The organism is Aminobacterium sp. EBM-42, from assembly GCF_001896635.1.
Lineage (GTDB): Bacteria > Synergistota > Synergistia > Synergistales > Aminobacteriaceae > Aminobacterium > Aminobacterium colombiense.
Map to the genome: position 1 here is coordinate 1 of NZ_MPPC01000027.1, position 57,671 is coordinate 57,671.

Annotated in this window: 47 protein-coding genes, 1 tRNA gene and 1 rRNA gene (1 of these 49 running past the window's edge); 4 read left to right on the forward strand and 45 right to left on the reverse strand. The window is 44.1% G+C overall.

Translation table 11 applies throughout. The annotated features are described in order from the left end of the window. A 16S ribosomal RNA gene (locus tag BUC50_RS08605) occupies window positions 1-89 on the reverse strand; the annotation flags it as partial. A 242-nt stretch (window positions 90-331) separates the two neighbouring features. Here BUC50_RS08605 and BUC50_RS08610 point away from each other — a divergent pair. Next, window positions 332-2,656 carry a transglycosylase domain-containing protein gene (locus BUC50_RS08610; protein ID WP_013048164.1) on the forward strand — a complete coding sequence of 775 codons (2,325 nt, stop codon included), beginning with the start codon at window positions 332-334 and terminating at the stop codon, window positions 2,654-2,656. Window positions 2,657-2,739: 83 nt separating this feature from the next. On the opposite strand, the gene ppsA is transcribed toward BUC50_RS08610, so the two are convergent. The 22 genes from ppsA to BUC50_RS08715 form a co-directional block, all read right to left on the reverse strand. Next, on the reverse strand, window positions 2,740-5,115 hold the full coding sequence (gene ppsA, locus BUC50_RS08615) for a phosphoenolpyruvate synthase (protein ID WP_013048163.1): 2,376 nt from the start codon (window positions 5,113-5,115) through the stop codon (window positions 2,740-2,742). Between the two features lie 15 nt (window positions 5,116-5,130). Further along, entirely contained in the window at window positions 5,131-7,272 is a 2,142-nt protein-coding gene (gene ppdK, locus BUC50_RS08620) for a pyruvate, phosphate dikinase (protein WP_353743431.1), read from the reverse strand. Next, on the reverse strand, window positions 7,173-7,796 hold the full coding sequence (locus tag BUC50_RS09675) for a PEP/pyruvate-binding domain-containing protein (RefSeq protein WP_353743429.1): 624 nt from the start codon (window positions 7,794-7,796) through the stop codon (window positions 7,173-7,175). The genes ppdK and BUC50_RS09675 overlap by 100 nt, the downstream gene beginning before the upstream one ends. 37 nt (window positions 7,797-7,833) lie before the next feature. Beyond that, on the reverse strand, window positions 7,834-8,649 hold the full coding sequence (locus BUC50_RS08625; protein ID WP_013048161.1) for a pyruvate, water dikinase regulatory protein: 816 nt from the start codon (window positions 8,647-8,649) through the stop codon (window positions 7,834-7,836). Window positions 8,650-8,654: 5 nt separating this feature from the next. Then, window positions 8,655-9,458, reverse strand: coding sequence for a pyruvate, water dikinase regulatory protein (locus BUC50_RS08630; protein WP_013048160.1), 804 nt, complete (start codon window positions 9,456-9,458; stop codon window positions 8,655-8,657). Window positions 9,459-9,468: 10 nt separating this feature from the next. After that, window positions 9,469-11,532, reverse strand: a complete 2,064-nt coding sequence (glyS, locus tag BUC50_RS08635; protein WP_273015021.1) for a glycine--tRNA ligase subunit beta — start codon at window positions 11,530-11,532, stop codon at window positions 9,469-9,471. A gap of 22 nt (window positions 11,533-11,554) precedes the next feature. After that, complete coding sequence (locus tag BUC50_RS08640) at window positions 11,555-12,433, reverse strand: glycine--tRNA ligase subunit alpha (protein ID WP_013048158.1); 879 nt, start codon at window positions 12,431-12,433, stop codon at window positions 11,555-11,557. Window positions 12,434-12,486: 53 nt separating this feature from the next. Further along, window positions 12,487-13,215: a DNA repair protein RecO gene (recO, locus tag BUC50_RS08645; protein WP_013048157.1), complete on the reverse strand. Its 729-nt coding sequence runs from the start codon at window positions 13,213-13,215 to the stop codon at window positions 12,487-12,489. 9 nt (window positions 13,216-13,224) lie between these two features. Next, window positions 13,225-14,151 carry a GTPase Era gene (era, locus tag BUC50_RS08650; protein WP_013048156.1) on the reverse strand — a complete coding sequence of 309 codons (927 nt, stop codon included), beginning with the start codon at window positions 14,149-14,151 and terminating at the stop codon, window positions 13,225-13,227. Then, window positions 14,148-14,591, reverse strand: a complete 444-nt coding sequence (locus BUC50_RS08655) for a cytidine deaminase (RefSeq protein WP_013048155.1) — start codon at window positions 14,589-14,591, stop codon at window positions 14,148-14,150. Before BUC50_RS08655 ends, era begins: the two co-directional genes overlap by 4 nt. Continuing rightward, complete coding sequence (locus BUC50_RS08660) at window positions 14,578-15,864, reverse strand: hemolysin family protein (RefSeq protein ID WP_013048154.1); 1,287 nt, start codon at window positions 15,862-15,864, stop codon at window positions 14,578-14,580. Before BUC50_RS08660 ends, BUC50_RS08655 begins: the two co-directional genes overlap by 14 nt. A 2-nt stretch (window positions 15,865-15,866) precedes the next feature. Continuing rightward, window positions 15,867-16,403 (reverse strand): rRNA maturation RNase YbeY, encoded by a 537-nt coding sequence (ybeY, locus tag BUC50_RS08665; RefSeq protein ID WP_013048153.1) that lies wholly within the window; start codon window positions 16,401-16,403, stop codon window positions 15,867-15,869. Between the two features lie 3 nt (window positions 16,404-16,406). Beyond that, window positions 16,407-18,527: an HD family phosphohydrolase gene (locus BUC50_RS08670; protein WP_013048152.1), complete on the reverse strand. Its 2,121-nt coding sequence runs from the start codon at window positions 18,525-18,527 to the stop codon at window positions 16,407-16,409. Further along, window positions 18,499-19,497, reverse strand: coding sequence for a PhoH family protein (locus tag BUC50_RS08675; protein WP_013048151.1), 999 nt, complete (start codon window positions 19,495-19,497; stop codon window positions 18,499-18,501). Before BUC50_RS08675 ends, BUC50_RS08670 begins: the two co-directional genes overlap by 29 nt. A 16-nt stretch (window positions 19,498-19,513) precedes the next feature. After that, window positions 19,514-20,995, reverse strand: a complete 1,482-nt coding sequence (locus BUC50_RS08680) for a pyruvate carboxylase subunit B (RefSeq protein WP_148211318.1) — start codon at window positions 20,993-20,995, stop codon at window positions 19,514-19,516. A 12-nt stretch (window positions 20,996-21,007) separates the two neighbouring features. After that, window positions 21,008-21,853: a nucleoside triphosphate pyrophosphohydrolase gene (mazG, locus tag BUC50_RS08685; protein ID WP_013048149.1), complete on the reverse strand. Its 846-nt coding sequence runs from the start codon at window positions 21,851-21,853 to the stop codon at window positions 21,008-21,010. Window positions 21,854-21,855: 2 nt separating this feature from the next. After that, the gene (mfd, locus tag BUC50_RS08690) at window positions 21,856-24,933 is read right to left on the reverse strand and encodes a transcription-repair coupling factor (protein WP_013048148.1); all 3,078 of its coding nucleotides are present in this window, start codon (window positions 24,931-24,933) and stop codon (window positions 21,856-21,858) included. 121 nt (window positions 24,934-25,054) lie between these two features. Beyond that, window positions 25,055-25,645, reverse strand: a complete 591-nt coding sequence (gene pth / locus BUC50_RS08695) for an aminoacyl-tRNA hydrolase (protein ID WP_013048147.1) — start codon at window positions 25,643-25,645, stop codon at window positions 25,055-25,057. Window positions 25,646-25,651: 6 nt separating this feature from the next. Then, complete coding sequence (locus BUC50_RS08700) at window positions 25,652-26,305, reverse strand: 50S ribosomal protein L25 (RefSeq protein WP_013048146.1); 654 nt, start codon at window positions 26,303-26,305, stop codon at window positions 25,652-25,654. A 50-nt stretch (window positions 26,306-26,355) separates the two neighbouring features. Beyond that, window positions 26,356-27,324, reverse strand: coding sequence for a ribose-phosphate diphosphokinase (locus BUC50_RS08705; protein WP_273015400.1), 969 nt, complete (start codon window positions 27,322-27,324; stop codon window positions 26,356-26,358). Next, complete coding sequence (gene glmU / locus BUC50_RS08710) at window positions 27,324-28,727, reverse strand: bifunctional UDP-N-acetylglucosamine diphosphorylase/glucosamine-1-phosphate N-acetyltransferase GlmU (protein ID WP_013048144.1); 1,404 nt, start codon at window positions 28,725-28,727, stop codon at window positions 27,324-27,326. Before glmU ends, BUC50_RS08705 begins: the two co-directional genes overlap by 1 nt. Window positions 28,728-28,806: 79 nt before the next feature. Beyond that, window positions 28,807-28,881: transfer RNA gene (locus BUC50_RS08715), tRNA-Gln, on the reverse strand. 166 nt (window positions 28,882-29,047) lie between these two features. On the opposite strand from BUC50_RS08715, the gene BUC50_RS08720 reads away from it, so the two are divergent. After that, window positions 29,048-29,308: a hypothetical protein gene (locus BUC50_RS08720; protein ID WP_013048143.1), complete on the forward strand. Its 261-nt coding sequence runs from the start codon at window positions 29,048-29,050 to the stop codon at window positions 29,306-29,308. On the opposite strand, the gene ade is transcribed toward BUC50_RS08720, so the two are convergent. Continuing rightward, window positions 29,279-31,012 carry an adenine deaminase gene (gene ade / locus BUC50_RS08725; RefSeq protein ID WP_013048142.1) on the reverse strand — a complete coding sequence of 578 codons (1,734 nt, stop codon included), beginning with the start codon at window positions 31,010-31,012 and terminating at the stop codon, window positions 29,279-29,281. The two genes, BUC50_RS08720 and ade, sit on opposite strands and share 30 nt — an antisense overlap. A 73-nt stretch (window positions 31,013-31,085) precedes the next feature. Here ade and BUC50_RS08730 point away from each other — a divergent pair, with 73 nt between their 5' ends. Beyond that, the gene (locus tag BUC50_RS08730) at window positions 31,086-32,150 is read left to right on the forward strand and encodes a hypothetical protein (RefSeq protein WP_013048141.1); all 1,065 of its coding nucleotides are present in this window, start codon (window positions 31,086-31,088) and stop codon (window positions 32,148-32,150) included. Between the two features lie 40 nt (window positions 32,151-32,190). Here BUC50_RS08730 and glmS read toward each other — a convergent pair whose 3' ends face one another. From glmS to BUC50_RS08835, 21 genes are all read right to left on the reverse strand, one after another. Beyond that, window positions 32,191-34,023 (reverse strand): glutamine--fructose-6-phosphate transaminase (isomerizing), encoded by a 1,833-nt coding sequence (gene glmS / locus BUC50_RS08735; RefSeq protein WP_273015040.1) that lies wholly within the window; start codon window positions 34,021-34,023, stop codon window positions 32,191-32,193. 233 nt (window positions 34,024-34,256) lie between these two features. Then, window positions 34,257-35,141 (reverse strand): UTP--glucose-1-phosphate uridylyltransferase GalU, encoded by an 885-nt coding sequence (gene galU / locus BUC50_RS08740; RefSeq protein WP_286677358.1) that lies wholly within the window; start codon window positions 35,139-35,141, stop codon window positions 34,257-34,259. 33 nt (window positions 35,142-35,174) lie between these two features. Further along, complete coding sequence (glmM, locus tag BUC50_RS08745; protein ID WP_013048138.1) at window positions 35,175-36,551, reverse strand: phosphoglucosamine mutase; 1,377 nt, start codon at window positions 36,549-36,551, stop codon at window positions 35,175-35,177. 17 nt (window positions 36,552-36,568) lie between these two features. Further along, window positions 36,569-37,831 (reverse strand): CdaR family protein, encoded by a 1,263-nt coding sequence (locus BUC50_RS08750; protein ID WP_273312806.1) that lies wholly within the window; start codon window positions 37,829-37,831, stop codon window positions 36,569-36,571. Beyond that, complete coding sequence (gene cdaA / locus BUC50_RS08755; protein ID WP_013048136.1) at window positions 37,822-38,631, reverse strand: diadenylate cyclase CdaA; 810 nt, start codon at window positions 38,629-38,631, stop codon at window positions 37,822-37,824. The genes BUC50_RS08750 and cdaA overlap by 10 nt, the downstream gene beginning before the upstream one ends. A gap of 20 nt (window positions 38,632-38,651) precedes the next feature. Then, window positions 38,652-39,728: an alanine racemase gene (locus BUC50_RS08760; RefSeq protein ID WP_013048135.1), complete on the reverse strand. Its 1,077-nt coding sequence runs from the start codon at window positions 39,726-39,728 to the stop codon at window positions 38,652-38,654. 7 nt (window positions 39,729-39,735) lie between these two features. Then, window positions 39,736-40,578 carry a deoxyribonuclease IV gene (locus tag BUC50_RS08765; RefSeq protein WP_013048134.1) on the reverse strand — a complete coding sequence of 281 codons (843 nt, stop codon included), beginning with the start codon at window positions 40,576-40,578 and terminating at the stop codon, window positions 39,736-39,738. After that, on the reverse strand, window positions 40,569-41,174 hold the full coding sequence (locus BUC50_RS08770) for an NUDIX hydrolase (RefSeq protein ID WP_013048133.1): 606 nt from the start codon (window positions 41,172-41,174) through the stop codon (window positions 40,569-40,571). Before BUC50_RS08770 ends, BUC50_RS08765 begins: the two co-directional genes overlap by 10 nt. Before the next feature lie 13 nt (window positions 41,175-41,187). Then, window positions 41,188-42,939: a pyruvate kinase gene (gene pyk / locus BUC50_RS08775; protein WP_041459530.1), complete on the reverse strand. Its 1,752-nt coding sequence runs from the start codon at window positions 42,937-42,939 to the stop codon at window positions 41,188-41,190. A 38-nt stretch (window positions 42,940-42,977) separates the two neighbouring features. Next, window positions 42,978-46,412 (reverse strand): DNA polymerase III subunit alpha, encoded by a 3,435-nt coding sequence (gene dnaE / locus BUC50_RS08780; RefSeq protein WP_013048131.1) that lies wholly within the window; start codon window positions 46,410-46,412, stop codon window positions 42,978-42,980. Then, a complete protein-coding gene (dnaX, locus tag BUC50_RS08785) occupies window positions 46,409-48,073 on the reverse strand; it encodes a DNA polymerase III subunit gamma/tau (protein ID WP_286677359.1) in 1,665 nt (554 codons plus the stop codon). Before dnaX ends, dnaE begins: the two co-directional genes overlap by 4 nt. 90 nt (window positions 48,074-48,163) lie before the next feature. After that, window positions 48,164-49,243, reverse strand: a complete 1,080-nt coding sequence (locus BUC50_RS08790) for a M48 family metalloprotease (protein ID WP_013048129.1) — start codon at window positions 49,241-49,243, stop codon at window positions 48,164-48,166. Between the two features lie 68 nt (window positions 49,244-49,311). Continuing rightward, window positions 49,312-49,764: a CBS domain-containing protein gene (locus BUC50_RS08795; RefSeq protein WP_013048128.1), complete on the reverse strand. Its 453-nt coding sequence runs from the start codon at window positions 49,762-49,764 to the stop codon at window positions 49,312-49,314. 14 nt (window positions 49,765-49,778) lie between these two features. Continuing rightward, complete coding sequence (locus tag BUC50_RS08800) at window positions 49,779-50,711, reverse strand: 1-phosphofructokinase family hexose kinase (RefSeq protein WP_013048127.1); 933 nt, start codon at window positions 50,709-50,711, stop codon at window positions 49,779-49,781. 65 nt (window positions 50,712-50,776) lie between these two features. Further along, a complete protein-coding gene (trxB, locus tag BUC50_RS08805) occupies window positions 50,777-51,964 on the reverse strand; it encodes a thioredoxin-disulfide reductase (RefSeq protein ID WP_013048126.1) in 1,188 nt (395 codons plus the stop codon). An 82-nt stretch (window positions 51,965-52,046) separates the two neighbouring features. After that, a complete protein-coding gene (gene prmC, locus BUC50_RS08810) occupies window positions 52,047-52,907 on the reverse strand; it encodes a peptide chain release factor N(5)-glutamine methyltransferase (RefSeq protein WP_213700317.1) in 861 nt (286 codons plus the stop codon). Then, the gene (gene prfA, locus BUC50_RS08815; RefSeq protein ID WP_013048124.1) at window positions 52,894-53,970 is read right to left on the reverse strand and encodes a peptide chain release factor 1; all 1,077 of its coding nucleotides are present in this window, start codon (window positions 53,968-53,970) and stop codon (window positions 52,894-52,896) included. The genes prmC and prfA overlap by 14 nt, the downstream gene beginning before the upstream one ends. Continuing rightward, window positions 53,954-54,898, reverse strand: a complete 945-nt coding sequence (locus BUC50_RS08820; protein ID WP_213700316.1) for a DUF1385 domain-containing protein — start codon at window positions 54,896-54,898, stop codon at window positions 53,954-53,956. The genes prfA and BUC50_RS08820 overlap by 17 nt, the downstream gene beginning before the upstream one ends. A 2-nt stretch (window positions 54,899-54,900) precedes the next feature. Then, window positions 54,901-55,596, reverse strand: a complete 696-nt coding sequence (gene thyX, locus BUC50_RS08825; protein WP_013048122.1) for an FAD-dependent thymidylate synthase — start codon at window positions 55,594-55,596, stop codon at window positions 54,901-54,903. 60 nt (window positions 55,597-55,656) lie between these two features. Continuing rightward, window positions 55,657-55,896, reverse strand: a complete 240-nt coding sequence (gene rpmE, locus BUC50_RS08830) for a 50S ribosomal protein L31 (protein WP_013048121.1) — start codon at window positions 55,894-55,896, stop codon at window positions 55,657-55,659. An 80-nt stretch (window positions 55,897-55,976) separates the two neighbouring features. Beyond that, a complete protein-coding gene (locus BUC50_RS08835) occupies window positions 55,977-56,483 on the reverse strand; it encodes a HutP family protein (RefSeq protein WP_041459526.1) in 507 nt (168 codons plus the stop codon). A gap of 296 nt (window positions 56,484-56,779) precedes the next feature. Between BUC50_RS08835 and BUC50_RS08840 the strand changes: the two genes are divergently transcribed. Then, window positions 56,780-57,671, forward strand: partial view of a TAXI family TRAP transporter solute-binding subunit gene (locus tag BUC50_RS08840; protein ID WP_273015709.1) — the 5' portion only. It continues 74 nt past the right edge of the window; only the first 892 of its 966 coding nucleotides appear in the window; its start codon is at window positions 56,780-56,782; the stop codon falls past the right edge of the window.

Genomic DNA, 57,671 nt, shown 5'->3' on the forward strand with positions numbered 1-57,671 from the left:
AAGTCGCTTCAATATCCGTCCCGTTCAACTTGCATGTGTTAAGCACGCCGCCAGCGTTCGTCCTGAGCCAGGATCAAACTCTCCATAAATTTCTTAAATGGCTCGCTTTACATCTGCGCACTGTATTCTCTTTTCAAGCTTCGTAATGATCGCTGCCCTAACTGGCAACGGCGAAAAATATACCATGCCTTTGAAGGGAATGCAAGCCCTTTTTAAAGTTTTTATAAAAATTCTTTTGAGATGATATAATTTCTCCGTCAATGAACAAGATGCAGTCTCCTGAAAATACATTTATACTAGGTAACATGTTGTTTGGAGGAGGTTTTTAAATATGACGAGAAAAGAACCCGAATCAAACGCTGCAAAGCGTGACGGGAAACAACCCCCACAATCTGGCGGTTTATATCTTATCCGAAAAGTACTTTTTTTAGTTCTATTGGTAATGGCGGCAGGCATTGCCGTTGTTTTTGTTTTTGGAGCTCTTTATATAAAAGAAATATCTGAAGAGCTCCCGACAACATCGCAAATACTTGCTCACAAAGAAAACGTGGCAAGTACGGTTTATGACAGAGATAACGAGATTATAGCACGATTATTTACGGAGAATAGAAAACCTGTGCAATTGAAAGATATTTCTCCGTGGATACTGAAATGTACTTTAGCTGCAGAGGATTCCTCTTTTTATCAGCATGGCGGGATAAGAGTTACTGCCATTGGAAGAGCATTAATGGTTGATATTCTCCATCGAGGAGCCCGCCAGGGAGGTAGCACTATTACACAGCAATTAGCTCGTAATCTCTTCTTATCCCAGGAAAAGACCATTAAAAGGAAAGCAAAGGAGATTATGCTCGCCATTCGCATGGAACAGCTTTTCTCGAAGGATAAGATCCTTGAAATGTATCTCAATACCATATATTTTGGACATGGCGCCTGGGGGATAGAAACAGCAGCTAAAACTTATTTTGGTAAGGAATCAAGAAATCTTACCCTCTCTGAATCTGCTGTTATCGCAGGTCTAATAGCTGCTCCAGAACGGTATAGCCCACTCAACAATATAAATAACGCCAAAAAACGCCAAGGGTATGTCCTCGGCCGTTTAATAGACCTCGGATGGATCGATAGTGAAACAAAAGAAAAAGCATATATTGAAGAAATTAACTTAAAGCATGTCCCAAATAAAGTTACGGAATTTAACAAGGCCCCTTATTTTATTTCACACTTGCTCATTAATCACCTCCTCCCTACCTATGGAGCTGATCTTGTATATAGCGGCGGTATGGAGATATACACAACCATTGACCTGGATCTGCAGGAAAAAGCTGATAATGCGATCAAGATGTTGAAAAGCCAAGGGGCTCTTGTTGCACTGGATCCTCTCACAGGAGAAGTTTTAGCCCTCACGGGAGGAAAAGATTTTTCAACAAGCAAATTTAACAGGGTTACTCAGGCTTATCGTCAGCCTGGCTCTGCCTTTAAACCCTTCGTCTTTGCTGCTGCTCTGGAAAAAGGCATTATGCCTACTGATCATTTTCTTGATGCACCTCTCTCATATGATGTCCCGGGAGAAGAAAAAACATGGGAGCCTGGCAACTATGGCCAAAAATTTCACGGGGAAGTGACCGTTCTCGACGCTCTCATTCATTCTTATAATACAGTGGCGGTACGCATGGCCGACATTACAGGTGTTAGCAATATTATAAAGATGGCACGAAGCACAGGAATTACTTCTCCCCATTTGCCTCATGATTTATCGATTGCTCTTGGAACCGCAAGTGTAACACCATTAGAAATGGCTACGGCCTTTTCAACTTTTGCCAACGGAGGTCATGTTGTTTCTCCTTTGATGATACGTGAAATTCGATCAGGGAATGGAGACGTGCTTGAATTCCATAAGCCAGAGATACGAGAAGGGATCTCTCCTGTCACCGCAACTGTTATTCGCTCTCTCATGGAAGATGCGGTTCGAGCTGGTACAGGAAGAAATGCCCTTATCCCCGGATGGGAAACTTTCGGTAAAACTGGAACTACAAATGAGTATAGTGACGCATGGTTTGCAGGAGGTGTTCCTGGCCTTGTCACTATTGTCTATGCAGGAAATGACGACCATAAAGCCCTTGGTAGAAATGCAACTGGAAGTGCTATTGCAGTACCAGTGTGGAAGAGTTTTATGAGCGAGGCTGTTAAAGTGCTTCACCTTCCGCAGGCCTTTGATATCCCTCAGGGTCTTGCAGTAGAAGCTGTTCGAGTATGCAGGCAAACTGGTTTTTTAGCCGCTCCTGGCTGTTCAGCCGCAACCTTGCTTCTGCCAGCGGGATCGACTCCTACAACCACATGTCCTATCCATGGAGGAGATATCTTTGCCTGTCAAAATGACTCCTTGGCTCCAAGACTTTATCTTCTTCCTCAAGACGAGGAACATTACTATACTTATGCCAAATTCCCAGATGGAGATATTCCTTTCTCTCTCGCCGGTTCCGATATAGAGGTGAAGGTGTCTTCAACTGTTGAGGAAAAATCGCAACTATCGCACAAACCAGCACAAAAATCAGTTATCCCTGTTGGAGAGCAAGATCCGTACAAGGACGATCCCAGCCCTGCCCAAACAATCGAGGAACGCTACCAGGACCTTCTAAAGCAATACGGCATTACAAACTAAAGCCGTATAAAAGATGCGACTCAAAAATTAAAAGGGCAAAACCGAAAAACTCGGTTCTGCCCTTTTTTCTATGAATGTCTATTCTATCTGTTTCGAATACTGTTAAGAATAATACGCTGCTCTACTCCTGCTACGAGCTTTCTCGTATAGGCTACAGTATCAGGATTGACACTCATGCTGTCTATTCCTTCTCTTACAAGGAACTCGGCAAAATCCGGATAGAGAGATGGCCCTTGTCCACAGATGGAGCATGTTTTCCCATGCTTATGCGCCGCTTGGATCAATGTGCGAATAGCACGCTGCACTGCAATGTTCCTTTCATCAAAGTATCCCATGTTGTTCAATATGCCTGAATCTCTGTCAACTCCCATTACGAGCTGTGTCAGGTCGTTACTTCCAATGCTGAAACCATCAACCATCTGGGCAAATTCCTCCGCAGCAAACACAACTGACGGAACTTCTGCCATGATCCAGATTTTAAACGAAGAACTCCTCTCCAAACCTTCGGAACAAAGGATATTCATGACACTTTCAAGCTCCCATGTAGTTCGAACGAAAGGAAGCATCATCCAGACGTTTATGAGGCCGTACTCTTCCCTGACTTTGCGCATTGCCTGACATTCAAGTCTGAACCCCGCTTCATATTCAGAGGAAATGTACCGAGAAACACCACGCCAGCCAATCATTGGGTTGTTCTCTACAGGCTCAACTTCTTCCCCGCCTTTAAGCCCTCTGAACTCATTTGTTCTGAAATCACTCATGCGCACTACGACTGGACGGGGGTAAATAGCCTGGGCCACTGTGGTTATTCCCTCAGACATTTTATCTACAAGAAGCTTTCCCTGCCCTGTCTTAACAAGATACATAGGATGTATACCAACCATATTGGTAAATATAAATTCCGTACGCATTAACCCTATCCCATCAAAGGGGAGGTTCTTATATCTGTCAATTATAGAAGGCTCGCCCAGATTCATGTAAATTTTTGTTCCTGTAATAGGCGCTAACTGATGTACGAGCTCTTCTATCGGAAGAGCTTGAGCACCTGGTGAAACTAGAGTAGCTTTTTCCGCTTCTTTCTTTTCGGGTACAACGTTACCTTCAAAGACAACGCCACGAGTAGCATCAACTGTAACAAGCACCCCTTCTGCAAGTACTGCCGTCCCGTTTTTCGAACCTACTATACAGGGAATGCCCAGTTCTCTTGAAACGATGGCGGCATGGCACGTTCGTCCACCTTCGTCGGTCACGACGGCTGCAGCTTTTCGCATAGCAGGAACCATGTCAGGATTAGTCATCCCCGTTACAAGGATGTCGCCATCTTTTACCCTCGCTATCTCATTTATATCCTCGATAACGATAACTTTTCCAACTGCGGTCCCTGGAGATGCCGCCAGACCTCTTGCCAAAACATTCAACTTTGTTTCTTTTGGGGTTGTGTTCTGATCCACAGAACTCTCTCCTTTAGCTAAAGTTGTAATAGGACGGGCCTGCAGAATATATAGTTCCTTTGTATCTTGGTCGAGAGCCCACTCTATATCCTGAGGAGCGTTATAAAGGGACTCTATTGTTTTTCCAGCTTTGCCAAGGGTTATTATTTCCATATCTGTAAGGCACTGCATCTTTACCTTATCCGGCCCAAGAAAATCTTTAACCGCAACTTTTGCAGTGCCTATATCTCCATCTTTTTCGACGATCATGGTGTTCTTTTCAGATATTGTTTTCTCCACTACATCGAGATGATCTTTCTCCAGTATAAATTCATCTGGAGTAACAACTCCAGAGACAACAGCTTCTCCGAGTCCCCAACTTGCGTTGATCATAATTTGATTGAGGTCATTGGAAACAGGATTAGCTGTAAATAGAACACCAGACTTCTCGCTTCTAACCATTTTTTGTACTACAGCGCTCAAGGCTACTTCAAAGTGATTGAAGTCCTGTTTTTCCCGATAATAGGTCGCTCGAGCTGTCCAAAGGGAGGCCCAGCATTTCTGAACATGTTTTAAAACTTCTTCTGCTCCTCGAATATGAAGGTAGGTATCCTGCTGTCCCGCAAAAGAAGCATCTGGCAAATCTTCAGCTGTCGCAGAACTTCGGACTGCAACCTGTACATTTTCCAATCCAGTTTTTTGGGCAAGCTGAGCATAGGCTTTTTTTACTTCTTTTTCAATTTCTTTGGGAAAGGGCGCTTCCATAATAAGCTTTCTGATCTCTCCGCATTTTTCAGAAAGGTCATCTGTGTTTTCAAAATCAATGTTGCGAATTATGTTCTCTATGGATGCATTGAGGCCAGAAATTCTGATAAAATCCCTGTAAGCTCCAGCAATTACACAAAACCCCGGAGGGACAGCAACCCCATTCTGAGTCAATTCACCGAGATTTGCTCCCTTTCCTCCTACAAGTGGTATGTCGTTGCGATTAACTTCCGAAAACCACCTGATATACTTATATGTTCCCATCTTACTGCCTCCTCGTTAATTAATGAAGCCCAGCGCAGCCTGAGCAGCTGCCAGTCTTGCCACTGGTATCCTGAAGGGCGAACAGCTGACATAGTTAAGGCCGATAATATGACAAAAGGCAATACTTTCTGGATTACCGCCATGTTCGCCACAAATGCCCAAAGACATGTTTTGTCGTGTTTCTCTCGCTTTTTTAACGCAAAGACGCATCATCTCTCCAACGCCTTCTCGATCAAGGGTATGAAAGGGATTCTCCTGCAATATGCCTTTCTGTAAATAGGCCCGTAGGAACTTGGACTCCGCATCATCCCTTGAATACGCAAAAACCGCTTGTGTCAAATCATTCGTTCCAAAACTAAAAAAATCTGCAACTTTCGCTATTTTATCAGCAACCAATACTGAATGGGGAACTTCTATCATGCTTCCTACTTTGTAGTCAACAATTATCCCTGTACTCTTATAGTACTCTTCGGCAATTCTGTCTACCATTTCGCGGAATATTTCCATTTCTTCAGAGAGACCGACAAGAGGTATCATTATTTCTGGGAAAACAGCTTTTCTTTCTCCTAGAACTAAAAGAGCTGCTTCAAAAATAGCGCGAATCTGTGCTTCATAAATTTCAGGATGCAAGATACCAAGCCGACACCCTCTGAATCCCATCATAGGATTGATTTCTTTAAGCATCTCAATTTTTTTGAGCACTGCTTCCATTTCTAAAATTTTTTTCTTCTGTGCTGGGGATTCCTTTTCCCTTTGCATCTCGAACAACTGCTGTCGTATAACATTTTCTTTTGGGAGAAATTCATGGAGAGGCGGGTCTAACAGGCGAATGATAACAGGGCAGCCGCTCATCTCCCTAAAAATATCAGCAAAATCATTTTTCTGCATTTCCTTTAAAAGTTCAAGGTCTTTAAGGCGACTTTCTTTATCCGGAGCCATTATCATATGCTCCATAACAGGAAGTCGATCCTGGGCCATAAACATGTGCTCCGTCCGACACAAACCAATTCCCTTAGCACCAAACTCCCTCGCTCTTCGGGCATCTTCGGGAGTATCAGCATTCGCCCATACCTCTAAAGAGGCCGCCTCGTCTGCCCATTGAAGAAAAACGGAGAGCTCTTTGGTAATTTTTGCGTCTACAAGGGGGGCTTCTCCTGCATAAACTCTACCATTGCTTCCATCTACTGTAATAATATCCCCCTCTTTGAGGATCAGGCTTTCTCCGTAAAGAACCTTTTCATCCACATCAATGAAAAGCTCTTCGCAACCGCTTACGCAAGGTTTACCCATACCTCTGGCAACAACAGCAGCATGGCTTGTCATTCCGCCACGACTTGTTACCACACCTTCCGCGACAGCCAATCCATGAATATCATCTGGACTCGTTTCAGGGCGTACAAGAATAACATTCTTTCCCTCATCATTCCACTGTACTGCTGCCTCTGGAGAAAACACTATCATGCCTGAACATGCTCCTGGTGACGCTGGCAACCCCTCTGCTACAAGAGGCACATCCACCTGGCTGCCTATCTGTTTGTGAAGAAGAAGTTCTGCTTCCCTTGGCGTAACTCTAGTTAAAGCTTCACTTTTACCTATAAGGTTTTCCTGAACCATATCATGAGCAATCCTCACTGCTGCTTCTGCTGATCGTTTACCACTTCTTGTTTGAAGAATGTAGAGCTTACGGTTTTCAATAGTAAACTCTACATCCTGCATATCCTTATAAAACCTTTCTAAAGACCCTGTGATATCAACCAGCTGATTAAACATGTCAGCCATCATATAGCGCAATTCTGATATGGGGATAGGGGTTCGTACTCCCGCAACTACATCTTCTCCCTGAGCATTAATGAGAAATTCCCCATAAAGGTCTGCAGAACCATCGGAAGGGTTTCGTGTAAAACATACACCTGTGCCGCACTGCTCGTTAAGATTTCCAAAAACCATTGAGACTATACTAACAGCAGTCCCTAAATTATGTGGAATACTATGAAGATTGCGATATGTAATAGCTCTTGGGTTGTTCCAGCTCTTAAAAACAGCGGCAAGAGCCATTTTTAACTGCTTCCATGGGTCATATGGGAAAGAAGAATGAGTGTGGGATTCATAAATGTGAAGGTAGGCCGCAACAATTTCTTCAAGGATCTGGGCAGGAATTTGATAATCATATAGTAAATTATTTTTTTCTTGGCTTCATCGAGAACTTTTTCAAAAAGATCAGGACTCAAACCAGCAACAACTTCACCGAACATTTGAATCAGTCGCCTGTAGCTATCGAGAGCAAATCTTCTGTTTTGAGAGGCTTCTGCCATATACTCCAACGTATCCCGATTGAGTCCAAGGTTGAGTACGGAGTCCATCATGCCTGGCATAGAAACTGGGGCACCAGACCTCACCGAAACCAGAAGGGGAGTGGGGCCACTGCCCCATTTTTTGCCCGTTTTAGCCTCCATTCTGAGAATTGCTTTCTGTATATCCGGCCAAATTTTGTCCACTAAAAAACTTTCCCCTTCTAAAAATTCTACACAGGCTTTAGTTGTCACAATGAATCCGGGAGGGACAGGCATTCCATTCTGTACCATTTGAGAAAGATTGGCCCCTTTACTGCCAAGAAGGTCCTTCATTGTGGCGTTTCCTTCTTCAAAATCATAAACATACTTGTTGAGTACTTTATCTCTCATAGCATTACTCACCTCCTCGTCTAAATATTGGAGGGATCTAATGTCTGATGTAAGCTAATATCTCTTGTGCGGTCTCTTCAAGGGCACGATCCGTAACGTCAAAAACTCTTACGCCGAGTGCTTTCATGATTGAATCTGCATACGCCAGTTCCTCATAAACCTTGGCTATCTGAGCGTAGTCGGAACCTTCTGAATCAAGACCTAACATAACGAGCCTTTTAAGACGGATATCTATGAGAGCCTTTGGATCTATAGTTAAACCTATGATCCGAGAAGAATCCACTTCAAATAATTCTTCAGGGGGAGCAAGATCAGGGATCAAAGGAATGTTCGCTGTTTTAATGCCCTTATGGGCAAGATACATTGAAAGAGGGGTTTTACACGTTCTTGAAACTCCAATAATAATAAGATCAGCTTCAGGAAGAAGATGGGTGTTGCTGCCATCATCACAGCTGATGGTAAACTCAACCGCTTTGACCCGTTTAAAATACTCTTCGTCCATAACATGGGAAAGCCCTGGCTTCTCAAGAGGCTCTTTATCCAGAATATCAGAAAGAGTGTTGAGCAGCGGTCCAAAAACATCTATAACATCAACGTTCAAGGAGTCGCTATTTTCAATGACCCAATGGCGCACAATCTTATCTACAAATGTACAAATGACAATGGCGTGTTTAGAAGATGCAATCTCCAGCATTTCCCTTGCCTTATCTATATTGTTAATGTAGCGAAAACGGCGTAATTTTACACTCTGGGGGTCAAATTGACTTGATGCAGCCCGTGCCACGCTTTCCGCCGTTTCTCCGGTAAAATCGGAAACCACAAAAACTTCAACCTGTTTTTTCATGTCGTGCATATATTCTACCCCCGAAGAAGATCCATTATTTCCTGTGCGTTCTCTTCTACTGCCCGACCCGTTACATCATAGATGCGACAGCCAAGCTGCGACATTATATTACTGGCGTACTCTAATTCTCGTCTGACTCTCTCCCTGTTAGCATAGGCTGAAGCTGCCGGATCAAGCCCTAGAAGCTTCAGCCTTTCCTCTCGTATTTGTATTAACTTTAAAGGATCTATAACTAAGCCAATGAGTCGCTCTTTGGGAACGGAGAAAACCTCTTGGGGAGGATCTACTTCTGGTATTAGCGGAATATTGGCCACTTTGAATCCCCGATTCGCAATATACATTGAAAGAGGCGTTTTCCCCGTTCGGGAAACTCCCAATATAACAAGATCCGCTATGGGAAGAGCCGGTGGGTTTCGTCCATCATCACACTGTATAGCAAATTCAACAGCCTTAACCCGCCTGAAATACTCTTCATCCATACGGCGATTCAGTCCCGGCGATTCCAAGGGGTCCTCCCCCAGCCTCAACTCGAGAAGTTCTAATAGGGAACCAAGAAGATCCACAAAAGGTATCCCCAATTTCTGAGCTCTTAGGGCCATTGACCGCCTTAAATTCCTATTCACCAGAGTACACACAACAACAGGGCGGGCAAGCGCCGCCTGTTGTAAAATGTCCTTCACCTTTTCTTCTGAGTCTACATAGCGAAATCGGGTAACCTGACTAAAGGAAGACTCGAACTGACTCATAGCTGAGTGAGAAACATGTTCCGCTGTTTCTCCTGTAGAGTCTGAAACTATAAACAATGACAGAGAGCTCATTTTCCCCCTCCTAGTTCTTCAGGACACCCAGATCTCCAACTTCTTTGAAAATACTATTACAGCGAGAAAGTAAGGCTAATCTATTCTGCCTGATGTCAAGGTCGTTATCCATAATCATAACATCGTCAAAGAAAGCCGTGATACGTGGAGAAAGCCTCGATAGTAGAACCATCAGTTCGTCCCAATCATATCTTTCCAAAGCATCCTCTACTAATGGTGTCATTTCATTCATTTCTATAAACAGCTCATTTTCCACATTTTTCTGAAAAAGCTCCTGGGCGATATCTTTGGAGTACTCTTCTGCCTTTGATAAGATATTTCTAACCCGTACCGCTGCTGTAACAAGGTCCACAAACCATTCTTCATTCTTCACCTTATTAACAACATTTAAAAAGTGAAGGGCCTGGAAAGGTTTGCGTCCAACAACTGAAATAGCCAACGTCACAAGATCGTGCTCATAGCCCTTTTCTTTTAGTTGTACATGAAGCCGCTGTTCAAAAAAACTCCTGGATTGCTCTAGTATCTTTTCAGGCACCTCGAAATTTTGTCCTGCTTGAGAGATAAGATCCGCAATATCTACATCCAGATCGACTCCCCAGATAATCTCGTTAATACATCGTGCTGCCCGTCTGAGAGCATAGGGATCTTGGGAACCTGTGGGCTGAAGACCTACCTTGTGGCAATTTACAATAACAAAAATTCGTTCTGCTATGCCAAGTATTGCTCCTATGATATCTGATGGGACAGTGTCGCCAGCGGACTTTGGGAGATATTGTTCATAAATAGCTTTTGCGACTCTTTCCGGCTCCCCATTACGAAGGGCATATTCACGCCCCATAATTCCCTGAAGTTCTGGGAACTCATACACCATATTGGTCAACAAATCGCATTTTGAGAGTAAGGCAGCTCTGTCTACAAGTTTAGCCTCATCTAAAAACCCAAGTTTTTCACAAAGATATTTCGCCAGTTTCTGGGTTGCTTTGATTTTATCGTAAAGGGACCCTAGTTTTTCCTGGTAAACAATGCTCTTTAACCCCTCTATACATCCCGCAAGAGGTTTTTTCAGATCTTCCGCCCAGAAAAATGCGGCGTCTTCGAGCCTTGCCCGCAATACCCGTTCATTTCCTTCACGCACTACCCCCATATTCGTAGCCCTGTTATTACTTACCCCTACAAAGAAAGGCATAAGTTTGCCGTTTTCACTTCGTACAGGAAAGTATTTTTGATGTTTTTTCATACTTGTCGTCAATACTTCCTCTGGTATATCGAGAAATTTCTTGTCAAAAGAACCATAAAAGGGAATCGGAAACTCTACAAGATACAGGTTTTCATCAACGAGCTCAGGGTCAAGTTCTACTTTGCCCCCAATTTCTTTCTCGAGGGCGGTTATGCCCGAAATCATTTTTTGTTTTCGTTTTTCCTGATCGAGGATAACATAATTATCGTATAGCTTTTCCATAAATTCTGACGCATCGGCAACATCAATGCTCCTGGATCCCATAAAGCGATGGCCCCTAGTTGTTCGGCCACTTTCTATGCCGCCATAAGTAAAGGGAACTATTTCTTTATCGAGAAGGGCAACGATCCAACGAATAGGTCTGGCAAATTTTATTGTCGGATCAAGCCAATACATATTCTTAGGAAAAACAATCTGGCCCATAATATTAGTTAGTATTTGAGGAAGCAAATTTTGAACAGGGTTCCCCTGTTCAGAAATGACTGCGAAGGCATAACGCACCCCATCTACTTCCTTATGGGTTAATTCTTCGTAGTTAACCCCCTTGCTCTTAGCAAATCCTATGGCAGCTTTAGTTGGGTTTCCATTGGCGTCAAAGGCTGACTCCCATGTCGGCCCCTTATAGGTCATTATTTTATCTTCCTGGTTTTCCTGAACATCCCTAATAGTAAGAGCTATGCGGCGAGGAGTTCCATATGCCCCTATCCGTCCATGCTTAATGCGGGCTGTTTCAAATTCTTTTTCAGCGTAACTTACGATGGTTTCTAATGCGTCAGGAAGAAAGCGTGATGGAATTTCTTCAGTTCCTATTTCAAGTAAAAGATTTTTATATGCCATGACTCTTCACCTCTTCCATGGTCTAGCGAGAAAATTTATTCATAAAAGGATAGTTCATCTCTTTGCGGCTTCCCGCATATCTTTCACAGCAAAGACTCGCAAGGGCCCGAATACGGGAGATGTAGCCTGTTCGTTCCGTTACACTAATAGCATTCCTTGCATCCAGAAGATTGAAAGTGTGGGAACACTTCAGTACATAATCATAAGCAGGAAGTACATACCCTTCAGCAAGGATATGATTCGCCTCCGCTTCATACATGGTAAAAAGTTTAAAAAGCATATCCGTGTCTGCTATTTCAAAATTATAGTGAGAAAACTCCACTTCATCCCAATGGTGAATATCTCCGTATGTTACATTATCAACCCAGGCAAGATCATATACATTCTCCACTTTCTGTACGAACATGGCTATACGCTCAATGCCATAGGTCAGCTCCGCAGGAACCAGAGCCATATCTACACCACCAACCTGCTGAAAATAGGTAAACTGAGTCACTTCCATTCCATCAAGCCAAACTTCCCAGCCCAGCCCCCAGGCCCCTACGGTTGGAGATTCCCAATCGTCTTCAACAAAACGGATATCATGTTCTTGGGGCTCTATGCCTAGGGCACCAAGGCTGGCAAGATAGATCTCCTGAATGTTTTCAGGCGCTGGTTGAACAATAACCTGATACTGATAATAATGCTGCAACCTATTGGGATTTTCACCGTAACGTCCGTCTGTAGGTCTTCTAGAAGGCTCAACGTATGCAACTTTCCATGGTTCGGGGCCAAGTACCCGTAGAGCAGTTGCGGGATTCATAGTTCCAGCCCCAACTTCTATGTCATATGGTTGTTGTATAACACATCCCTGTTCAGCCCAAAAACGTTCGAGACGGAAAATAATTTCTTGAAAGTTCACATAAAAAACCTCCCTCGCGATAAAACCTTTTATCTTTGTAGGATTGTCTATTTTTAACAACTTCTGTCAAGAATCATCTTTAAACGTCCAATCTGCGTTTTCCAGAAAGCTTTCTCTGTACCATCTGAAGGAGCTCCTTGAGAAGAAAAAGAAATAAGATTTCGGCGGGGCAGCATGGCCGCCGCCTGAAGAAGTCTCAGCTCTTTCGAAGCAATCATTGAACTGCCCCCGTTTGAACTACAGTTTTGGCAAAGAAACCCTGAATCAGACCAATAAACAGCGTCTTTTAAAGCAACTCCACACTGTTCACATTTTGATAGATCAGGAGCCTCTCCACGTATATAAAGCCACCTCCACAGCAGCCGCCAAGAAAGAAATAGTGGATTGGCACCCTCGCACAAAGAACGCATAGTCCAATACAAAAGAATCAAAACATCATCTTCAGCCACGCCGGAACAGGTGTAGCGAGAAACCATTCTATTCCATTCCAAAGCTGAATGAAGCTTTTCAGGATCAAGGCGTAACGTCCACATGTCATCTTTCACATCTATGGTCTTTAAATAAAGATGTTTAGGCCCTTTATAAAGATTAAATGACCCCCATGTCAATGGTTCTGTCGCGCCACCAAACCGACCCCTTCCACGAGCGGACCCTGGTGCCTGGACCCATACGGGGCCAACTCCTTTGAGGAAAAGGTGTAGGGAGATATCGCCTTCTGCGCTAATCCTACGACGCAGCACCACTCCAGAACTGCGAAAAAGTCCTTGGGTTAAAAAATCCACAGCAACGTATCACCTTTCTATATACCCCATTCTCCAAAGCTCACCTTCAGATTTACGCCAAGCTGGCCTAACCTTTATCCAAAGGTCAAGAAAAACCCTATGACCCGTCATTGTTTCTATATCAGAACGGGCTAAGCTTCCAATTTTTTTTATTTTACTCCCCTTTTTCCCTATAAGGATAGTCTTCTGCCCTTCTCTTTCTACAACAAGATTGGCACGAATATAAAGAACGTCCCTTTCTGGATATTCGTCTGGACTTTTGTATTCTTCCACTTCTACAGCAACACTATGAGGGACCTCTTCATGGGTAAGCAGCAATACCTTTTCCCGTATAATCTCACCCGCTAAAAAACGTTCCGGACGGTCAGTAAGAATTTCTTCATCGTACCATGGGAACCCGGCCGGGAGTTTATCTTTAAGAATTTGTACAAGTTTGTCTATATTGTAACCTTTCTTAGCTGAAACACCTAAGGCACCAACTATAGGCAACTTTTCTTTAAAAAGAGACGCTACGGCCATAAGTCTTCTTTCACTTTGCTGGACCTGGTCTATTTTATTAACTACAAGGAAAATTGGGGTGGAAACTTCTTGGAGTATCTCGATGATCCTATCGTCTTCCGGCGAAATTGAGATGTCATCAACTTCTACCACATACAGGATAAGGTCTGCATTTTCTAGGGAACGAACGGCAGCCTTTACAAGGGCTTCGCCCAGCTTGTGACGAGGCCTATGGATCCCTGGAGTATCTGTAAAAACTATCTGCATTTCAGGCTCATTATATATGCCATGAATAGCATTTCTCGTCGTCTGCGGTTTCTCCGAGACAATAGACACCTTGTAAGCAAGAATATTGTTAAGCAACGATGATTTCCCTACATTGGGGCGCCCGACAATGGGCACCACTCCAAACTTAAAGTTCATTGCAGCTTCTCTCATTCGTCCTTCATGCCCTCTCTGCTAAAAGGATATGGGAGAAGATTTCGCAGCAACATCGTCTCTGCTTTATTATTTTCCTTTTCAAAAACAAGGATCATATCCGGATTAAATTCCCACATAACCTGCAAACACGCCCCACAGGGATAGCAGGGGGTACCTATTTTCCCCACAATGGCGATGGCCTGGGGATCCTTTTTCCCCAAAGCTACCATCTGAGCTATTACATTCCGCTCGGCACAAAGGGCCATACCATAAGATGCGTTTTCTACATTGCAACCTTTGATAACCTCATTATTTCCAAGAAGTAGAGCCGCCCCCACAGGGAAATGGGAATAAGGGCTATATGAATAATATTGAGCCTCTCTTGCCTCTTTAAGCAGTCTAAGAGGCGAAATTGCGCTGAAAGCCCACTTAGGGCTCTTGTCTTCAGTCTTCTTCATTTTCTTCGTCCTTTAATAGCACTTCGTGAAACCTCAAAAGCTTTATCCTGTGATCTTCCACATCAAGAACTTCTATTTCCCATTTTCCATATTGAAGAAGTGCCCCTTTTTCAGGGAATCCCCCTGTTAATGAGAGAACCAGACCTCCCACACTTTCTGCATCTTCTGATTCAAAAGGATAGGCAAGGGTTTCACTTAAGTCTTCCAGGCTCACATTGGCCTGTACAAGATAATTCCCACCCGTTTCTTTGAGAACCGGCGCTGTTTCAAAATCGTACTCATCTTGAATTTCTCCAACTATCTCTTCAAGCAGGTCTTCAAGAGTAACAAGTCCAGCCGTTCCGCCATATTCGTCAACTACGATAGCCATATGTACCCTTCTATTTTTCATTATGTTAAAAACATCAACGATTTTCATAGTTTCCGGAACAAAAAGAGCATCTCTTTTCAGTTTTGATACAGGCTCGTCAATCTTTCCAGAAAAGAGATAGGGGATGGCATCTTTCGCATAAAGAATCCCTACAATATCATCCAGGCTCTCATCGAAGACAGGAATTCTTGAATGTCCATACTCCTGAAAAATAGCCACTGAATCTCCGATGCTTGCATCGTTTGCTATAGCGTTTATATCAGTTCTAGGAACCATAATCTCGTAAACACGAGTTTCTTCAAAAGAGATGATTCCATGGATCATCTTTCGCTCCACTGCCTCAAGGACACCTGAAGCTTCTCCTATATTCACCATTTGCTCTATTTCTTCCCTTGTCACAAAGGTATGCTGCATGCGGAGATCTACACCGAAAAGAAGACCAAGCACCCGCACAAGTCGGTTCATAATCCAGATGAAGGGAGAGAAAACCACTCCAAGCAACCTAAGGATGGGAAGAGTAAAGATCAATATAGCCTCTGATTTTATGATAGCAATGCTTTTAGGTAAAACCTCGCCGAAGATAACAATGACAACGGTCATTATTATAACGGCCCAGAGCACTCCTCTATGGCCAAAAAGAAGAATCGCCAGGGAAGTGGCAACAGCGCTGGCCGCAATATTAACAAGATTATTTGAAACAAGAGTAATCGTGAGAGCACGTTGGACATCTCCTACAAGCCACTGAAAAAAACGGCGCTGATATGGGTGGCGTTCTTGAAGCGCTAGCAGTTTACCTCTCCCTGCTGCGGTTATAGCCGTTTCTGCGCTGCTAAAGAATGCGGAACAAATTATAAGGAAGAGGAGAAAGATCAAAGCTTTAATAGCAGATGCAGGAATATCCACTATCAAATCAATCCTCCTTCAATGGGGGAGTCACTTTGAATCTTATTGAGAGCCAAAAGCCATTCGTCACGAATTATTGATTGGAGAGACCACATCATCTCCTGTTTTTCGACGGTATCATGGTCTATACCTAAGAGGTGAAGAAAACCGTGGGCTACTATCAGGTACAGCTCTTCTATATACGAAACGTTGTTTTGCCTTGCATTCTCCCTGACCACTTCTTCACAAATGAGTATGTCGCCCAAAGGAAGCATCTCCCATCCGCTGGGGGGGCAAAACTCTTCTCCCTCTTCCCACATGGGGAAAGAAAGGACATCTGTTGGCTGGTCTATTCCTCTGTATTCCCTATTAATTTCCTGCATTTCCGTGGTTGAAACTATAGAAATAGATACTTCTGCTTGCTGGTTTTCGTATCTCCCCTGAAAAAGACGCTGAACAACCCGCTCCAACACTTCCTCACAGCCCTCAAGTTTTCTGAGGGCCCTAATACTTTCGGATTCTCCATCATCCACACTGTCTAAGCATAAATGAACCTTCACGTATTACTCCTCCTGTTTGCTTTGAGAATTCTCCCCGCCCTCACCCTGGCTGGGAGTTGGGCTTTGACTACTCTCGTCTGACGATTGTATTTCTTTAACCTTACGGCCATGATAAACTGATTGAAGGGCATAGATCAAGGCCTCTTTTATTTCTGCTAAATCTTTTAAAGTAAAATCAACATCGTCAAGCTGTCCCTCGACTACTTTAGACTCAACGACGCCAGATATAACCTTTTCCAGGTCTTGTATCCCCGAAATATTTCGCCGATCTGCTCGGACAGCTGCTTCTACCGAATCTGCCAGCATTAACAATGCCGTTTCCCTGCTAGAGGGTCTTGGCCCAGGATAACAAAATTGCTCTCGAGGTAATTTCTCCCCCTGAGAACTTGATTTGCGGAAAAAATAAGAAAGACATGTAGTCCCATGATGTTCCGCTATAAACTGACGGAGCTTTCCTGGCAAATTATATTCCTCCGCAATTTCCAAACCCTCTCGTACATGGGCGATGATAACAAGGGCAGAAAGAGACGGAGTTAGCTCATCATGAACATTTTCACCTTCCATTTGATTTTCAACAAAAAAGTGAGGACGCCTTAGCTTGCCTATATCGTGATAATACGCACCTGCTCTAACAAGGTATGCATTCATGCCAAGTCTATCTGCTGCAGTTTCTGCCAATGTCCCCACCATTAGAGAATGATGGTATGTGCCCGGAGCCTCTATCTGGAGTTTTTTCAACAATGGCTGAGTCGGATATGAAAGCTCCATAAGGCGCAGAGGTGACATTATATCAAAAAAGTTTTCCCAGATGGGCAGGAAAGCAATGACCACCGTACCCCATAAGGCCTCTCCTAGACAAGCAAACAAAAACACCTGCCATGACATTTCTAGTGCAATGGTCCATCGCGCTAACATTCCAGCAAAGACAGGAAGCAAGCCTGCGATAAAAAGCTGTCTCCATAAATGGCTTCTGGAGTGAACGTCTTTTAAGAAAAAAGGCCCCGTCATAGCTGCCACCAGGCCCATAAAACTCACAAGAACTATTCCTGATGTTGAGAAGGATGTCAGTAGAATAGAGGCTATAATAGACGCCCCAAAAACAACCTGGAAACCAAGAGTAAAGGGCAGAACAAGATATACCCAACCTGACAAAGTAATAATAGCCACTCCCCGGGCTCCCAACAGACCAGAAATGTATTCAGCAAACCAATAGGCCCCTACTATACAAGCAATATATATTTCGTTTGTTTCATATTTTTGTCGACCTCCTGCAGCAAAAGCCGGCAACTGTATCCAAAAAGGCCAGCAAAGGATTAGTAGAGCAGAAAAAAGAAGGATCTTCCATGGGAATTGCTGCTGAAGATATCCTTGTGATAGAAGAATACGAGAGAGCTGAGGAGTTATGATCTTTCCCTTTTCTACGATAACATCCCCAACCTTGAGATACTGCTCTATTGGTTTGAGGCTTGCGGCCAGATCATTACGAAGCCCCTGTGTTAGCTCTTCGTCAATTTTAACCGCAGGTCGAAGGACAGCTTCCAGAATCTGATAGATAAGATTATTCATCTCTGCCGGGAAGTTCAATTCTTCAATTTTCCCCCAAAGCTTTTCTGGGGCAGGAGTCGCAAATTCGTCACCATTGTTTTCTTTTATAAGAAACTGGAAACCGATAGTTGCAACTGCTTTGAGAGTTGTTTGTCTCCTTCGTTCTGGCATCTCTTGTAAAATGGCAATAAGATCCTTAGGAATCATGGCGCCCTGAAAGTCTCCTGCTTCAAGAGATTTAAGCTGGGATGTCATAGTGTTTATGGCTTCTGTATCCTTAACAAGGACTCCTGATATAGTGCTTTCAACACGGCTGCGAAGAAGATTTGTCTTCTCTTCATCAATATATTTCATAGGGGATATGGCAAGATAAGTACGAGGGGCAGGATGACCCTGTACAAAGCCGGCCCGCCCGCCATCAAAGAACCACCGCGCAAGAATAAGAAGGACCGCAAAAAAAAGAAGCAAGAACACGGAAGTCAAACGAAAGACATCTTCCTTCATCGATATTCTTGAGCTTATTCGATTCATTTTTTTAAAAATATTCAAATTACTGCTTCCTATTTTCATATTCTTCATACGCCCTAACCACTCGTTGTACTATTTCGTGGCGTACCACATCGCGGTTGGTAAGCTCAAGAAAGGCAATTCCTTTTATCCCCTCCAGAATTTCTCTCACTTGAATTAAGCCTGACTTTTTCCCAGAAGGGAGATCTATCTGGGTAATATCTCCTGTCACCACTGCCTTAGATCCGAAACCAAGACGGGTTAAAAACATTTTCATCTGCTCAGGCGTTGTATTCTGAGCCTCATCGAGAATGATAAAACTATCATTCAAGGTCCTTCCTCTCATGTAAGCAAGGGGAGCTATTTCTATAACATTTTTATCTATATATCGCAAAAAACGCTCTGGCGAAAAAAGATCGTAAAAAGCATCATAAAGAGGCCGAACGTAAGGCTCAACTTTTTCTCTAAGATCCCCTGGCAAATATCCAAGACTTTCACCAGCTTCCACTGCTGGACGCACAAGAACAATGCGACTGATGGCTCCAGCTTTTAACATGGCCACTCCATGACATACGGCCAGGTATGTCTTGCCTGTTCCTGCCGGGCCTATAGCAAAAACGATATCGTGAGCACGCATAGCCTCTATGTACAGTTTCTGGCCACCCGTCTTAGGGCGAACAGGCTTGCCTCTCGCTGTTGTACAAATAACATCATTGTAGAGGGGGGCAAGATCTGCCTTCCCCTCCACAGCGATCATATCCATACCATACCGAACATCAGCAACTAATATTTGATGCCCCTGTTTTGCCACCTTAAAAAGTTCTTCAAGGTAACGAAATACAGTCTGAACAACGTCATTATCAGGCCCTTGTACCGTGATTTGCTCTCCTCGAACTACAAGACGCACGGGAAAACGTTCTTCAATAACACGAAAGTTTTCATCGTTATTTCCTGCAAGGCGTTCCATAATATCCTGATCAGAAACCACCATTGTCTGAGAATAGGTGCCCATTTCCGACTCTTTCAAATGATTTTCATTCATATATTTTTCTAATCCTCTATACGGGATAACCGGTTCCATCAACTAGTGTTTCAAGACCGATATCCCTTTTTGTTTTTTGAGCATATTTTTTCATTAGGAAATCTTTGGCTACTGCCGGGAATAATGCGTAAGAAAGTGCGTCTTCCGGCTGAAGAGCCCATGCTTCCACTGCCTTTTTCGCTTCTTCCATTTCTGGTTCAATTTTTTCTCCGGGACGGCATGTGATGGGCATTTCATCCCCTATGGCTTTCTTTCTAATTTCAGGATCAACTTCTGCCGGGGGTTTGCCGTAGTATCCCATGAGATAGCTTCGCACTTCTTTCGGTATAATTTTCCAGCGCTCCCCTACTAAGACGTTGAGAGTAGCCTGAGTCCCCACAAGCTGGCTCGTCGGCGTTACGAGTGGGGGGTAACCCATCTCTTTGCGGACACGGGGTACTTCTTGCAACACCTCATCGAGTCTATTCATCGCGTTCTGCTCTTTCAGCTGACTTTCGAGATTAGAGTACATTCCTCCAGGAATCTGATATATAAGAACATTCACGTCTACTGCTGTCAAGCTCACAAAGATATCTTTATATTTTTCGCGAATCTGTTTAAAGTGATTGGCTACTGGTACAAGCTTCTCCAGTTTCATTCCTGTATCATAAGGACCGCCGGCCAACGCTGCTACCAGAGATTCCGTAGGAGGCTGGCTTGTCCCCATAGAGAATGGGGATATGGCGCAATCTACCACGTCTGCACCAGCTTCAATAGAAGCTAGATAAGCCATAGATGCCATGCCGCTCGTGTAATGAGAGTGGACCTGAACTGGGAGTCCTGTATTCTTTTTAATGGCTTTTACCAGTTTAGAGGCATCTACTGGACTTAAGAGACCTGCCATATCTTTTATGCAGATAGAATCTGCACCCATCTCTTTCATCTTGACTGAAAGGTCTGCAAATGCTGTTAAAGTGTGAACGGGAGAGAGGGTGTAGGAAATTGAAAGTTGCAGGTGGGCCCCTTCTTTTTTCACCTGATCTGCTGCAACTTCCATATTTCTCAAGTCATTAAGAGCATCAAATATTCGAATGATATCAAGACCATTTCCTACTGCTCTCTTTACAAATTCCCGCACAGTATCATCTGCATAATGCCTATATCCTACAATATTTTGCCCCCTCAGAAGCATCTGGAGCTTCGTTTTCTTAAACATTTTACGAAGCCCTCTTAACCTTTCCCAGGGATCTTCATCAAGGAAACGCATGCATGAATCGAAAGTAGCGCCACCCCAAACCTCAAGAGAGTGGTACCCTATTTCATCCATCATCTCAGCTACAGGGAGCATATCTTCTATACGCATCCTTGTAGCCATAAGAGATTGATGGGCATCTCTCAATGCCGTTTCAGTTACGCGCACCTTCGGAACATTCAAGTTCTCAACCTTTCCAACCTTTGCGCTTCTCTCATTCTTCCCGATTTTGACCGTGTTTTTACCCTTTTCTTCATTCATTATCATTCACAGCCCCCATTACTGTAATGATGAATCGCAAGCCTTTTTTGGCCGCTTCGTTGAAACGGTAAAATTCTTCGCCTTATCCCATAGAACTTCGAGCTCTTGTAAACCATAATCAGACCATTCTTTTCCTTCTTTATGAATCATTATTTCTACCTGACGAAAACGATACTCGAACTTCCTGTTTGCACGCTGTAAGGCTACATCCGGGTTCACTCCCAAATGTCTGGAAAGATTAACTACAGCAAAGAACAGGTCGCCTATCTCTTCCTCCATCTCCTGTTGTTGCTCTCGCAAAGTAGCCACTTCCACTTCCCTTAACTCTTCACTTACCTTTCCAAGAAGAGGAGCAATATCACCTTTCTCCCAATCAAAACCAACATGAGAAACTTTAGATTGAATTCTGTATGCTTTTAATAAAGGCGGCAAACTCTCGGGAATTCCCGCCAAAATTGAGGTATCGTCACGTTTTTGGGTCGATTTTTCGCGAACCTTGATTTTCTCCCAATTCACAAGAACATCAGCGCTTCCTCTCACATTAACATCGCCAAAAACGTGAGGATGCCTTCGTATGAGCTTATCACAAATTTCAGATATTACATCTTTAATGTCAAAGAAGCCCTTTTCTTGAGCAAGCTGAGCAACAAAAACAATCTGAAGCAAAACATCTCCCGCTTCTTCCCGTATTTCGTCTTTATCCTGCTGAGTAATGGCTTCTACCAGTTCATATGCTTCTTCTATTATATGACTTCTCAAGCTTTCAAAGGTTTGTTCCCTATCCCAAGGGCAACCTTCAGGAGACCTAAGCCGCGACATAATCTCCACAAGTTGTCCGAGTAAAAAGTTCTCTGTGATATCCATATTTACCCCCCATTTTTTTTAGCATTTTTATAAAGAAGAGACCAAATCGCTTCTGATAAGTCGCTCATTCCTTTATAACCCCCTGGACCAATAATACGATCTGTTGTTCTGATCCATCCTTTAAAGCTGCATAGCCTTTGGTGTATTCGATCATTTTTTATTATGACTATAGTCTTATCACTCCCTGATACTACAGAAGCTAGACCTGCAGAAGCTCCAGAAATCCTTACAATTACTGTATCGATAAGGTATGTCAGAGAATCTGGAAGGGGGCCAAAACGATCTCGTATTTCCTTCCTTAACTGGTTCAACTCCTTCGAGTCATTGCTTTTCAGCAACCGCCTGTAAAGAGTAATACGTATGGTATCCTGAGGAATATATGTCGAGGGAATAGTCCCTGAAAGCTCACTATCTACCGGCGTTTCAGAAAAAAGCTCTCCCCGGATCCGGGCTATTTCCTCCTCAAGCATTTTATAATAAAAACGATAACCTACACGCTCATCCTGTCCATGTTGTGACACTCCTATAATATCGCCACTTCCCCTTATCTGCAGATCCTGGAGGGCTAAGCTATAACCCGATCCTATGTCTGAAAAGGCAGATATAGCCTCGAAACGTTCCATTGTTTCTTTCTGTAGAGGCATAGTTTCAGGGTAAAGGAAATAAGCGTATGCACCTTCTTCCCTCCGTCCAACCCGTCCCCTGAGCTGATACATCTGCGCAAGACCAAGTTCTTGAGCGTCATCAACGATAAGGGTATTAGCCCTAGGGATGTCAAGACCACTTTCTACAATAGTCGTACACACGAGAATGTCCAGGTTGCCATTGTAAAAATCTAACATTGTTCTTTCAAGATCTTTTTCAGCCATCTGTCCATGGGCCATACTTATTCTAGCCTCTGGAAACATTATTTTCAGTTCTTCGTATTTTCCCTTAAGGCGATTAATCCGGTTAGACACAAAGAAAACCTGTCCCCCTCTATTTAATTCTTGCAACACAGCCCGGTGGATAAGATTCTTTTTTCTTGGCCCCACCATTGTTAAGACTGGTACCCTGTTATAAGGAGGAGTTGAAATTATAGAAAAACTTCGCAATCCACGTAATGAAAGAGATAAGGTCCGCGGAATGGGAGTCGCGGAAAGCGTTAAAACGTCTAGTCCCTCCCTTGTATCTTTAAGCTTTTCTTTATGCATAACCCCGAAACGATGCTCTTCATCGATAATTAGAAGTCCGAGATCTTTAAATTCAATGTCTTTCTGGAGCAAACGCTGTGTCCCAATAAGAATATCCACCAGCCCTTTTTTAGTGTCTTCTAAAATACGTTTTTGCCTCGATGTTGAAACAAAGCGTGATAAAACCTCAACTCTAATAGGAAAACCCGCCATACGGCTTCGAAAAGTATGATAGTGTTGTTGTGCGAGAATTGTAGTAGGCACAAGTACTACTACCTGCTTCCCTGCTTCTGATGCCTTAAAAGCAGCACGCATAGCAATTTCTGTTTTCCCGAACCCCACATCTCCTACTAATAGTCTGTCCATAGGATGTGAGCTTTCCATATCCTGCAATATCTCTTGCTCCGCACGAAGCTGATCTGGCGTTTCAACGTAGGGGAAAGCCTCTACAAAGTGTCTATAAATCTCTGATGCCACTGGGAAAGCATATCCTTTTAAGAGTTCCCTGCGAGCATAAAGACGAACGAGATTCTTTACTTCTTCTCTTACTCGTTCTCTTGTTTTTTCAACTGCCTTTTTCCATCGTGTCCCCCGTAAAGAGTCAAGCACTGTTTCTGCAGTTGCTTCTTCGGGCAGGGGATCTATCTTATAAATTTGCATAAAGGGTACAAGCAACCTTTGTTTATTGGCAAACTCAAGAATTAGAGAATCAAATCGTTCCCCTCCTGAGGCAACCTCTTCTACCCCCCTGTACACCGCTACACCATAATCTTCGTGAACTACTAACTGATTTTCGGTAAGGCGTTCTTTCCAGTCCATAGGGAGAGCTCTCCATGGCTTGCTGTGTGGAGAGAGACTGAGCCCCCCTATTTCAAAATCTGAGATTAATACTATTTTTCGATATTCATCTATAAATCCCTTTGAAAGTGACCCCTTATGAAAAACGAGCTTGTCCTTTAGGTCATTATCATTTTGAAGGGAGGTTCCCGAGGAAATAAGATGGATAGAATAACCTTCTTGCCTCCAGTACTGACAATTCCATCGGAATTTATCCATATCTCCCCTGAAATGGGGGCACTCCTGGATAGGCAATGCTAGTCGAGAACGGGCAACAGCCGCGCTAATACGAATTTTAGGTTTATTTGTAAGTAGAGACAATGAAAAATCAGGCCACGTGCTGAGGGAGGAAACTTCCGCCTTGTGTCGCAGATCCTCCCATAGCCATCGGTATGACTCCGCTTTATTCTCAATTTGCGAGGGCTCGAAAAGCACTGTATGGCAAGAGTCTGGAATCATTTCTTCCAGTTTTTTCTCGCGGGCCGCCGTTATGCTATGGATCTCTATTTCATCAAGGGTTGCGGCACTCATCTGGCTTTGGGGATGAAAGGAACGAATGCTTTCGACTATTTCATCAAAGAACTCTATCCGAATCGGAAGAGCATAGGCAGGATCATAGATATCTACAATAAACCCTCTAACAACATATTGTCCTGGGGTCCACACAAGATCGACTCGTTCATACCCGGCGACTTCTAGCCAACGAAGAAGACGTCCCCTTTCCTCACCCATTTCCCTTCTTAATGGGAAAACACCTTCTCCTGTTAAGAAAGGGGAAAGCAACCCTCCTGGAGAAGTAGCAAGGATGCCTTTTTCTTGTTTCCACTTAGATAGAGTTTCTCCTCTTTGCAAGAGCAAAGATTTATTACGTACCCCCTCAACACTGAGAGGGAGTTCATAAAGAAGTCGAACTATCTCCCCTTCCCATAGATTTTCAAAGTCTGATACAAAATCCTCAGCTTGGCGTTGATCTGAAAAAACCACAAGAAGAGGCACAGAAGCCCCACCTAATATCCACGCGCGTGCTCCTCCATCGACAGGGAGATGTACCTGCTCCCCACTCTTCCACATTTCATCTCTAATATCCCAAAGCAAACTTGTTGTTTTATTCCATGCGTCAAAGACAGAAATGAGAATCCACCCTTATTTTCGTTTATAACAACAATGGCGAGACTGAGTCTCGCCATTGTGATCAACTTTCGCCTGATCCGGTTTTGTCCCTGTTATTTATCTGACTCATGGCTGTTTGAATTTCTTCCATGAGCCAAAGCTCCACCGCATTTGCAGCCTTCTCTATAACATCAGGCAACAAAGACCGTTCTTCTGGAAGAAAAGTCCCTATGACCCACGACACCATATCCCGTTCTGCCGGAGCAGCTCCCACGCCTACTCGGAGCCGTGGGACCCCGAGGGTTCTTAAAGCTCCCAAAACTGAAGCAAGACCATTATGGCCTCCAGCTGAACCTTTCGTTCTTAACCGCAATTGTCCGAAAGGAAGAGCCGCGTCATCGCTTATGACAAGAGTCTCTTCAGGTAAAATCTGGTAATAATGGCAAACTTGAGCTACTGATCTTCCGCTAAGATTCATAAATGTAAGGGGTTTAAGCAACAGGCATTTTTCGCCTTTAATAAATAATGGCCCCCATACCATGCCCTCAAATCTTAATGAGGCATTCCCAGCAGAATATCGACTGCATAAACGGTCAAGAACCATCCAGCCTATATTATGCCGCGTTAAAGCATACTCTACCCCAGGGTTACCAAGGCCAACAATAAGTCGCAAAAGAAACTACTCCTCTTCCTCCTTAGCCTTACCCTTAGCCACTACTTCCACTTCTCCAGCCTCTACTTCTTCTTCCTCTTCTTCAACTTCAGCCTTGGGTTGAGCTACAGTAACAACCAACTCTTCCAAATCTACCAGGATATCGGCGCTTTTTGGAAGGGCTAGATCTTTCACTGAAAAACCTTCTCCCACATTTAACCCTGAAACATCAATAGAAACAGAATTTGGTATTTCCGTTGGCAACACTTCAATCTCAACTTCATATAGAAGCTGCTCAATAATGCCACCATGTTTTAATCCAACACAATCTTCTCTGCCCTCAAGGACTACGGGGATATTCACCGCTATTTTATGTCCTTTCAGAAGCTGGATAAAATCAATATGAATAATCTCGTTATTAAGAAGATTCCTCTGTATATTTCTCATCAGGCACATCTCTTCCCTGCCATTAGGAAGGGATGCGTTAAAACGCACTGTTTCCCAGTGGCCAGAACGAATGACCGCAGCTATATCTGACGCCTTTACTTTCACAGTAACGGCATCCCTGTATTCTGGACCATAAAAAACTGCCGGGACATAGCCCGTAGGTCTTAGTTTCTTGACAGCCTGCTTTCCCTTCTCGTTTCTCTCCTCAAGAACAATCTTAACCATGTCCGCCATCTACAAACATCCTCCTTTTAAAAAACAAATCGCCAACATAAGCAACGTTTTTAACTGAACAAGCTGCTTACAGATCGATCGCTGTGCACTCGCGCTATTGCCTCTGCAAAGAGCGGAGCAATAGATAACTGTGTAATTTTATCTAAGTTTTTGCTTTCAGGCAATGGAATCGTGTCTGTAAGAATAACGCTGTCAATTTCTGCTTTTTCCAATCTTTCAAGAGCTGGACCAGAAAGAACACCATGGGTGGCACAAGCATAGACTTTTTGTGCTCCACGCTCTTTCAAAGCTGCAGCAGCGTTGCAAATCGTGCCGGCTGTATCGATGATATCGTCTATAAGAATAGCTACTTTACCTTCAACATCACCAATAATTTCCATTACCTCACAAAGATTCGCCACATCATGGGAGCGACGCTTGTCGACAATAGCGAGATCCGCATTTAACGTCACAGCAAAACGACGAGCCCTAACGACTCCACCTACATCTGGAGCTACAACCACTACTTCTTCTCTCTTTATCTCACTGGGGAAATTCTCTTTGAAGTAATTCGCCAAGAGAGGAACGGCAGTCAGGTGGTCTACAGGAATATCAAAAAAACCCTGGATCTGTCCAGCATGGAGATCTGCTGTTATAAGGCGGGATGCGCCACTATGCTCAAGAAGGTCTGCCACAAGTTTAGCAGAAATAGGATCTCTAGCCTTTGTTTTTCGATCCTGGCGGGCATACCCAAAATAAGGCGTGACCACATTAATTCGGTAGGCAGAGGCTCGCTTCAGTGCATCTAGCATTATAAAAAGCTGCATAAGGTGTTCATTAACAGGATTGCATGTGGGCTGAACCACAAAGACATCCGCTCCCCGAACACTCTCTTCAATGGAAAGTCCCAGCTCTCCATCAGAAAATCGGTAATGTTTGGCCCGAGAAAGCTCTACACCCAGTTCCGCACAGATTCTTCTGGCGAATTCCGGATGGGCTGTTCCCGAAAAAATCTTCAGTTCCCTGGAACTGGAACCCATCACTCTTTACCCCCTTCTTTTCTGCTGCCTTCACGGCGCAAAACCCATCCCTCGATATTTTTCTGTTTAGCTCGAGCAACAGCAAGGGCCCCTTCTGGGACATCCTTAGTAATTACTGATCCTGCCGCTGTGTAAGAGTCATCACCAAGAGTTACCGGTGCAACTAACATTGTATTACTTCCCACAAAACATCGATCACCAATGTGAGTGGGATTTTTGGCAACACCGTCATAATTACATGTTATTGTTCCTGCGCCTATGTTCACTTTGCTGCCAATTACGCCATCTCCTATATAGGAAAGATGGGGCACTTTGCTGCCGGAACCAATTGAGCTTTTTTTAATTTCCACGAATTTACCCACAAAAGCGCCCTCACCAATATGAGAGTTCTCTCTTATATAGGTGAACGGTCCAATTGTAGCATGGTCTTCTATTTCACTTGAAGCTATAGAGACAAAATTTATAATGTTAACATCTCTGCCAATTTTAGAGTTACGAATAAGAGAATGACTTCCCACACGGGTCCCTTCGCCAACACTTGTGTCCCCATACATCTGAACAAAAGGATCGATCCATATGTCCCCCTCAAGCTTTACACGGGGGCCCACAAAGATACTCGCGGGATCTGCGCATTTCACTCCTTTGTCCATCCAGTAATTTAAAATCCTAGTTCGCAAAATAGATGTTACTTCAGAAAGGTGGATGGGGCTATTGACTCCCTGAAAGTCTACGCCGTTGTTAAAACAAACAGCATCTACTTTCTTTTCCTGCTTGCAGAGAAGCTCCACTACATCAGGTAAATAATATTCTCCCTGGGCATTTTCATTTGCAAGCAAATCAATGTTTGAAAGAAGATCTGTGGATCTGAAAAGATATATGCCACTGTTAACTTCGTTTATTTTCTTTATTTCTTCTGATGCATCCTTTTCTTCAATTATAGACAATCCTTTTCCACTTCTCACCACTCGGCCATACCCATCAGGATTCTGAGTTGTAAAACTTGCAAAGGTGCAAGCACCTAGGGAATTAACATGTGTTTTAATAAGATCAGCAAGAATGTCGCTTCTGAGAAGGGGGGCATCGCCTGGAATTATAAGGACATCTGAAAAAGAGCGCCACCATTCCCTTGCTATTTGAACAGCGTGACCTGTCCCCAGCTGTTCATGTTGCCATATAGACCGCACACCAGGCCAATGCAGGGCCATGTAAGATTCCACCAACGCACCTTCATGCCCAACAACGACCGCACTCCCGTCAGATCCTGCCTCCAGAGCCGTCTGGAGAGAATAAAAAAGGAGAGGTTCTTCGAGAACAGGTTGGAGTACTTTAGGAAGGCTGCTTTTCATTCTCGTACCCTTTCCCGCAGCGAGAATCAAAACACCCACTGTTCGACGTTTCGTCACTTCCCCCATCACCTTCTTTTCATCAGTGGTAAAACACAAAAGAGGGGAACCGTAGGTCCCCCCTTGCTTGAGTCTTAAATGGCTGGGGTGGCTGGATTCGAACCAGCGATCACGGATCCAAAGTCCGCCGCCTTGCCGTCTTGGCTACACCCCAGTATGAACGCCGGTAAATATACTAACAGAGGTTCCCATCATGTCAAGGAGGGAGTTGCAATTTTTCAAATGTGCCTATAAGCAAAACACCACTTCAATTGAATGTCAATACATCAAAAAAGCTCTATACTTAATAAAAACTATAACCTTTTAAGGAGAAGCGCCTTATGATAAACCCTTTTGATTTCTCTCTGATACAGGCAAAAACACTTCTTATCATAGTGCTAATCATGTTTTCTCTCACCGTTCCCCTTGGTGCTGTAGCCTTCAGGTCTGGTAATAAGAGATTGATCACTACAACGTGGGTACTGTTCGTTGGTGGTCTTCTTGTTATATCGCTGTATCTTCTGCTTTATGTAGGATGGTGGATAGCCTGGTCCCCTCTTTTACCTGTCCTGCTAATTATCCTCATCATCTACAAAAAATGACATGAGTCCTCCCCTGTTTAAATCCACATACCCTTGATCTGTTATTTTCAATTCAGGAATGACACTCAAAGAAAGAAAGCTCATCGCCATAAAAGGATGGGTCATTGGAGTGCCAAGATCTCTGGCTGCCTTCTCTACCTCTTCTATAGCCTGAATTACATCAAGGGCATTCCCATCGCACATAAGGCCACCCACAGGCAGCGAAAGAGAAGCCATAACTTGATCTTCAAATGCGACAACAAGTCCGCCTCCTAAACGCCTAAGTTCATTTAAAGCGCTAACAATGGAACTATCATCCATACCTGCAGCGATAAAATTATGAGCGTCATGGGCTACTGAAGAAGCCAGTGCTCCTTTATTTAACCCCAGGCCTTTCACGAAACCTGAAAAAAAACGTTTGCTACCGCTATTTTTGTCTACTACCACTATCTTGGCTAGGTCTCTTTCGCTATCGGCAATAACCTCTGCTCTTCGAACAGTAGGCGTTTCTATGCAATGCTCAGTTACTACTTGTCCTTTTATAAGGCCCACAACACGTATTTTCTTATCCCTTGATGATCGTATAGATAGTTCCTCCCTGGAGGGGATATAAAGCGCTTTGACTGCTGTAGGATAGCACTTGTCCCGTTCAAAAGGAGTATTCAACACTTCACCATTGCGTACTGTCCATTTCCCCTTCTTCCATACATGAATAACATTGCACCTCTCAAGGGAGTCGATCAACACGAGATCAGCACTATATCCAGGTGCTATTGCACCTCTATCAAACAGTTTAAAATAACAGGCTGGCGAAAGGGTGACCATTCTAAGGGCGGCAAGGGGGGAAAGACCTTCTTGCACCGCAAGCCGTATAATACCATCTAGATGCCCCTTCGTGTGAATATGTTTAGCAGTAAGATCGTCACTTACAAACATGGCGCGAGAAGAACGCGCCTCATTTTCAATGATCAACGGCAAAAGTTCCGCTAAATTGTGTTCTGTTGCTCCTTGGCGAATCATAAGCCACATGCCCCGCCGCAATTTTTCCAAGCCTTCATCCCGAGTTGCGCTTTCATGATCACTAGAACAACCACTCAGCAAATAGGCACAAAGCTCCTTACCAGTAACTCCAGGAGCATGGCCACTCTTTACCACATCCCATGAAGCAAGTAATTTGCTCCACATTCCTTCATCCCCGTTTATAACAGCGGGGTAGTTCATTACTTCACCTAGAGCGGTACACCACCCTTGTTCATAGGAACTTTTAATAGCCCAGGCATCTAGCTCTTCATGAGGCGTTTCAAAAGGAGAGGCCGGAACACAGGAAGGTGCTAAAAAGAAAATATCCAAGGGGACGTTGAGAGACTCTCGATACATAAACTCAAGCCCATCCATTCCGCATGTATTTGCTATTTCGTGGGGATCAGCCATAACGGTGGTTGTCCCTCGAAGCAAAACCATTTCGGCAAAACCTGCCGGCGTAAGCATTGTACTCTCAATATGGCAATGTCCCTCTATAAAACCAGGAGCAAGGACCGTCCCAGAAGCATCCACCTCTTCTTTACCCGAATATCCTTCTCCAATTCCGGCAATCGTCCCGCCGTATAAAGCTACGTCTTTTTTTTCATATTCGAGGGTAAAAACATTTGCGACTCTTGCATTCTTAATCACCAAATCCGCAGGAAATTCACCTTTTGCAATTGCTAGCATTTTTTTAATATCCACGAAGCGCTCCTCCTATTTAGGTCAAAAGACACTTATAATAGTTGCTACAAAGATAAAGAAAGAAGGGATTCCCATGTATATTCATAAACGTGCTGCGCATCTGTTCCTGATATTATCCGCTTTGCTTGCCTTTCAGTCACTTCCTGCTGTGGCTTCCCCTATATTCACCATCTACATCCCATGTGAAATAGACTCTTCCGCCTATGTTTTGCTGCCTGACAACTCCCGCAAAGATGTTGGCATAGTGGTCTCTCTACCTCAGGCAAGCCGATGGCCAAGCTATACGGCCAGTCAATGGGGAGAAGAGGGAACCGTATGTGCTTCTGCTGTAAATGCCATACATTTACTTTGTTCTGTTGAGGAGGGGAAAGGACGTACCATCAGTATTCTACCAGAAACGACAATAGCTCCAGCAGCAGGAAAACAAACCTTTTTTTCTATTAAGTCTGATGGCGGCAAAGGCATTTTCGGAGGATGGGCGCCCACAGTGGGAACCCCTGTCTATATCCTAAGACCAGAGGGAAGCCAGGAACGGCTTTCTTCTGATAAATTACCTGGACATGGCGACACGCTGGTCATCCCAGTGGAAGAAAAGGATCTCACCTTCTTAATAGATATAGAGAATCGCCCTGGAGGGCGAATTATAGCATGGGACACCATGGGCGCACATATTATTGCCAGGGTTATTCGACCAGTTTACGGTGTAGGGCGCTTCGAAGGGACTTTTTTTCAGAAAGGAAGCCGCATAAGGGCAAATCATACGGGAGTTATTGATGTTAGCACCTCTCCCTATGGGGAGATCGGCGGTTTTCAGATTCTGCCCCTTTTCCATGCGGACTCTAAAGAAATGTCTTCGGCCTGGAAATTAACCCAATGGATGATCATCGCTTCAGAGAATGGAGATACACTCGTAGGGGAAGGCCCTCTTTTTTCAGGGGGGATGGTACCTGGAAGCCAGCTTTCCGATGTATTATGGAATATGTGGTCTACTTACGGTCGACGTCCCCTTATTATGTGCAGAATTAATGGGGGGGGCTGGCAGTTTTTGCCAGAACGTACGGGAAGAAACGATGAGGCATTGATTAATATTACCCATATCCGCCTCTATTACCCCTTTACAAAAGAACTAAACAAGTAAAAAAAGGAGCTTGTGAAAGAAACACAGGCTCCTTTTCAACTTATTCCACCGTTACACTTTTAGCCAAGTTTCGTGGCCGGTCTATGTCACAGCCTCTGGCACGAGCAATATAGTAGGCAAAAATCTGCAAGGGTACAACAGCCAGGAAAGGGTATAGTTCATGGTCCGTTGAGGGAATATAAAAAACGTCATTGGCAACATCTTTCATGTTACTATCACCCTGAGTAGCAATAGCAATGACGGGAGCTTTACGGGCTCGCACTTCCACCACATTAGAAAAAAGTTTCTCATAAAGACTATCCTGAGGGGCGATAATCACTACGGGAATATCGCTTTCAAGCATAGCAATGGGACCATGCTTCAATTCACCGGCAGCGAAGGCCTCGGCATGAATATAAGAAATTTCCTTAAGTTTCAGGGCTCCTTCATGAGCTAAAGGGAAAGAACGTCCTCTGCCCAGATAAAGAAAATCCCGGGATGAAGCATACTTTTCCGCTATAGGCTTAAGCATTTCCTGCCGCTCGAGTATCTCCTCTATCTGATAGGGTAATTTTAATAGACCTTTCACGAGCCGTCCCTCTTCCTCAGAGGATAGAGCCCCCGACAGCTTGGCCATGTATATTCCAAGGAGATAAAGCACTGCCAGCTGTCCAGTAAAGGTCTTTGTCGCGGCGACACCAATCTCTGGACCGGCCTTTAAAAGCAATACGTGATCCACTTCACGGGCAAGAGATGAGCCTAGACCGTTTGTAATAGCAAGACACAAGGCACCTTTACTCTTTGCCAATCGTTCAGCGGCGAGAGTATCAGCTGTTTCTCCCGATTGAGACACAAAAATCGCTAGTACATCCTCTCCCAAGTGTATAGACCTTTGACGATATTCAGAGGCAATTTCCACCCTTATGTCTATGGGAAGCATCCCCTCCATGAGGCGTTCCGCGACAAGAGACGCATAATAGGATGTTCCGCACGCCACAATATGAATCTTCTTTATCTTTGCAAAAGATTCTTGACTCCAGCCAAGTTCTTTTGAAAAATCTACTGCCTCTCCTTTTATACGATCACCCATAGTGTTCCTTAAAACCGCTCCTTGTTCATTGATCTCTTTCAACATGAAGTGAGGGTAGCCGCCCTTATCCACCATTGAAAGATCCCAGTCGACTCTCTGAGAGCTTTTTTCGAGGGAAACACCTTTATCACTCCAGAAGTTTATACCCTGTGGAGTGAGGCGAGCGATATCGCCATCATTCATATAAAATATATCCTGAGTGTAAGGAAGCAACGCCGGAACATCGGAAGCACAAAATGCTTCTCCCTTTCCCCTCCCCACCACAAGGGGAGATCCTTTTCTCACGCAATACAGGGTGTCAGAGTCTTTTTTTAAAAGAATGGCAAGGGCAAAAGACCCTCGCAGTCTTTCGTAAATGGACACAAGAGAGGCGATCATATCGCCCTTAACACTGTAAATTTGAGATATGAGCTTTGCCACTACCTCAGTATCAGTTTCTGTAACAAACTCTACTCCCTGACCAATCAGCTCTTCTCTCAGCTCCTTGTAGTTCTCTATGATTCCATTATGGACAAGAACAACCTGCCCCCGCTCATCTCTGTGGGGATGAGCATTAATCACAGAAACCCCGCCATGGGTAGCCCAACGTGTATGTCCAATGCCCAAGTGTCCTTCAACATGACGAGCAGACACCATATCCTCAAGCTGCTGAACTTTTCCTATTTCTTTTAGTATCTGAACCTCACTGCCGTTGTTCACTGCAATACCGGCAGAATCATATCCTCTGTATTCCAACCGTTTCATACCATCTAGAAGAATATCAGCTGCATTACGAAACCCTACATACCCAACTATTCCGCACACAGGATCAGTGCACCGCCTTTCCAACAGGCAAGAGAAGACCTATTGCTCTTTTTGTCCCAGAAATCACTTCCTGGATTTGTAGAGCAATTTTTGGGTTCGGTCTTCTGAACCCCAGGGGCATCCGCCGAATTTTCGATACTCCCCCGCCCTCGTCAACTGGAATCCCAGTCCTGGCGCTCACGAGATAAGCCGCATATTACAATTGGTTAAAAACACATAGAGAATTTAAATTTTTATTTACCTTCCCCCTTTTTATACTCTTCTACAACTTGCAGTACTATATCACGTAAAGACGGATCTTTCAGGGCCAATTCTATATTTGCCTGCAACCATCCCTTTTGCGTACCACAATCCAGTCTCCTCCCTTTATAAACAACACCCCATAAAGGTTCTTCCTTTGCTAACTGGATAAGCCCATCGGTGAGCTGTATTTCTCCCCCTGCCCCTGGTTTTACCTCTTTAAGAATGGAGAAGATGCGAGGAGAGAGGACATATCGTCCCATTATAGCCAAATTGCTGGGAGCGCACCCCTTTCCCGGTTTTTCTACCAGATTGCAAACTTGAAAGACCCTTTCCTGAATTTTCTCAGCTTCAACTATTCCATACCGGGAGGTGTCTTCATCTGAAACCATCTCTAAGGCAATAACATTACCTCCCAAACTTTCATGTACCTCAATTAATTGAGCCAGCACTGAGGGCTGAGCAATCATTACATCATCAGGAAGAATAACGCCAAAATAGTCACCGCTGCATAGAGATTCCCCGCAGAGGACTGCATGGCCAAGCCCCAAAGGTTCGGCCTGCCGCGTAAATATAAAGCGGGCCATTTGGGGAATTTGGCGAATAAGATTTAAAAGTTCCTTTTTACCTCGCTCTGCCAGTGTCTTTTCCAAGTCCCAAGTTCGATCAAAATAATCTTCGATGGAACGTTTGGATCGACTTGAAATCATGACCATTTCAGTACAGCCCGCATCTATTGCTTCTTCCACCCCATAGGAAAGGATAGGCCTGTTAACGAGGGGCAGCATTTCTTTAGGAACGTCTTTCGTGGCAGGAAGAAAGCGGGTTCCTAACCCTGCAACTGGGAAAAGGCATTTAGAAACTATCTGCTTTTGCATCCTTTCCACTCCCTTTCTACCTAAGTCAAAAAACTAACAGCACTTCATCTGTATCTGATCAACAAGATCTTTTGAAATGTCTTCCATTAATTTAGGATCTTTTGCCTCAACCAGAACCCTCATAAGTGGTTCTGTCCCTGAGGCGCGGATGAGTACTCGTCCTTGTCCCATAAGTTTCCGGTTTGCTTCCTGGGATATGTCAGTTATAAATGTGGGGTCTATAACACTATTTCGACATACCTCCACATTCCTCAAAAGCTGAGGGTACCTATCAAAACGGTCAACAAGAGAGTCAATATCTTCTCCCATTTCCTCGCAGGCTTTCATAAAAACAAAACCAGTACAAATCCCATCACCAGTAGATGTGAACTCTCGAATAATAATATGGCCGGACTGTTCCCCCCCTAGATAAGCGCCACGATACTTCATCATTTCTAAGACGTATCTATCACCTACAGGGCAGCGAAAGACTCCGATATTATGCTTTTTTAAATGTTCCTCAAGGGAGAGATTGCTCATGACCGTAGCGACAACACCATTCCCTAATTTGCCTTTTCCCGCCAGCCATCGCGCAAGAACCCATAGAATAATATCGCCGTCAAGAATCCTACCTTGAGAATCAGTTAAGAGAACGCGGTCAGCGTCCCCATCGTAGGCAACTCCCACTTTGGCTCCGCTATTCTTCACTTGGGTGGCAATATAGGCCATGTTCATAACGCCTACACCTTCGTTGATATTAAGGCCATCTGGCACGTCACCAGAGATTTGCCATTTATGGTTCCCAACTATATCATCAATAATGTGCAAAATAGGAGCAGAAGCCCCATGAGCACAATCAAAAGCAAGAGTTTCACATGACATGGATGAAGACGAAATAAGACTTGCCAGCCATTGGGCATATACTAGAGCTATATCCTTTCTTTCCTGCACTTCTCCGATGGAAGCCCCTGTAGGGCGCCAATCATCAATTAAATCATCGCCAAGATAGTCTTCGATAGCAGCCTCTGCATCGTCATTAAGCTTGTGACCTTCGTTGTTCAGAAATTTAATTCCATTGTATTCAGCAGGGTTATGAGATGCGCTTATTACCACTCCGCCTTGAGCCTTTATATGCTTCACAGCAAAACTTACACCCGGCGTAGGAATAACACCAAGAGTCAACACCTGCGCTCCAGCCGAGAGCATGCCTGCCACTAATGCATCTTCAAGCATTTTTCCCGATCTGCGAGTATCTCTCCCCACGACAATCCTTGGACGGGGAACTCCTCTTTCCGTCAAATACAGTACATATGACCGCCCGAGACGCAACGCCATTTCTGGAGTCATTACTCCTCTGTTTGCCACATCTCTAACACCATCTGTACCGAAAAGACAACGCACTTTCTTCTCACTTTCCTCCAAGCCTTTCACCTTCCCCGCCTCCCTAATTATTCCACTTCAGCACGTACTGTAACCCGAGAGGGGTCAACTTTGACCACGTGAATACTTTTTGAAGTGTTTCTTATCTGTACTGGAACCATTAGTTTTCTTGAAACAATATTTGTCACGTTAACGTAAGGCTCGATAGGGAAATTTGTTTCGTTTATTTTTTCCACTTCAGATGGAATCCCTTCTATGGTTATGTTAACAGTGGTGGGCTCAACACTCCACCCCGGATAGATGCTATTTCCTTCAACTTCCACAGCAACATTGTTAAGGAGTTTAGACACAGTATAGGGTTTTAGAAGAATATTAACACGCACTGAAGAAGCTCCCGTATATTTTAATGACGAGTCTTCTAAAGGTTTCAATGGGACAACCATGCTTTGTTCTTGAGAAAGGCCCGTAATGTCGATAGTTTCCGTTTCAAGGCGCGAGAGAGAGCCCAAGCTAGGATAGGGACCTTCTACCTCCACTTCGGAAGGCTCTACCACAATGGCTTTCACAGAATAATCAGAATCCGGCTTGCCCACTACCTGCACGTTGACAGGAACTTTCTTTTTCGGAAGCCCCTGGGCTAGTACTGCCATAAGCTTTACTTGTCCGGGATCAATGGTCACTTCGTCTTCAAACCCTTGAGACTTGATAATTTCCACAGGAACTGTTATTTCTTCCCCGCTTTTCAGCTGGTCAAGGGTTGGAGAAACGCGAACACTTTCGATCCGAGCTAGGTCTTTCTCCACACCTTTTACAGTTATATCTTTAGGGGTAACATGGACAGACTCAAGATAAAGCCCCGATGGCAAGCCATCTTTTACTGTTACTTCCACAGGAACAACCCGTTCTACGTATCGCACCATCTCCATTGCGATCTGTGACGGATTAATACCTACCAATTTGACATCTTTTGGAACAATGGCCCTTACAGCCAAACGATACTTCCCAAGGGAAAGTCCTTTTGCGTCTACTTCACAGATAATGCTCCCTTGTTGGAGGCTGTCTAATACCCGTCGACTTCCTGAAACACTTATCTCTACAGTTTTCGCCTCTGTCTTTAATATGGTCTGAGGAGGGACATTCAAAAAATCCACCTGGCATTTAAATGTTTTCACTATTTCATTTGCCCGATCTCCTGACACATAAAACCAGAGAAGAACGGCAATGACAATAGATATTATTCTTAAAAAATTAGGGGATGAAAGAAGTGTGTCTATTTTTCTTCTTACAGGCGACATGGTAGTAAAACTCCCTTCTTCGCGGTCTATTGCCACAGAGAACGTATCTCTTCCTGTATTCTGTCCAGAAAAGAACGCCTTTCATTCTCTTCCGCTCCAAAATAATGCATAAGAAGCTTATACACCTGGTTATCCTTCAGATTTCTTGAAAGATGTCCATTAATGGCAAGGGAAATCTCTCCTCGTTCTTCTGAAACAACAAGGGCAATAGCATCTGATACTTCCGTTACTCCTAGAGCTGCGCGATGGCGAGTCCCAATCCACCTTGAAAGATTTGTATTTTCAGTCAGAGGCAAGTAGGTCCCAGCAGAAAGGATCATATCCCGATCTATGATCACTGCTCCGTCATGAAGAGGATTATCTGGCCAAAATATGGCAATGATCAGTTCTTGAGAAACTTCTGCGTTTAATCTCACCGCAGTGCTCCAGAAATCTCTCAATCCTGTTTCCCTCTGTAATACTAAAAGAGCTCCAATCTTCTGCCCTTTTAAATATCCAAGAGCCCTTGTAATTTCCTGACTGAGAGCTTCTGCTTTCTTTTGTGCTCTTTTTCTCCTCCAGATATTTCCTCTTCCCAGTTCTTCCAGCATTCGCCGAAGCTCTGGTTGGAAAACTATAGGGATAGCGATGATCAAAACACCGAGGACCTTTCCCAAAAACCAAGAAAGGGTTCGAAGATCAAGAACGCGTGCGAGAGAAGCCACTACTCCAAGAACAAGCAATCCTTTAACAAGCTGCATTGCCCTTGTACCCACCAGCAACAGCAGCAAACGGTGGATAATCACCGTTATAATAATAATATCAAGAATATCGTGCCATCGAAAAAAATCGAGCATGTCAACCCTCCCACGCTATTTTACTTTATAACATGGATAGAAACATACGGAGACGTTGTCAAAGCAAGCAAAGCACTATATTTGACTGAGAAATGCACCTTATCGCCCACATGTAATGTTCTGCCATATTTCTCTGCATCCAGCACCATATGATCGCTAGAAGCGCCTAAAATTTCGATGCCCTCTTCAAGAGGAGAAAGTCCTTCTATTCTGGCATCCTGTTTTCCTATAGCTGAAATAGCTCTCAACCGCACTCCTCGGTCAACAAAAGAGGGGATATTTCCAAAAGCATCTGCTGCTATTTCTCCCAGGGGGAAACTTGGTTTTCTTTTAACTTCTATGATCTCTGTCTCAAGAATCACTGTTTGTTGTTTTAAAAAAGGCAGAGGCCTTCCGCCGGAAGAATCTGTTCCCAGCAATATGGCCTCGCCAATACGCAATGCATTTACATTAGACGGCATAGTGCCATCTTCAATAAGGGCCAGAGAGGACGTGCTCCCTCCTGAACAGACTTTTAAAGGGTAACCTAAAAGGCTCTCCAGTTCTTTTTCGAGAACACCCAGTTCCTCTAGTTTTTCCATGGAAGGGCGGACGCCGCCAAAGCAGCCAAAATTCACACCCACTCCCATGCATCTCACGCGTTGACATCCCTTTAGAATCTTGCCGATTTGCTCTAGCTCATCAGGCCAAATGCCTTCTCTTAAATCTCCAAGATCTATCATAAGCAAAACGAGATGATCTTTCTTTTGAAAAACACTTTCATGGTCAAGAGCACGAATTGTTTCGGACATAGACACCACAGAGGAATCTCCATACTCCACTACTTCAGGAATTTCGCTCATCATGGGCGGGCGAAGCATCATAACAGGAACGGAAAGACGCATTTCCTTTTTTAATCGGTATAAATTCTTTATTCGGCTGTCAGCAATACCTTCACAACCGCTTTCAACCATCACATGGACAATGTCTCCCTGGGCACAGGCTCCCTTTGCCACACCATATACTCCAATATTCCACTGCCTGCATAATGAAACAATTTGCGCTGCATTGTAAGCTATTTTGTCGCAGAAGACTATAAGACGAGGGTAAATGCCCATGTCTTTGTTATCCTCCTCTTAGCTTGCGAAGTATAGCTAAATTGCCTTTATTCCCGCAACCACCCTGTGGAGTTTCTAAAAGTGCCGGAACTGCATTCCACCGCTGGTCATTCACTATAAAAGAAAAAGGCAACAATCCTAAATCTCCTTCTCCTATGTGCTGGTGTTTATCAAGATGGCTGTTGCGGCCATAGACGCTATCATTTAAATGCCAACAGCCGATTCTTTCAAGCCCTATCTTATCCAGAACAGATGCTACAAAGCGCTCATATGCCTCAAGAGACCGTAATTCATATCCAGAAGCAAAGAGATGGCACGTATCAAGACATACTCCGACCCTTTCATTCTTTGGGAAGTTATGGAGTATGGATTTCATTTCGACAAGAGAACTCCCAAGGACACTGCCTTGTCCCGCCATAGTTTCAAGTAGGATACGCACTCTCATATTTGAAGTTTTATCCAAAACCTGCTGCAAACTATCTATTAGCTTTTCCACCCCTTCTTCTCTGGGACGGCCACGAGAAGAACCTGGATGAACTACAAGGTCATCAATTCCAAGCATATCACAGCGCTCAATTTCCTCAATAAGGGCTACTATGCTTTTTTTTCGCATATCATCAGGAGAAGCCAGATTTATAAGATAGGAAGCATGGACCACAACTTTACGAATAGAACTATTACGCCATGCGTAAAGAAACCTCTCCGCGCGAGCCATAGAAATAGGGGCACAATGCCATTGAATCTGATTTTTGCTAAACATCTGTATAGCTTCACATTCAAGCTCTTCTCCTCGCTCTATAGCTTTCTCCAGACCGCCGGCAATAGAAATATGGGCGCCAATCAGAGGCATAAATTAATTTCTCCTTTACGAACCATAGTGATGAAGTAACGTAAGATATAAGCTGTTACTCCCCAGACGACCTTTCCGTTCGGAAGATCATAACAGGGGGTTTCGGTCACATTGCCACCATGCTCTAACCTGTAAGAACGAGGCACCTCAGGTATATCATCCAGACTCATAAACGCCGTACTGGCCACTTCCTTTGGCTCGATCAGCAAACTGGAGCTTAAAGACTCGTCAACAATAATTCCTACTACGGGATAGACTGTAAAACCACTCGATATGGCTCGATGAGGATCTAAGAGATATAGAGGCCTTATGTTTTCCCGTTTAAGGCCTATCTCTTCTTCAGTTTCTCTTAAAGCAGTTTCGAGGGGCCCTTTGTCATAGCGTTCTCTCTCACCGCCGGGGAAACACATTTCACCACCATGATGCTTCAAATTTAACTGGCGCTCCAAGAAAAGAATTTCAAGTTTTTTCCCTGTCTTGAAAAGTGGGATAAGGACAGCACTCAATCGTCCTTTCCCCGAAGGGGCTACTGTTTCCCATGAAGGGAAGGATGACGGTATATTACAGTTTCGCACGGTTACATTGTTCATACTCATACAACACAGCTCCTCACGCTCTTAAATGAACACTCCCAGCGTATATTACTCCACGGAAGCCATCTACAGTAACAGACATGCCATCATGCAAAATAGAAAGAGCGTTATTAGCGCTTACAACACAAGGAATTCCAAGTTCTAAAGCAACTATAGCTGCATGACTTGTTAGCCCGCCATGTTCCGTAATAATAGCAACAGCCTTTCTCATAGCAGGTAAGAAGTCCCTGTCTGTTTCTGAAACAACTAGAATATCTCCCTCTTCCATTTTACCAAGGGCCTCTTCTGCGGTACGAGCCGTTTTAATAACACCAAATGCTTCTTTCTTCAAGAGGGAAAGGCCTTTCACTAGAATTTTGCCTACTGTATGAACCTGTAGCATATTCGTCGTTCCAGGAATGCCCATAGGGACCCCTGCTGTTACTACAACGAGATCCCCTTCCTTGAGAAGTCCTTTTTTGAAGCTTGCCGTAAAGGCATTTGCCACTGCTTCATCCTGATCTTTAATATTCTCAACTAAAAGAGGTTCTACACCCCAATAGAGAGAAAGCTCTCTCCAAGTACGAACAACTGGTGTAGCTCCTATGATCAGACATGGCGGACGATGTTTGCTCACCATCTGGGCAGTGCTGCCGCTCCTTGTTAATGACACAATAGCTGCCGCCCCCATTTCACGAGCAACTGCCACGGATGCCCCGCTTACAGCATCTGGGATGCCCGTGCTTAATTGTTTTCGATGAAGGGGATGTTGCCAGAGTTCAAGTTCTTTCTCTACTCGAGCAACAATACGCTGCATAGTTTCAACGGCACGCAGGGGGTATGCCCCCTTTGCTGTTTCACCAGAAAGCATTACAGCATCAGTTCCATCAAGTACTGCATTCGCCACATCACTGGCCTCTGCTCTCGTTGGACGAGGATTCCTAATCATGGAATCAAGCATCTGAGTAGCAACGATCACAGCTTTGCCTTTTGAGCGGCAAAGGTCAATAATCTCTTTTTGAACAAGGGGAACTTCTTCTGTTGGGATCTCTACACCTAGATCGCCCCTGGCAATCATAACCCCATCCACCACTTCAAGAATTTCCAATATGGCATTAACGGCCTGGCGAGTTTCAATCTTTGCGATAATCTTCATGGCGCCGCCCGCATCTTCTATTATCTTCCGTACTTCCATAATATCCTTTTGATTTTTGACAAAGGATACTGCTATATAATCCATTTCGTTTTCAAGACCCCAGCAAATATCCTTATGATCTTTTTCTGAAAGTGCGGGAAGAGAGATAGAAGCTCCCGGAATATTGACGCCCTTCCTTTCACCCAGTTCTCCGCCTACAACGACCTGACAAAAAACATCAAGTCCCTCTACACTAGTTACTTTGAGATGCAGGGTGCCATCATCAATGTATATATCCTGCCCTACATTTACTTCTGAAGGAAGACTGGGGTAATTAACATATACCTCTTTAGAATCTCCCACTACGTCCCTTGTTGTTAGAATAATCTTCTGGTCTTTTATCAGCACAATAAATCCTTCTTTTAAGGTTCCGGTACGGATTTCCGGTCCTTTCGTATCAAGAAGGGTCGCTATGGGCTTGCCTATTTCTTTTTCAGCTTTTCTGACAAGATCAAGACGAGCTTTGTGTTCTTCGTATGCTCCGTGACTAAAATTAAAGCGGGCGACATTCATGCCAGCTTCAGCCATGGAACAAAGCATTTCATATGTAGAACAAGCTGGGCCAATAGTACAGACTATTTTCACTTTCTTCATTTTTATGACCCCTTCCATCACATAAGCTATATGGTCACTCAACAAAAAACCTCATAAGCTTCTTCAGGAAGCGCTGGAGCTAAACCCTTAGATTTAATCGTAGGCCCATCTACCTTTATCCCTGAAAGAAGGATTACTACGCTTCCTACTCCATTTCGAATCTCTAACAACACCTGAGAACGTCCAGGAAAGTCCTTCAAAGAGCGTATAAAATTTTTCATTGAATTCGGTTGCAATAACGTTCCATCGAGAACTATCTTAACAAAAGGTGGCATTTTTCCCTGTATGGCCTGGAAAGAAACAATCTCCTTTGCTATGATGTTCCCTGACCCTCTTTCATCAAGAGTCCCACGAATAATGCAGATCTCCCCTGGCTCTATCTGGTCTTTTATAGAAGACCAAATCTTAGGAAAGCATATAACCTCCAGTTTTGACTCTGCATCTTCCACCTCAAGGATTCCCATGGGATCTCCCCGTTTTGTATATTTTTCATGGACGGAAAGAATCATTCCGCCTATCTGAGGAAAAAGATTTCTGCTCCTCCAGTATTTAAGATTGGAGATGCTGCATGTACTATATCTACTGACCAGCGTTTCATGCTGAGTAAAGGGATGGCCGCTAATATATAGCCCCACCACTTCTTTTTCCATGTCGAGACGTTCATAAATAGCATAATCTTCTATATCAGGAAGTTCCGGTTCAAGATCCCCACTCTCAGAATCTTCATCTAAAAGACTTAGGAGGGAACATTGGTTTTTCTCCTCGCCCTTCCTCTGAGCTAAAGCCACAAAATCAGGAAGAGCTGAAATAAGCTGGCGTCTATTCGAGTTAAGGCCATCAAAGGCTCCTGCTTTAATAAGATTTTCTATTACAGATTTGTTTACAACCCTCAAATCAACACGACATAAAAAGTTCCATAGCGAAGAAAATTCACCGCCACATTCCCGTGCCGCAATAATAGCTTCTACTGCCCCGTGACCTGCCTTCGCAACGGCTCCCAATCCGAACCGAACTACTTCGTCTACTGCGGCAAAAGACTCCATGGAAGAGTTGACATCTGGGGGCAAAACCTCTATGCCAGAATTTCTTACTTCGCGAATATAGCGAGCCATTACATCTTTTTTTGAACCTATTTGACTTGTTAGATAGGCAGCCATGAATTCTGGCTGAAAGTTTGCTTTCAAATAGGCTGTCTGATAACTGATCAAAGCGTAAGCTGCACTATGGGACTTGTTAAAACCATACCCTGCAAATTCCTGGATGATATCAAAGATTTCTTCTGCTTTTCGAGCCGGAACGTTATGTTGGGCACAACCATCAGCGAACATCTTTCGCTGCTGCTGCATTACTTCCACTTTCTTTTTCCCCATGGCTCGACGCAATAGATCGGCCTCTCCTAGGGAATATCCAGCTAGACAGGCCGCACTTTGCATTACTTGTTCCTGATAAAGGATAACCCCATAGGTTTCTTTCAATACTTCTGACAGCTCAGGGTGGAGATACTCAACTACAGCCCGTCCATGTTTGCGCTCAATATACTGATCAACCATCCCACTGCCCAAAGGACCTGGCCGATACAGAGCAAGGACGGCAATGAGATCCTCAAAACAATCCGGTTTTATCTTACGAAGCAATTGTCGCATTCCTGTGGATTCAAGCTGGAAAACACCGAGTGTGTTTCCCCTTTGTAACATTTCATAGGTCAAATTGTCATTAAGGGGAATTTTATTAAGGTCTGGCGGCGTTTTGCCATTTAACTTGATATTGTTTATAGCCTCTTCCAAAACAGACAGCGTCTTCAGACCCAAGAAATCCATCTTTACAAGTCCCAGCTTCTCCAGAGGCTCCATGGGAAACTGTGTCACAATCTGGTTTTCCCCAATCCTTCGCACTGGCACCAGATCTGTAATTGGCATAGGGGTAATAACCACGCCTGCTGCATGCTGAGAACAGTGGCGGGCAAGGCCCTCTATCTTAGAAGCGCTGTCAAGAAGCCGACTTACCGCCAAGTCTTTATGGGTGAGGTTGCGAAGGTCCTCGCTTTGATCCAGAGCCTCCGGGATTGACCTTGCTCCATCTGGAATAAGCTTAGCAACAACATCCACATCACTGTAGGGCATCCCCAATGCTCTTCCCACATCTCTAATAGCTGCTTTGCTTTTCATTCGATCAAAGGTTATTATCTGTGCAACTCTATCTACACCATATTTTTCAGCAATGTATTGAAGAAGCTCTTCCCTCCCCTTATCAGAAACATCCGTATCTATATCAGGCATACTGACACGCTCTGGATTAAGGAAACGTTCAAAAAGAAGATTGTATTTCAGAGGGTCCAGTTCAGTAATCCTTAAGCTATATGCAACAAGAGATCCAGCGGCAGAACCTCTTCCCGGACCAATTGGAATATCTCGATCCTTCGCTGCTCTTATAATGCTGGCCACGATAAGAAAGTATCCCGCAAACCCCATTTTTTTAATAACCTTCAGCTCGTAATCAAGGCGTTTTTTATATTCCTCTGGCACATTATCCTTATGAAGACGCTGTTTAAGACCTGCCATTGCTTCTTTTTCAAGATTCGACTCAAGAGTTTCACCTTCTGGAAGGTCAAAGCTTGGGAGTTTATAATCTCTCGTACCGAGGTCAAATTTCAGAGAACAACGCTCTGCTATAGCGAGGGTGTTATCAAGAGCATCCGGTAATTCAGCTCCAAAGAGACTGTCCATCTCTTCAGGAGACCGAAGATAAAAATCATTTGTTGAAAAAGACATTCGATCGGGGTCGTTTATGGTCGCCCCAGTCTGAACGCATAGAAGTATTTCATGCCAGTCGTAGTCTTCTTTATTCAAGTAATGAGCATCATTGGTGGCAACAAGATTAAAATTGTTTTTTCTTGCCATTTGGACGAGGGACCTATTGACCACAGCCTGTTCAGGTATGGCATTGTACATAATCTCTAGAAAAAAATTGTCTTCCCCCATAATGTCCCGATACATATGCGCCTTTGCCAAGGCATCATTCTCTTTACCCTGAAGGATCAGCGATGGAATTTCTCCCGCAAGACAAGCAGACGAAGCAATGATCCCCTGACTATACTGAGTAAGAAGATCGTAATCTATTCGTGGTCTATAATAAAAACCATCTGTATTGGCAATAGAAACGAGCTTAATTAAATTGTTATATCCTTGCTGGTTCTCAGCCAAAAGGAGAAGGTGAAAATTTCTCCCCTTTTTTTCTCTAGATGTGTGTCCTTCTGGATCAACATAGACTTCACAACCTACAATAGGTTTAATGCCTGCTGCAAGGCATCTATCATAAAACTCTATAGCGCCATACATTGCCCCATGATCGGTAAGAGCCACTGCTGGCATGCCCCAGGAAGCAACCCTCTCAGCCAATTCTCCACAGCGAATGGCTCCATCGAGAAGGCTATACTCACTATGAACATGTAAGTGTACGAAAGGACGAGTGGTCATTCTTCTGTAATTCCTCCATCTAATTCTTCTACGTTGTCCTTCTTGTGGAGAAGAACTTCTCCCCCTCCCCACCGGAGAACAGTATCAACCAGGCCTGAAAAAACCGTTTCATCATCCTCTTGTTCATTCCCAAACTCGGGTCTGATTTCCGCAGTAGGAGGAAGATCATCAAAAGGGAGACTCGATGTAGGCTCATCTTGTATTTCAACTATCGCCTCTTCAATTTCTGCTAAAAGAGGAGATTGAGAAAGATCACACTCCGTCGTTTTATCACCACAGATAATACGTAACGTCAGTTCTCCCTCAAAAATCTCTTTGATCTTTTGTTGCAATACAAAGGAGTTCCTTTCGATGGAAACTAGCTCCATGGAATAATTGCAATAATCGGGGAACTTCAGAGAAAGCACGTTTTTTTCGAGAAACACAGAGGCGTGGAGCAACGCACAATAAATGTGGATTTCTCCATAAAGGAGGCTTGCAAGCACTTTTCCCCATTTTTCTTTAAAGGCAGGGTGGTCCTCTGGCGGCAGGGAGTGAGGTTCCCGAGTTTTCTCCAGCTCTTTGGTAACCAGACTGCCATGTTCTATTAATTTATTAAGAAAGAGTCCTGAGAGAACATCTGATCTCATCCCCATGCGCACTTGGGGAAGGATTTGGGCACAGAAATCCATAATCTTCAATAGATGATCTGGATTCCAATCCTTAGACTCCTGCTCTAAAAAAATTTTTTCTTTAGAGGAACCCTCTATGAACTGCAAAGCGCCCCCACCCCATGAAGCCACAATCCAAAGATCCCTAAATATAACAAAAAGATCTTCAACAACCTTTTGCGGGGAAGCTCCCCGTTGGAACATTTCCTGTAACTCTGAAAATACAGAGATATCACCAGAACGCACACGAGAAACCCAACGCTCAAGTTCAGGCCGACTTCCTCCACCTAAAAGACGGCTAACATCTACCAGCCTGAGTTCTTGTTCCGCCAAGGCCATAACCTGTTCTAAAAGAGATAAGGCATCTCTCATTGCTCCATCAGCCTGTCTGGCTATTTCCCAAAGAGCTTCTTCCTCCGCTTTCCTGTTCTCGTTATGGGCAACCATAGATAGGCTTTTTACAATATTCTGAACATCAATTTTCCTGAAAGGAATGTGCTGACAACGAGAGCGAATGGTTACCGGCACCTTATGAGGTTCCGTTGTCGCCAAAATAAAGACAACGTGGGATGGAGGCTCCTCAAGGGTTTTCAGTAATGCATTGAAAGCAGAAAGAGAAAGCATATGAACTTCATCAATTATATAGACTTTGTATAAAGATGAAAAAGCAGACAGAGAAACATGGGCTTTAAGTTCCCGTACTTCATCTACGCTATTATTCGATGCCCCGTCTATTTCTATAACGTCAAGGCTTTCTCCTCCGTTGATAGCAAGACAATTAGGACAATCGTTGCAGGGTTCTACGCTTTGTTTCTGGCCTGTACAGTTCAACGATTTGGCGAGAAGACGGGCTAAAGTAGTTTTCCCACACCCGCGAGGACCAGAAAATAAGTAGGCATGACTTACCCGTTTTTCTTCCAAAGCTTTCGTAATAACCTGTACAGCTGCATCCTGGGCCACTATTTGTTTAAACTGCGCAGGTCGATATCGACGGTAAAGAGACACTGTCATATATAAGCTCCCCTTTCGAGGGCATTCAAGTATTCCGTATGATATTCTATCATCTTTATAGAAATGAAAATTTAGAAAGCCTCATTTACTTTAATGTAGATAGTCGGCCATAGGATGAGATGCTTTTGCCTGATGTAATCTTTCCACTAAACCGGTTCGGAGAAAAATAAGGGGGTCTACTCCTCCTGGTAAAGGTTCTGAAACAAGAAGGGTTGGCCCGACTCGGATCCCTTTTTTATTATCAAAAAGCTCTATAACCTCTATTTCATAGGGAGCCAATTCCATTTGGTAATCCCTATCCAGCTTCTCTTTTATAGAAAGGAAGAGTTTTCTTACATCACTTTCATCAGGGCCAGACCAGACTTTAACTCCATCCACCAAAAGAGTTGTTGATCTTTCTTCTGTTGCCACATCAACAACCAGCATATGAAGAACTTTTTTCCTTTCAATGGGCCAATTATTCTCACGAATTATTTTTGAAAGGTAGGCTACTCGCTCCTTAACGTAAGGGTGATCCATAAATATCCCCGGATCCACATAAGGATGGCGTAATTGCTCTTCTGCCAACCCCTCCATGACAGTCAACGCGGCTGCAGGCGGGTATCCCGCTTTCTGCAGCGCATAAAGCCCTTCAACATCTGCTTCCTTTTCTAAATCCTTACTATATGCGTTTGTAATGGCTATTTGTGCCATGCTAGTCAAAAAAGCAGGTGCGGCTTTCCCCCCACTTGCCAGAATGAGAGCCAGCGCAAAAATAGAGATGCGTTGGGATTGAGCCATCTGAAGCATAACATGTTTTCTATCAGCATGGATCATTTCATGGGCAATAATAGCCCCTATTTCAGCATCACTATGAAGAAAATCTAAAATTCCCGTCGTCATATATATAATGCCACCAGGCAAACTGAAAGCATTCAGAGATTTTTCCTGGATAATCCGAATTTCAAAGGGGAGGGTGCGAGTCATGTGGGGCTTAATTTTTTCGCAGATCATAGAAAGATGAGCAATTTTTACAGGGTCGGAGACTCGTTCCCAATGCTGCTCTATCTCTTCTGAAACCTCTTTGCCAAACTTAATTTCCCGCTGCATCTCATCTTCCGCTCTGGCATAAAAGCAAGAAAACAAAATAAACAGCAAAACCAGCGCTACTACACTCATTCTTTTTTTCATATAAAACCGCCCTTACAAAAATCTTTAGGGGAGAAAATAGGGCTTTTTGTATAACCAAGCATGAAAAATCATTCGTCTTCGTCACACATAATGTGTTCGATAAGGTGCGCTCGGCTCACTATACCCACAAAAACACCATCTTCTCTCACTACTGGTGCCATTTTTAATCCTTGCTGAATTAATGATAATGCCGCATGAAGATCGGAGTCTTCTTCTGAAAAATAAATTACCTTTCGCGTCATGTATTTCCCTACAGGTTCCATACCCTTTTTACGAAGTTTTTCAGAAAGCTGATCAAAGTCCGGAATAAAAGCTGCTCCCTTCTCCAGATACTCGCAATAGCTAGGTAAAGACGCTTTTATTATATCCTTCTCGCTGATAAAGCCAACAAGAAAACCCATTTCATCGACAACTGGAAGACCTGTAAGATTATGTTGAGAAAGCATTTCAATCGCTTCTTTCAAAGGCGTATTTTCCGTTACAGACGTCAAATCCCGGTCCATCAAATCCCCTATTCGCATTTTCGAGTCCCCTTTTAATCGAAACGCTCCAGCTGCACACGCGGCATTAGAGCTTCTATCGCTTTGCGACTTGAGAATCCTTTCTCAACATGCATGGAATCTTCCCATGCACATGCCATAGCAAACCTGATTCGGTCCTCTACGTCCATTCCCTCTTCTCCCCCAACAATGAGACCCGTAATAAGAGCATCTGCTGCTGCGAATAAGGAAACAACCGACCGCCGTTCGGCGAGAGCTAAATAAATACCTTTAGGGGTGAAAAAAACGTCTCCGTATATGTGGTATGAAGTAGTAGCCCATTCCACGCCCTGGTCGTGGAGTTTTGAAACGACTTCAATAATATTATCAAGAGAAGTTAACGATATTCCAGATATTCGCGACATAAAACGATGATCTATTTTGGCGATGGTAGGGCCAGCTTCAAGCGCAGACTGAAGGGGCAGTCCGGCAGCATCAACAATTGTCGGAATGTTATATTCCTTTGCCATTCGAATAAGTTCTCCGTAAATATCTTGGGGAATACCAGGAGGGAGAGAACCACCTAAAATAAGTAATCTGGTGCGTTGCAGCATTCTTTGATAATTGCGAAGGAAGCGATTATAGGCTTCTTCAGAGATATAGGGACCAGGCTCGGAAAGCCCTGTTTCAATATGTCCTGACTCGTCTACGATATAAACGTTTGTTCGCGTTTCACCCTTTACATGGATAAAATTTGTTGTAATTCTATCTTTGCGTAGGACATCACGAATATAGGCCCCATTAAAACCTGCAAGAAATCCCATAGCAGCTGATTCATAACCTAACTGGGCTAACATCATGGAGACATTTATCCCCTTGCCGCCAGGAGTACGGATCGCATTCTTTGAGCGGAACCACCCACCTGGCTGGAACTCCGGCACTAAAAATTCCTCATCGACAGCGGGATTCAAGGTTACCGTTACTATCATCAATCTCCACCTCCATGAGTAAAGGGAAGGTAGGATTATCCCACCTTCCCTGAATGAGCCCTACTCTATTTAAGAAATTCGGAAAGTTCAGAAGCAGTAGCTACTGTTTTTTTAGAAGCAACTACACCTTTCTTAAGCTCCACAACAACTGGCATCTCACCCAATTCAAGTTTTTCAACCATACGTGCGTTGCGGTAACCATCAATGATAGCAACCTTTTCCCCTGTTTCCTTGCTCATCTCTTCCACGGCATTGGAAAGCCTTACCTGGGATTCAACAATGCTGGAATAGAAGAAGGCCACCACTCTCTCAGGATCCAAAAGGGTGGAGCGAAGATGAACCTGTTCATTTATATAGGCAGATGCTGCCATAGCTGCTATGGCGCCATCACTTGCGGCTGTCACTACCTGGCGAAGGTTCTTGTCGCGCACATCACCAGCGGCAAAAACACCTTCAACTGATGTTTCCATATCATCGTTAGTCACTATCCAGCCGCCTTTTTTAGCCTCTACAAGACCGCGGATGCATTCATCATGAGGAGCCTGTCCGACAAAAACAAAGACACCAGCTACAGGCAGATCAGAAACCTCTCCTGTTTTAACGTTCTTCAAAACAAGATTTTCTACCATACCATCGCCTTCGATTTTTTCGACAACGCTATTCCAGATGGGTTCAATCTTCGGATTTGAAAGTGTCCTTTCAGTGGCAGCTCTGTCAGCTCTAAAAGCATCACGACGATGAATAATATACACCTTGGAAGCGAAATTTGTAAGGTAGCAGGCTTCTTCAACAGCCGTGTTCCCGCCGCCAACAACAGCGATTACCTGATCTTCGAAGAAAGCCCCATCACAAACTGCGCAATAGCTCACGCCGCCGCCAATATGTTCTACCTCTCCTTCGCAGCCAAGCTTCCTGAAATAAGCGCCTGTAGCAAGAATAATCGCTTCGGCTTCTATTTCTCCCTTGTCTGTTACTACTACTTTGCTGCCGTCGCGAAGCTCAATTTTCTTAACATCAGCGTCACGAAATTCTGTATTGAACTTCTCTGCATGCACTCGGAACATATCACCAAGTTCTTGGCCAGAGGCATGGGCCACTCCTGGCCAATTCTCTATCTCGGCAGTAATATTTATCTGACCGCCGGGAACACCTTTCTCAATAAGAAGCACGTCGAGTCCTGCTCTGCGACCATATATAGCTGATGTCAGACCGGCAGGGCCAGCCCCGATGATCACGAGCTCTCTCTTTTCCATTCAAACATCTCCTCCTCGTCCTTTGAAGCTTTATCTAATACAGAATAATATATATAGGTGATCGAAAAGATCATCTGCGCCATTATACACGACACCAAACTGCGATGCGATATATACCTTGAAAATCCTTCGCCAGATTCATTAATCGTAGCCCTAAAGCGTTGTAATTTGCAAGAACTTCTCCTTGAGTGCTGTCTCCTAATTCTACAACCAACATCCCTCCTGGTTTGAGCCAGATGGGAGCAACATGAAGAAGCTCCTTATAGTAAAGCAGTCCATCCTCTCCGCCATCAAGGGCCACATAGGGCTCATATCCAGCAACCTCTTTCATTAGTCTTCCAATCGCAGCAGTGGGGATGTAAGGTGGGTTGCTAATAATAAGGTCTAGGCTCTGAGAAGGAACTGGAATGTCACTCATTTCTCTAGAATGCCATAGCAAACAACGATGAAGCAAATTATATCTTCTCAGGTTTTTCCATGCCCATTCTATAGCCTGAGGAGAAACCTCTATTGCTACCCCTCTTGAAAGAGGTCTTTCTGCAAGGATAGTGGCGGCAATGCAGCCACTCCCCGTTCCCCAATCAAGAAAAGAGCCTTTGACAAAGTGCCGAAGAGCCTCTTCCACAACGAGTTCCGTTTCGGGACGAGGAATCAGACAACCTGGCCCTACTAGGAAGTCCCTGCCCCAAAAACTCTCATATCCAATAATATATTGCAAAGGCTCGCCAGAGATTCTGCGTTGTACCATTTGGTTCAGAGAAATGACCTCTTCCTCTGTAAGATACACTTCAGAAGCTATAAGCAAGAAACGGGATCGGGATATTTCCTTCAAAGAACAAAGAAACCACTCTGTTTCGCTCTCCGCCCTCTCTATACCCGCTCTTGCCAAAGCCTGAACAGTTCTTTTTTTTGCTTGGTAAAGAGTTTCCCTATTCGTTCCCAAGCTTCTGTAATCGCTCCGTCTGATCCGCCATAGTCATGGCATCGATCATTTCATATAAATCCCCGTCAAGATATTGGTCAAGTTTATAGAGAGTTAAGCCAATACGATGATCTGTTATTCTATTCTGAGGATAATTATAGGTTCTGATCCGTTCTGAGCGATCTCCGGAACCAATCTGGCCTCGCCTCTCTTCTGCCTGCTCTTCCGCCTGTTTTTCCTTTTCCAAGCCATAAAGCTTTGCACGAAGATACATCATGGCTTTCGCTCTGTTCTTTATCTGCGACCGTTCATCCTGGCATGTAACAACAATGCCTGTGGGAAGGTGAGTAATACGGACTGCGGAATCCGTCATATTTACATGCTGCCCTCCAGCACCACTTGAACGGTAAGTATCAATCTTAAGATCTTCAGTACGTATATCCACATCCACATCTTCTACCTCAGGCAAGACAGCCACAGTGGAGGTTGACGTATGAATACGCCCCCCTGCTTCAGTCATAGGAACCCGCTGTACCCTGTGGACACCGCTTTCAAACTTCAACTTGCTATATGCACCGCGGCCATCTATTTTGAAAATAACTTCCTTCAAGCCACCGATGCCCGTCTCGTTTGACTGAATGATCTCTATTCTCCAGCCCTCTCGTTCACAAAATCGACTATACATGCGATAAAGATTGGCAGAAAAAAGCGCGGCTTCCTCTCCCCCTGCCCCTCCCCGTATTTCCATAATGACGCTTTTTTCATCGTTAGGATCCACTGGCAGCAGAAGGACGTGAAGTTCGTCACGAATGCATTCCAGAAGAGGCTCTTTTTCCTTTATCTCTTCCCTAGCAAGTTCCTGCATATCCCCATCCCCCGAATGAAGAAGAGAATGGGCTTCCTCAAGGTCACTCTTTACCTTTTTATACTCTCTGTATTTCAATACAGCCGATTCTATTTGAGCATGTTTTTTTGCAAGTTGCTGTATCTCTTTCAAATTAGCTGCGACAACAGGATCCGACATTTGCTTTTCAAGATCTACAAAAGTCTTTTCCAAATCATCAAGTTTACTCTCCAAATTCATTGTATTCCTCACCTCCGGAACGATCATACAGGGGCCTGTCCAAAGCTTCCTCCAAAGCAGCTAGCGCCACTTCTACCTGTTCAATACTCGGTTCTCTCGTAGTCAGGTATTGAAATGACAAAGCAGGCCACAAGATGATCCTTCCTAACTTTTGTATAGACGATGCTGCCCGGATAATCTCATAAGAGATTCCCACTACTACGGGAAGCAGCAAAACCCTCATCATTATCTTCCAAAGCAGACTACCATGACCGGCTATAGAAAAAACTATAATACTCACTATCACAACAATCAAGAGAAAGGACGTGCCACAACGGGGATGGATGCGAGAATAGTTCATAACATTTTCCGGGGTCATATCAACTCCGGCTTCAAAAGCATTTATGGTTTTATGTTCCGCGCCATGATACCGAAACACATCACGAATCTCTTTCCATAATCCGATACCTGCCACATACAACACAAAAAAAGTGCCGCGCAACAGGCCTTCGAAGACATTCTTCCATGTTTCAGAAAGACTCCAGAACTCTCCGCCAAGATGGGCCAACCAGACGGGAAGGGCAACAAATACACCTATAACCGCTATGAGCGCAAAAGCAACCGATCCTGCAAACTCGAGAGGGGTAATAGTTTCTTCGTCCCCCAGGGCTATTTCGGCAGAGCGATTCAAAGCGCGTATCCCTATCTTGAGCATTTCGAACATAATGACAAGTCCCCGTATCATTGGGCACTTCCACCAGAAAGAAGAAGTTCTGAGAACTGCGTCCCAATGTTCCCGTACTATTTCACCGTTCTGCTGTCGGACTGCAAGCCCCCACCTTTGGGGGCCCCTCATCAGAACGCCCTCTATAACAGCCTGTCCTCCCACGGGCATGCGCTTCTCCCGTTTCCCAGAGAAGGGACAGGCCGTCTTATTGTCTGAATTCAATACTATTCCTCCTCGAGAAGTTCCTCTATGGAATGAAAGGGTTTTCCACAGGGGCGAGCTTCACAGCAAGCACCCTTTACAAGGCAGGAAGGACCTGCAATATTAAAAATGACAGGAGCTTCTCTTCGAACCACTTTAAGCATTTCTCGGGCTACCTGGCGGATCTCCCATTGAGCACGGCGGCAAAGCCGCAATGAAAAGAAGTGATAAAGCTCTCTGGCATTCATGGTCATTACTAGGCTTGTTGTCCAGCCATGGGGTAATATATACCGCGCGTCTTCCTTGGGAATTCCTTGCTCAACAAGCTTCAGATATACGGAATGGGCCGCCTTAACCTCGTTAAGGAACAGTTCTTTCCCCTCCTCATGAGCCGCAACAGTTGGAGGAAGAACCACTTCTGGTTCGGCCATAGAAACATACCGCTGACTTCTTTGACTATAACTCGCTATGCGATGACGGACAAGCTGGTGACTTGTTACCCGACTCATCCCATCTAGAGAAAAGGTAAAAGACGCATGCTCGAAAGGAGAATGATGACCGCTCCTCCGCAAGTGAAAAATCAGCGATTCTACTGATGAAGGGTCTTGTTCTTTCATAATTAATCCAGCAGGAATATCGCTATAACACAGGCGCGCTGCTGCCGCTACAATTCTGTCAGGATCTGGTGTATGCCCTAGCAAGGTCACCTGACACGTCATGTACTCATCAGCTCCTATCCTTCAAAAGCATGTAAAAAAAGGGGAGCTTTGCCCCCCTTTCTACTCTTCTGTTTCTACTTCGCGCTGTCCGTAATTGATACCTTCGTATTTCTTACGGAATTTTTCAAGACGACCAGCTTCGCTCACAACCCGGCTTCCCTTTTTGCCGGTAAAGAAGGGGTGGCATTCAGAACAGACCCCCACGCGGATCTCGGAAGAAGTGGAGTGAGTGTTAAACGTATTGCCACAAGCACACGTTACAACACATTCCTTATATTCGGGATGTATTCCCTTTTTCATCTATGTTGCACCTCCAAAACTTTTCTTTACTGAACAAATATGCACTTTACCATATGGAATAAAGACATGCAAGCGGTTATTTAGATATGCATTACACCGAGACCGCATCTCTCATGATGGGCAACGGCATGATATGCTGTATCGCCCATAACTGCCACTGCAATCCAACGATCATTACGTACAATTGCTATTTTAGCTCCGACACTCGCCTCTAGCATTCCCACCGTTAAAAAACCTTCTAGAGCCTCTACTGCCGCATGCATAAGGGCGTGCATCTCATTACGAGTCTTCTCTACTACTCCAGCATTTAAAGAAGCTCCAACAAGGGCTCGAGTAATTTTTTGAGGGAGATCCCCTGCCAGTCCTCCAACTTCTGTTGCAACTGACCGCCAACCATTCTGTAATAATTCCCGTTTTAGTTCATTCTCTGAATCAGGAGTGGTGGTAGACGCTAATAGCAACGCTGCCCGACCAACCTGGTTTTCATCATTTAAATGAACATGGATATGTAACTCCAAGTCAATTCCACGCTGCGAGCACCCTATATTATTTTCCACTTTTTCTTCCTCAGCCATAACCTCCTCCATTATGACTTCCTCCTGATTATTAAATATTTTTTTCCAGAGCATGCCAGACACCTCTCCTCTCGAATACTTGTTTTACTATAGCATATTTATTTAAGAAGCTCTCTTTGTATGAATTTTATTAAAAAACCTTTATAAACCTTTAAAAACACTCTATTCTTGATAGTCTTTCATAATAGCTTTATACTATATGAAACAAGAAAAATGAAATGGGGGGATGTGAGGAAGAAAGTTTCCTGTTTTATGAAAGTATGTTGGCATAAAAAGAAACAAAAAACTTTCGAGGGGGAATGAGAAACATGATGAGAAAGACAACGGTTGCTGTAGCTGTGTTATGTCTTTTGTTTGCCGTCTTTGCCGGAGCCGCCTCTGCAAAGACATTTATTTCCATCGCAACAGGTGGTACCGGTGGTACTTATTATCCTTTAGGCGGCGGTATAGCAGACATTCTGACTCGCCATCTTGAAGACGTACAAGTCACTTCAGAAACAGGGAATGCCTCTGTGGCCAATATCAACCTTCTTGGGACTCATCAGATTGAAATGGCCTTTGCACAGAACGATATTGCCTATTGGGCTGCAAAAGGAACTGGCCCCTTCAAAAAAGGCGCATACGATAATATCCGCGTTGTAGCCTCTCTTTACCCCGAACACGTTCACTGCATTACGCTGAAGGGAAGCGGCGTTAAAGACATTATGGATATTAAAGGAAGAAGGGTTTCAGTGGGAGCCCCCGGCTCTGGAGTACAGGGAGATGTAGATGCTATTCTGAAAGTCGCTGGCATAAAATATGGCGATATGCAAACAGATTTCCTTGACTTTAACAATACGACCCAGCGCTTTAAAGACGGACAGCTTGACGTAGGGTTTGTCGTCGCTGGATATCCCACATCTTCGATCATGGATCTTGCCACCATGCATGATGTTGATCTGGTAGAGTTTAACGAAGAATTCCTCTCCAAACTAGTTAAAGAATATTCCTATTTTGTAAGAAGTGTTATCCCTGCAGGAACCTACCAGGGAGTCGATCATGATGTTACAACTCCTGCCGTAATGGCTCTGCTTATCTGTGACGCAGATCTGCCTGCAGATCTTGTTTACCGCATGACAAAGGCCCTCTGGGATAATATTGAGGAACTTCGTCCGATTCACGCCAAAGCTCAACTTATTACCCTTGAAACTGCCCTTGATG

Bases quoted from the DNA above. Each gene is read 5' to 3' on its own strand.
- BUC50_RS08610 (WP_013048164.1), top strand. From the start codon at position 332: ATGACGAGAAAAGAACCCGAATCAAACGCTGCAAAGCGTGACGGGAAA.
- ppsA (WP_013048163.1), bottom strand. From the start codon at position 5,115: ATGGGAACATATAAGTATATCAGGTGGTTTTCGGAAGTTAATCGCAAC.
- BUC50_RS09675 (WP_353743429.1), bottom strand. From the start codon at position 7,796: ATGAGAGATAAAGTACTCAACAAGTATGTTTATGATTTTGAAGAAGGA.
- BUC50_RS08625 (WP_013048161.1), bottom strand. From the start codon at position 8,649: ATGCACGACATGAAAAAACAGGTTGAAGTTTTTGTGGTTTCCGATTTT.
- BUC50_RS08630 (WP_013048160.1), bottom strand. From the start codon at position 9,458: ATGAGCTCTCTGTCATTGTTTATAGTTTCAGACTCTACAGGAGAAACA.
- glyS (WP_273015021.1), bottom strand. From the start codon at position 11,532: ATGGCATATAAAAATCTTTTACTTGAAATAGGAACTGAAGAAATTCCA.
- era (WP_013048156.1), bottom strand. From the start codon at position 14,151: ATGAGAGAAGCTGCAATGAACTTTAAGTTTGGAGTGGTGCCCATTGTC.
- BUC50_RS08655 (WP_013048155.1), bottom strand. From the start codon at position 14,591: ATGAAGAAGACTGAAGACAAGAGCCCTAAGTGGGCTTTCAGCGCAATT.
- BUC50_RS08670 (WP_013048152.1), bottom strand. From the start codon at position 18,527: ATGAAGAATATGAAAATAGGAAGCAGTAATTTGAATATTTTTAAAAAA.
- BUC50_RS08675 (WP_013048151.1), bottom strand. From the start codon at position 19,497: ATGAATGAAAATCATTTGAAAGAGTCGGAAATGGGCACCTATTCTCAG.
- BUC50_RS08680 (WP_148211318.1), bottom strand. From the start codon at position 20,995: ATGATAATGAATGAAGAAAAGGGTAAAAACACGGTCAAAATCGGGAAG.
- mazG (WP_013048149.1), bottom strand. From the start codon at position 21,853: ATGGATATCACAGAGAACTTTTTACTCGGACAACTTGTGGAGATTATG.
- mfd (WP_013048148.1), bottom strand. From the start codon at position 24,933: ATGTGGAAGAGTGGGGAGCAGGTACATCTCCCTGTCGATGGAGGAGCA.
- BUC50_RS08700 (WP_013048146.1), bottom strand. From the start codon at position 26,305: ATGGCGGACATGGTTAAGATTGTTCTTGAGGAGAGAAACGAGAAGGGA.
- BUC50_RS08705 (WP_273015400.1), bottom strand. From the start codon at position 27,324: ATGGGTTCCAGTTCCAGGGAACTGAAGATTTTTTCGGGAACAGCCCAT.
- BUC50_RS08720 (WP_013048143.1), top strand. From the start codon at position 29,048: ATGATAAACCCTTTTGATTTCTCTCTGATACAGGCAAAAACACTTCTT.
- BUC50_RS08730 (WP_013048141.1), top strand. From the start codon at position 31,086: ATGTATATTCATAAACGTGCTGCGCATCTGTTCCTGATATTATCCGCT.
- galU (WP_286677358.1), bottom strand. From the start codon at position 35,141: ATGCAAAAGCAGATAGTTTCTAAATGCCTTTTCCCAGTTGCAGGGTTA.
- cdaA (WP_013048136.1), bottom strand. From the start codon at position 38,631: ATGCTCGATTTTTTTCGATGGCACGATATTCTTGATATTATTATTATA.
- BUC50_RS08760 (WP_013048135.1), bottom strand. From the start codon at position 39,728: ATGGGCATTTACCCTCGTCTTATAGTCTTCTGCGACAAAATAGCTTAC.
- BUC50_RS08765 (WP_013048134.1), bottom strand. From the start codon at position 40,578: ATGCCTCTGATTGGCGCCCATATTTCTATTGCCGGCGGTCTGGAGAAA.
- BUC50_RS08770 (WP_013048133.1), bottom strand. From the start codon at position 41,174: ATGAGTATGAACAATGTAACCGTGCGAAACTGTAATATACCGTCATCC.
- pyk (WP_041459530.1), bottom strand. From the start codon at position 42,939: ATGAAGAAAGTGAAAATAGTCTGTACTATTGGCCCAGCTTGTTCTACA.
- dnaE (WP_013048131.1), bottom strand. From the start codon at position 46,412: ATGACCACTCGTCCTTTCGTACACTTACATGTTCATAGTGAGTATAGC.
- dnaX (WP_286677359.1), bottom strand. From the start codon at position 48,073: ATGACAGTGTCTCTTTACCGTCGATATCGACCTGCGCAGTTTAAACAA.
- BUC50_RS08790 (WP_013048129.1), bottom strand. From the start codon at position 49,243: ATGAAAAAAAGAATGAGTGTAGTAGCGCTGGTTTTGCTGTTTATTTTG.
- BUC50_RS08795 (WP_013048128.1), bottom strand. From the start codon at position 49,764: ATGCGAATAGGGGATTTGATGGACCGGGATTTGACGTCTGTAACGGAA.
- BUC50_RS08800 (WP_013048127.1), bottom strand. From the start codon at position 50,711: ATGATAGTAACGGTAACCTTGAATCCCGCTGTCGATGAGGAATTTTTA.
- trxB (WP_013048126.1), bottom strand. From the start codon at position 51,964: ATGGAAAAGAGAGAGCTCGTGATCATCGGGGCTGGCCCTGCCGGTCTG.
- prfA (WP_013048124.1), bottom strand. From the start codon at position 53,970: ATGAATTTGGAGAGTAAACTTGATGATTTGGAAAAGACTTTTGTAGAT.
- thyX (WP_013048122.1), bottom strand. From the start codon at position 55,596: ATGACGTGTCAGGTGACCTTGCTAGGGCATACACCAGATCCTGACAGA.
- rpmE (WP_013048121.1), bottom strand. From the start codon at position 55,896: ATGAAAAAGGGAATACATCCCGAATATAAGGAATGTGTTGTAACGTGT.
- BUC50_RS08835 (WP_041459526.1), bottom strand. From the start codon at position 56,483: ATGGAGGAGGTTATGGCTGAGGAAGAAAAAGTGGAAAATAATATAGGG.